This window comes from Flavobacterium sp. LAR06 (assembly GCF_041946075.1).
Lineage (GTDB): Bacteria > Bacteroidota > Bacteroidia > Flavobacteriales > Flavobacteriaceae > Flavobacterium.
Window position 1 is genome coordinate 57,672 of the sequence record NZ_JAUTYT010000005.1, and the last position, 57,671, is coordinate 115,342.

The 57,671-nt window shown below is 34.9% G+C and carries 44 protein-coding genes (2 of these 44 cut by a window edge); 24 read left to right on the forward strand and 20 right to left on the reverse strand.

Features of this window, described 5'->3' with window-relative positions; all coding sequences use genetic code 11:
- On the reverse strand, window positions 1–38 hold the beginning of the coding sequence (locus Q7C23_RS08750) for a YhcH/YjgK/YiaL family protein (protein WP_375032154.1). The gene continues 412 nt to the left of window position 1, outside the view; only the first 38 of its 450 coding nucleotides appear in the window; the start codon lies at window positions 36–38; its stop codon lies beyond the left edge, outside the window.
- A 226-nt stretch (window positions 39–264) separates the two neighbouring features.
- On the opposite strand from Q7C23_RS08750, the gene Q7C23_RS08755 reads away from it, so the two are divergent.
- Entirely contained in the window at window positions 265–1,272 is a 1,008-nt protein-coding gene (locus Q7C23_RS08755) for a LacI family DNA-binding transcriptional regulator (protein WP_375032351.1), read from the forward strand.
- 213 nt (window positions 1,273–1,485) lie between these two features.
- On the opposite strand, the gene Q7C23_RS08760 is transcribed toward Q7C23_RS08755, so the two are convergent.
- Window positions 1,486–2,652, reverse strand: coding sequence for a DUF4861 family protein (locus Q7C23_RS08760; protein WP_375032155.1), 1,167 nt, complete (start codon window positions 2,650–2,652; stop codon window positions 1,486–1,488).
- Window positions 2,653–2,877: 225 nt separating this feature from the next.
- On the opposite strand from Q7C23_RS08760, the gene Q7C23_RS08765 reads away from it, so the two are divergent.
- From Q7C23_RS08765 to Q7C23_RS08795, 7 genes are all read left to right on the forward strand, one after another.
- Window positions 2,878–3,342 (forward strand): NUDIX domain-containing protein, encoded by a 465-nt coding sequence (locus Q7C23_RS08765; RefSeq protein ID WP_375032156.1) that lies wholly within the window; start codon window positions 2,878–2,880, stop codon window positions 3,340–3,342.
- 90 nt (window positions 3,343–3,432) lie between these two features.
- Entirely contained in the window at window positions 3,433–4,068 is a 636-nt protein-coding gene (locus tag Q7C23_RS08770; RefSeq protein WP_375032157.1) for an HAD family hydrolase, read from the forward strand.
- Between the two features lie 314 nt (window positions 4,069–4,382).
- Window positions 4,383–7,313, forward strand: coding sequence for a triple tyrosine motif-containing protein (locus Q7C23_RS08775; RefSeq protein ID WP_375032158.1), 2,931 nt, complete (start codon window positions 4,383–4,385; stop codon window positions 7,311–7,313).
- A 451-nt stretch (window positions 7,314–7,764) separates the two neighbouring features.
- Window positions 7,765–11,718 (forward strand): family 16 glycosylhydrolase, encoded by a 3,954-nt coding sequence (locus tag Q7C23_RS08780; protein ID WP_375032159.1) that lies wholly within the window; start codon window positions 7,765–7,767, stop codon window positions 11,716–11,718.
- 118 nt (window positions 11,719–11,836) lie between these two features.
- Complete coding sequence (locus Q7C23_RS08785; RefSeq protein WP_375032160.1) at window positions 11,837–14,509, forward strand: beta-1,3-glucanase family protein; 2,673 nt, start codon at window positions 11,837–11,839, stop codon at window positions 14,507–14,509.
- Window positions 14,510–14,654: 145 nt separating this feature from the next.
- Entirely contained in the window at window positions 14,655–16,283 is a 1,629-nt protein-coding gene (locus Q7C23_RS08790; protein ID WP_375032161.1) for a glycosyl hydrolase family 18 protein, read from the forward strand.
- A gap of 176 nt (window positions 16,284–16,459) precedes the next feature.
- Window positions 16,460–19,342, forward strand: a complete 2,883-nt coding sequence (locus Q7C23_RS08795) for an RICIN domain-containing protein (protein WP_375032162.1) — start codon at window positions 16,460–16,462, stop codon at window positions 19,340–19,342.
- 82 nt (window positions 19,343–19,424) lie between these two features.
- Here the strand turns inward: Q7C23_RS08795 and Q7C23_RS08800 are convergent, their stop codons facing one another.
- The 3 genes from Q7C23_RS08800 to Q7C23_RS08810 form a co-directional block, all read right to left on the reverse strand.
- Window positions 19,425–20,483, reverse strand: a complete 1,059-nt coding sequence (locus Q7C23_RS08800) for an SDR family oxidoreductase (RefSeq protein WP_375032163.1) — start codon at window positions 20,481–20,483, stop codon at window positions 19,425–19,427.
- An 88-nt stretch (window positions 20,484–20,571) separates the two neighbouring features.
- Window positions 20,572–21,162 carry a Crp/Fnr family transcriptional regulator gene (locus tag Q7C23_RS08805; RefSeq protein WP_375032164.1) on the reverse strand — a complete coding sequence of 197 codons (591 nt, stop codon included), beginning with the start codon at window positions 21,160–21,162 and terminating at the stop codon, window positions 20,572–20,574.
- A gap of 89 nt (window positions 21,163–21,251) precedes the next feature.
- Window positions 21,252–21,626 (reverse strand): YdeI family protein, encoded by a 375-nt coding sequence (locus tag Q7C23_RS08810; RefSeq protein WP_375032165.1) that lies wholly within the window; start codon window positions 21,624–21,626, stop codon window positions 21,252–21,254.
- 328 nt (window positions 21,627–21,954) lie between these two features.
- Here Q7C23_RS08810 and Q7C23_RS08815 point away from each other — a divergent pair, with 328 nt between their 5' ends.
- Window positions 21,955–23,898 (forward strand): metallophosphoesterase, encoded by a 1,944-nt coding sequence (locus Q7C23_RS08815; protein ID WP_375032166.1) that lies wholly within the window; start codon window positions 21,955–21,957, stop codon window positions 23,896–23,898.
- Between the two features lie 210 nt (window positions 23,899–24,108).
- On the opposite strand, the gene Q7C23_RS08820 is transcribed toward Q7C23_RS08815, so the two are convergent.
- Window positions 24,109–25,170, reverse strand: coding sequence for a phosphatidylinositol-specific phospholipase C1-like protein (locus Q7C23_RS08820; protein ID WP_375032167.1), 1,062 nt, complete (start codon window positions 25,168–25,170; stop codon window positions 24,109–24,111).
- 264 nt (window positions 25,171–25,434) lie between these two features.
- Between Q7C23_RS08820 and Q7C23_RS08825 the strand changes: the two genes are divergently transcribed.
- The 4 genes from Q7C23_RS08825 to Q7C23_RS08840 all read left to right on the forward strand — a co-directional run bounded on the left by Q7C23_RS08825 (window position 25,435) and on the right by Q7C23_RS08840 (window position 32,100).
- Window positions 25,435–25,959: an RNA polymerase sigma-70 factor gene (locus Q7C23_RS08825; RefSeq protein ID WP_375032168.1), complete on the forward strand. Its 525-nt coding sequence runs from the start codon at window positions 25,435–25,437 to the stop codon at window positions 25,957–25,959.
- Between the two features lie 83 nt (window positions 25,960–26,042).
- Entirely contained in the window at window positions 26,043–26,966 is a 924-nt protein-coding gene (locus Q7C23_RS08830; RefSeq protein ID WP_375032169.1) for a FecR family protein, read from the forward strand.
- 74 nt (window positions 26,967–27,040) lie between these two features.
- Window positions 27,041–30,325, forward strand: a complete 3,285-nt coding sequence (locus Q7C23_RS08835) for a SusC/RagA family TonB-linked outer membrane protein (RefSeq protein WP_375032170.1) — start codon at window positions 27,041–27,043, stop codon at window positions 30,323–30,325.
- A gap of 5 nt (window positions 30,326–30,330) precedes the next feature.
- The gene (locus Q7C23_RS08840) at window positions 30,331–32,100 is read left to right on the forward strand and encodes a RagB/SusD family nutrient uptake outer membrane protein (RefSeq protein ID WP_375032171.1); all 1,770 of its coding nucleotides are present in this window, start codon (window positions 30,331–30,333) and stop codon (window positions 32,098–32,100) included.
- Between the two features lie 92 nt (window positions 32,101–32,192).
- Here Q7C23_RS08840 and Q7C23_RS08845 read toward each other — a convergent pair whose 3' ends face one another.
- Complete coding sequence (locus tag Q7C23_RS08845) at window positions 32,193–33,512, reverse strand: hypothetical protein (RefSeq protein WP_375032172.1); 1,320 nt, start codon at window positions 33,510–33,512, stop codon at window positions 32,193–32,195.
- Window positions 33,513–33,919: 407 nt separating this feature from the next.
- Between Q7C23_RS08845 and Q7C23_RS08850 the strand changes: the two genes are divergently transcribed.
- The 4 genes from Q7C23_RS08850 to Q7C23_RS08865 all read left to right on the forward strand — a co-directional run bounded on the left by Q7C23_RS08850 (window position 33,920) and on the right by Q7C23_RS08865 (window position 38,125).
- Window positions 33,920–36,256, forward strand: coding sequence for an arylsulfatase (locus tag Q7C23_RS08850; protein WP_375032173.1), 2,337 nt, complete (start codon window positions 33,920–33,922; stop codon window positions 36,254–36,256).
- 45 nt (window positions 36,257–36,301) lie between these two features.
- The gene (locus Q7C23_RS08855; RefSeq protein WP_375032174.1) at window positions 36,302–36,955 is read left to right on the forward strand and encodes a hypothetical protein; all 654 of its coding nucleotides are present in this window, start codon (window positions 36,302–36,304) and stop codon (window positions 36,953–36,955) included.
- Window positions 36,956–36,997: 42 nt separating this feature from the next.
- On the forward strand, window positions 36,998–37,489 hold the full coding sequence (locus Q7C23_RS08860; protein ID WP_375032175.1) for a hypothetical protein: 492 nt from the start codon (window positions 36,998–37,000) through the stop codon (window positions 37,487–37,489).
- Window positions 37,490–37,750: 261 nt separating this feature from the next.
- A complete protein-coding gene (locus tag Q7C23_RS08865) occupies window positions 37,751–38,125 on the forward strand; it encodes an STAS/SEC14 domain-containing protein (RefSeq protein ID WP_375032176.1) in 375 nt (124 codons plus the stop codon).
- A gap of 269 nt (window positions 38,126–38,394) precedes the next feature.
- Here the strand turns inward: Q7C23_RS08865 and Q7C23_RS08870 are convergent, their stop codons facing one another.
- From Q7C23_RS08870 to Q7C23_RS08880, 3 genes are read right to left on the reverse strand one after another with little or no spacing between them, the layout of a single operon-like run.
- Window positions 38,395–38,664 (reverse strand): PrgI family protein, encoded by a 270-nt coding sequence (locus Q7C23_RS08870; RefSeq protein ID WP_375032177.1) that lies wholly within the window; start codon window positions 38,662–38,664, stop codon window positions 38,395–38,397.
- 36 nt (window positions 38,665–38,700) lie between these two features.
- Window positions 38,701–39,114 (reverse strand): hypothetical protein, encoded by a 414-nt coding sequence (locus Q7C23_RS08875; protein WP_375032178.1) that lies wholly within the window; start codon window positions 39,112–39,114, stop codon window positions 38,701–38,703.
- 14 nt (window positions 39,115–39,128) lie between these two features.
- Entirely contained in the window at window positions 39,129–39,503 is a 375-nt protein-coding gene (locus Q7C23_RS08880) for a hypothetical protein (RefSeq protein ID WP_375032179.1), read from the reverse strand.
- A 282-nt stretch (window positions 39,504–39,785) separates the two neighbouring features.
- Here Q7C23_RS08880 and Q7C23_RS08885 point away from each other — a divergent pair, with 282 nt between their 5' ends.
- Both Q7C23_RS08885 and Q7C23_RS08890 read left to right on the forward strand, forming a co-directional pair.
- A complete protein-coding gene (locus Q7C23_RS08885) occupies window positions 39,786–40,265 on the forward strand; it encodes a CinA family protein (protein WP_375032180.1) in 480 nt (159 codons plus the stop codon).
- Between the two features lie 174 nt (window positions 40,266–40,439).
- The gene (locus tag Q7C23_RS08890) at window positions 40,440–41,462 is read left to right on the forward strand and encodes an LLM class flavin-dependent oxidoreductase (RefSeq protein WP_375032181.1); all 1,023 of its coding nucleotides are present in this window, start codon (window positions 40,440–40,442) and stop codon (window positions 41,460–41,462) included.
- A gap of 136 nt (window positions 41,463–41,598) precedes the next feature.
- Here the strand turns inward: Q7C23_RS08890 and Q7C23_RS08895 are convergent, their stop codons facing one another.
- Window positions 41,599–42,165: a hypothetical protein gene (locus Q7C23_RS08895; RefSeq protein ID WP_375032182.1), complete on the reverse strand. Its 567-nt coding sequence runs from the start codon at window positions 42,163–42,165 to the stop codon at window positions 41,599–41,601.
- Window positions 42,166–42,351: 186 nt separating this feature from the next.
- Between Q7C23_RS08895 and Q7C23_RS08900 the strand changes: the two genes are divergently transcribed.
- Window positions 42,352–43,266 carry a winged helix-turn-helix domain-containing protein gene (locus Q7C23_RS08900; protein ID WP_375032183.1) on the forward strand — a complete coding sequence of 305 codons (915 nt, stop codon included), beginning with the start codon at window positions 42,352–42,354 and terminating at the stop codon, window positions 43,264–43,266.
- A 13-nt stretch (window positions 43,267–43,279) separates the two neighbouring features.
- Here the strand turns inward: Q7C23_RS08900 and Q7C23_RS08905 are convergent, their stop codons facing one another.
- From Q7C23_RS08905 to Q7C23_RS08925, 5 genes are all read right to left on the reverse strand, one after another.
- Window positions 43,280–43,819 carry a GNAT family N-acetyltransferase gene (locus Q7C23_RS08905; RefSeq protein WP_375032184.1) on the reverse strand — a complete coding sequence of 180 codons (540 nt, stop codon included), beginning with the start codon at window positions 43,817–43,819 and terminating at the stop codon, window positions 43,280–43,282.
- Between the two features lie 964 nt (window positions 43,820–44,783).
- Window positions 44,784–45,053 (reverse strand): hypothetical protein, encoded by a 270-nt coding sequence (locus tag Q7C23_RS08910; RefSeq protein ID WP_375032185.1) that lies wholly within the window; start codon window positions 45,051–45,053, stop codon window positions 44,784–44,786.
- A gap of 374 nt (window positions 45,054–45,427) precedes the next feature.
- A complete protein-coding gene (locus Q7C23_RS08915) occupies window positions 45,428–47,605 on the reverse strand; it encodes an erythromycin esterase family protein (RefSeq protein WP_375032186.1) in 2,178 nt (725 codons plus the stop codon).
- Between the two features lie 348 nt (window positions 47,606–47,953).
- Window positions 47,954–48,166, reverse strand: a complete 213-nt coding sequence (locus Q7C23_RS08920; protein ID WP_375032187.1) for a hypothetical protein — start codon at window positions 48,164–48,166, stop codon at window positions 47,954–47,956.
- A 166-nt stretch (window positions 48,167–48,332) separates the two neighbouring features.
- Complete coding sequence (locus Q7C23_RS08925) at window positions 48,333–48,764, reverse strand: hypothetical protein (protein ID WP_375032188.1); 432 nt, start codon at window positions 48,762–48,764, stop codon at window positions 48,333–48,335.
- Between the two features lie 277 nt (window positions 48,765–49,041).
- Here Q7C23_RS08925 and Q7C23_RS08930 point away from each other — a divergent pair, with 277 nt between their 5' ends.
- The gene (locus Q7C23_RS08930) at window positions 49,042–49,821 is read left to right on the forward strand and encodes a Ku protein (protein ID WP_375032189.1); all 780 of its coding nucleotides are present in this window, start codon (window positions 49,042–49,044) and stop codon (window positions 49,819–49,821) included.
- Here the strand turns inward: Q7C23_RS08930 and ligD are convergent.
- Entirely contained in the window at window positions 49,818–52,361 is a 2,544-nt protein-coding gene (ligD, locus tag Q7C23_RS08935; RefSeq protein WP_375032190.1) for a DNA ligase D, read from the reverse strand. The two genes, Q7C23_RS08930 and ligD, sit on opposite strands and share 4 nt — an antisense overlap.
- A 698-nt stretch (window positions 52,362–53,059) precedes the next feature.
- Between ligD and Q7C23_RS08940 the strand changes: the two genes are divergently transcribed.
- A complete protein-coding gene (locus Q7C23_RS08940; RefSeq protein WP_375032191.1) occupies window positions 53,060–54,292 on the forward strand; it encodes a PQQ-dependent sugar dehydrogenase in 1,233 nt (410 codons plus the stop codon).
- Window positions 54,293–54,386: 94 nt separating this feature from the next.
- Here Q7C23_RS08940 and Q7C23_RS08945 read toward each other — a convergent pair whose 3' ends face one another.
- The 3 genes from Q7C23_RS08945 to Q7C23_RS08955 form a co-directional block, all read right to left on the reverse strand.
- Window positions 54,387–54,911, reverse strand: coding sequence for a hypothetical protein (locus Q7C23_RS08945; RefSeq protein WP_375032192.1), 525 nt, complete (start codon window positions 54,909–54,911; stop codon window positions 54,387–54,389).
- A 46-nt stretch (window positions 54,912–54,957) separates the two neighbouring features.
- On the reverse strand, window positions 54,958–55,437 hold the full coding sequence (locus Q7C23_RS08950) for a hypothetical protein (protein WP_375032193.1): 480 nt from the start codon (window positions 55,435–55,437) through the stop codon (window positions 54,958–54,960).
- A gap of 301 nt (window positions 55,438–55,738) precedes the next feature.
- Window positions 55,739–56,107, reverse strand: coding sequence for a response regulator (locus Q7C23_RS08955; RefSeq protein WP_375032194.1), 369 nt, complete (start codon window positions 56,105–56,107; stop codon window positions 55,739–55,741).
- Between the two features lie 438 nt (window positions 56,108–56,545).
- On the opposite strand from Q7C23_RS08955, the gene Q7C23_RS08960 reads away from it, so the two are divergent.
- Together Q7C23_RS08960 and Q7C23_RS08965 are read left to right on the forward strand one after the other, a co-directional pair.
- Entirely contained in the window at window positions 56,546–56,968 is a 423-nt protein-coding gene (locus tag Q7C23_RS08960) for a response regulator (RefSeq protein ID WP_375032195.1), read from the forward strand.
- Window positions 56,969–57,121: 153 nt separating this feature from the next.
- Window positions 57,122–57,671: the 5' end (the start) of an ATP-binding protein gene (locus Q7C23_RS08965; RefSeq protein WP_375032196.1), read on the forward strand. It continues 893 nt past the right edge of the window; the window shows 550 of its 1,443 coding nt (coding positions 1–550); its start codon is at window positions 57,122–57,124; its stop codon lies beyond the right edge, outside the window.

The following is a 57,671-nucleotide window of genomic DNA, read 5'->3' on the forward strand; positions in this document are numbered from 1 at the left end:
CAATATTTTGCGGTATTACTTAAAACATCTATAATCATAATTTTAAATTTTCGATTGATTTTTTGTGTAGCTATTTATTTTAAAATACAAACAAATTATTGTTTTGTGTGTAAATTGTGTAATTTTGCGTGTACGCACACGGGCTTTTACAAATGTATATAAAAAGTTAAGTAAAACAACTTATCTTTACCTAAAAAAAATAATTTCACGCAGTTTAAAAATAGTTTTAACTTAAAAAGTAAGAATATCATAACAATAAAAAAAATAGCGGAATTAGCCAATGTTTCACCCGGAACTGTTGACAGGATAATCCACAAACGTGGTCAGGTGGCGCAGGAAAATGTAGATAAGGTGAACGCTATTATCGAAAAATACGGCTATAAACGAAATATTCTGGCGAGCAATCTGGCCCTAAATAAGAAATTCCGATTTGCGGTTTTTTTACCTAAATATGAAAGCATCGAATATTGGAAAAGCCAAATTACAGGAATAGAAAAAGCGGCAGTTGAGTTCGGAAAATTTGGTGTTGTGCTGGAATTTTTTTTCTACGATTTTAATATCACTTCTTTTAAGGAAGCTGTCAATAAAGTACTGAATTTTGAATGTGAGGGCCTTTTATTTGCCCCTATTTTTTACGAAGAATCAGTTCGTTTTTTAAATGAATATGAAAAGAAGGATATTCCGGTTGTCATGATCGATTCGAATATTTCAAGTGATGAAGAACATGCCTATGTGGGACAAGATGCTTTTCAAAGCGGTTATCTGGCAGGAAGACTTATTAGTTTTGCTGTCAATAACGAAAGACAGGTTCTCATTTTTAAGATTGCCCGGGAAATCGAAAGCACCTCGGTTTATTTGCAGCGCATTGATGGTTTTTATTCTTTTTTTAAAGATCATAACGAACTCACTAATTTCAAATTCTCAGAAGTGACCATCAAAGATTCCGGGATCGATCAGTTATCTCTGGAAATGTTTGCAGGTATAAACAGCGTTTTTGTACCCAATTCCAGAGCATATATTGTAGCGCGATTTTTAGAGCAAAACAATATTAAAGGTGTCCGAATTATTGGTTACGATTTATTGAAAGATAATATAGAATACCTAAATAAAGGAATAATTGACTTTTTGATTAACCAAAGACCGGAAGAACAGGGATATATGGCGGTAAATCATTTGTATAAAAAATTGGTTTTACAGGAAAAAGTAGAAAGCTCACATTATATTCCGTTGGAGATTATTTTGAAGGAGAATTACTTTCCGGCCAGGAAATAGCAAGTAGGGAATAGGGTTTCACGCAGATTTTACAGATTTATGCAGATTTTTTTTCTTCATTTTTCAGAGTAACACCTCCATAATACGAGTAAACCCTACAGGTTTTTAAAACCTGTAGGGTTTGATACTGTTAATGAAAAGATATTAGGAAGTAAAAATAAAAATCTATTTTTAATCTGCTCAAATCTGCCAAAATCTGCGTGAAATAAAGAATTATTTCACCTTAACCTCAAGGGGATTATTAATCTTTTTAGCAAAGGAACTCAAATACTTTTCCCATTCTGCTTTAGTCTGAAACGGACTTCCTTTTTTCCATCCAAAACCAGCATAATAAACTACTTTGTTATCTTCTACCTTTAAGTTTGCATACAAATTACTCAAGTCTTTATCATTGGTTACATAGTTGGTAAAACCAATTATAGTATCTTCCGGGGCAACTAATCCTGTTCCAATTTCTGAATCATCAATGGGTTCCCAATGACTCATCCAGCTTTGCTTAAAGTTTGTAGTTATAGTTCCTTTTTTATCATGAAGGGTTAATCCGGCAGCAATTGTTTTGGCACCTTTGATCGAAATTTCAAAACGCGATAAATAACTTCCATAGTCCAGACTAATCAGTTTTGATTCGGTTATTTTATTTCCCTTTGCATCCCAATCGGCATAGGTTAAGATAAAACTGGTTCTGATTGGTCCGGTTGTAATGGTTTTCCAGCTGATAAAGTTCTTCGAAAAATAATATTTGCCATCAACGTTTACAGCAATTCCGCCAATTCCACGACTATCACCAACCTGAAAATTATCTAAACCTTCACCAGTATCTTTATGATAAGATCCGGCTCCCGAAACTGTTTTTTCGTACCATTTATTAATAATGGGATATTCTACTCTTTTTAGCCAGGCATCAATTCCGCTGGTCAAAGTTCCGCCGGGAATTTTATCTTCCACCATTTTTTGGGCTGCAGGACCATACGTTCTAAAAGCCACTTTATTATTTTCCCAGGCATAATCGTCTGTTCTTTCAGGAACAAATCTCGAATAACAACTTGTTGTTTTTGATGCTGAGGGATTTGTACCTGCAAACACTTCGTATTCCTGACGTGAAGAAGCCTGAATTTTTGGTTGAAATAGAAGCACATCTGCATTGCCATCGCCGTCAATGTCTACCGTTTGTGTTTCTAAAAATGCTGGCGAAGTAACTTCTTTTACCACATAGTTTTCAAGTTTATCTAAGGAAGATAATCCAAGCGCTTTTTTTGTGATTTCGACTGTTTCAAATTCTCTGTCAATATTTAGCGTATTGGTTACCCGTACGATTTTATTCTGAGAGTGAACGGCAAAACTACTTGCCAGAAGTGTGGTTAATAAAAGATGTTTTTTCAAAATTTAAAGGATTTATTTTCTGATTATAGGTCAGATAAATGAAGGACTAAAGTACAAATCAAATCTTAAATAGAAATACATAAAGGGTATAAAAACGTACAGCAACCTGAAAATAGAACAAAGGAGAGCAAATTTAAATCTTCAATACGATTTCGTTTAATGCCATATTAATTTTGAAATATAGTTAGTAATAATATCTTATCTTTAGATATAATTATCAAAAATATGAAACAAAGCGCCGGCATATTACTCTACAAGTTTATTGACTCCACTATTTATTTTTTATTGGTACATCCCGGTGGGCCTTTCTGGAAAAATAAAGATTTGGAAAGCTGGTCTATCCCTAAAGGTGAATTTACAGACGATGAAAATCCCCTTGAAGCGGCGAAACGCGAGTTTCAGGAAGAAACCGGTTTTGAAGTAGATGGTGATTTTATCGCTCTTGAATCGGTTAAACTTAAATCTGGAAAAACAGTTTTTGGGTGGGCAGTAGAATTTGATATTGATGTAGCTTCGATAAAAAGTAATGAATTCGAAATTGAATGGCCTCCTAAATCTGGAAGCCTGAAAAGTTTCCCTGAAATTGATAAAGCCGAATGGTTTCAAACTGCAGAAGCCCTCAAAAAAATCAATCCTGTCCAGGCCGATTTTATAGTTCAGATCATTTCAAAAATTTCAACTTCACTTTAAATCGCGATCACTTTATAAAAGTTTTTTTTGTAATTTACATAATCGCTCAATCAGTATAAGAGTAGAGATAATTAAATGAAAATCAATAGTATGGTAAAGTGTATAATTTTCGATTGTGATGGCGTTCTGGTAGACACTGAAAAAATAGGTAATGAAATTCTGCTTTCAATGGCAGCCGAATATGGTTTCGAAATGAAAATTGAAGATGCCTATAGTAACTTTAATGGACGAAATTTAAAAGAATGTTTCCTGCATGTTGAGAATTCCATCGGCAAAGAACTTCCGGATACCTTTGAAACAGAATATAGAGAAAGAAGTTTTGAAGCTTTCAAAACACAAGTCAAACCAATGGAAGGTGTTGTTGCATTTATAGATAAACTAAAAATTCCATATTGTGTGGCTTCAAGTGGCCCAGTTGATAAAATCCGTTTGAATCTTGAAGTAGCAGGTTTACTGGATAAATTTGAAGGTAAAATTTTCAGTTCCTATCAAATAAAAAGCTGGAAACCAGAACCCAAAATATTTTTGTTTGCTGCTAAAGAAATGGGTTTTGATGTAAAAGATTGTATCGTTGTTGAAGACAGCAAAGCCGGTGTAATGGCTGGAATTAGTGGTGGTTTTAAAGTATACGGTTTTGCGAACGGACACAATAATGAAGAGATGGAAAAAGGAGGAGCAATTCTCTTTCATACGTACGAAGAGTTGAGCAATGTACTAGAGATATAGTTTTGTTTCAAGTTTCAGGTTACGATAATTTGTCATTTTTCCTCCGTCAGAGAATGGCAGCAGTGCTAAAAATCATCTCATTTCCTCATTATCTAATTGCTTCATTATCAAATGCAATTTGTTACATTAAAATAAATTTTTATATATTTGATTATAGAGATTCATTTTTTTTAGTGCCTCAAATTGTCAAATTATAATTTTTGATGCCTTGATAAAATAATTTCTTTTTGCCTGAAAATTGACTTTTCCCCAAGAGCTGATTTTTGAATTGTGGTTCTAAAACACCACAAAGCTAACCTACAGAAAGAAACAAAATGACAAAATTTATAATTAGAATTTTAGTTCTATCAATATCTCTTTTGCCTCCAATTGTTAATGCTCAAATTAAGAAAATTGGAGTTCCTTTTATCACGAATTACAATCCGAAAACTTATAAAGCTGCTTCAGAAAACTGTGATCTTATACAGGATTCTAAGGGTATGATGTTTTTTGCCAATCATTTTGGTATTATGCAGTTTGATGGGGTCAGATGGAGTATAGTTACTCAGCCAGCCAACAGAAGCATGGTTCGCTCTCTTGCCATTGATAAAAAAGACAAAATCTATGTGGGTGCCCAAGGTGATTTTGGTTACGCCGTACAGTTGCCCAACGGACAATATATATACACCTCACTGGTTAAATTACTTCCAGCATCAGACAGAAATTTTGGTGACGTTTTGCATACGGTTATTCGCAACAATGAAGTCATTTTTTTCTCTAATGAAAGAATATTTATTTATAAGAATAACAAAATCAAAGCAATACGATCAGAAGCTAAATTTGATGAATTTTTTGAAACCAAGACTGCAATTTATGTTTCAGATAATGCTAAAGGTTTACTGAAATTAGAAAATGATGTTTTGGTCGCAATTCATAATAGTACACAATTTATCGGAATGAAGATTAGGAAGATTTTTGACACAAAAGAAACTTTGGTAATTTTGACACAAAAGAATGGCCTTTTTGAGTACAAAAACAGCGAATTAAAACCTTTTGTTACTAAAGCCGATGCATTATTAAAGCAAAATCAAATCTCAACAGCGATTCTTCTCTCTGATGGCTATTTTGGAATCGGAACACGTCAATCGGGGTTGATAGTCCTGGATAGTGAAGGAAATTTGATCCAGCATGTTAATAAACAAATGGGGTTGCAGAATGAATATGTTACCAATCTCAAAGTAGATGTCGCAGGTAATTTATGGATAACATTAAAAGAAGGAATTTCACTGATACAGATTTCGTCTCCTTTATCCAAAATATTGGATGCTTCAAATTCTGAAACTAAAATATACTGCAGTAAAATCTATCAGAACAAACTCTATATTGCTACAGATAATGGCGTTTTTTGGCTGGATTGGGAAGAGTATAAAAAGGACCAGCATAAAAATGTGCATTTTCAACGTATTTCCGGAATGTCTGAAAATGTATGGAGTATAGATGTTTTTGGAAATTCACTTTTAGCTTTTGAAAAAAACGGAATCTTTGAGATAAAGGGCAATTCGGCTCAATTAGTAGCTAGAACCGATGGAGCCTGGAAAGGAATTATTGTTCCGAATCATCCTGATTTATTATTAGTTGGAGGTTATACTGGATTGTATTTGTTGAAAAAAACAAATAACGCCTGGGTTTTTCAGCATAAAATAAAAGGATTTGAAGAAAGCAGCAGGGTAATTGAAACTGATGAAGCTGAAAATATCTGGATTGCACACGGTTATAAAGGAATTTATAAATTAAAATTTAATAAAACTTTTGATGCCGTTTCAAATGTTCAGTTTTATAATCAGGAAGCTGGTTTTCCATCAAGTTTGTTTCTGAATACTTTCAAAATAAACAATCAAATACTTTTTGGAACTACAAAAGGAGTTTATAAACAAGATGCTACTTCCAAAAAAATGATTCCAGATCCTGTTTTCAGGAAATACCTCGGATTACAAAATCACATTCGTTTGCTTAAAGTTGATAATCAAAATAATATCTGGTACGTTTCGGGGGAAAATACCGGAAAAATGAGTCAAAAAGCAGGAGGGGATTTTGATATAGAGGAGTTGCCATTCAAGAAATTAAGATATCTATATGTTCCGGGTTTCGAGAACATTCAAACAACTATGAGGGGTGATGTTTTTTTTGGAACTCAGGAAGGTTTGATTCATTACAACACTATAAAAAATAAAAATTACCAGTTTAAATATAAAGCGGTTATTTCTGAAGTTAAGTGTATTTTTCCCAAAGACAGTCTCTTATTTTCAAGTCGATATGATGTACTTCCCACTACTATAAAATCAGAAGACAAAGTGTTTTGCCCGGATCTGGCGTATTCCAATAACGCTTTACATTTTTCATTTGCAGCACTTTGTTATGACGAAGCCGATGCAACAAAATACGAATATTGGCTGGAAGGTTTTGAACCTAAATGGTCAGAATGGAGCATTCAGACTGAAAAAGAATATACCAATTTGCCAGAAAACGAATATGTTTTTCATGTAAGAGCAAAAAATATCTACGACGTTGTAAGTGAAGAAGCCGTTTTTAAATTTGAAGTTTTGCCGCCCTGGTACAGGACTATCTGGGCTTATATTCTGTATTTAGTACTTTTTGGTGTTCTAATTTATGCCATTATCAAGTACCAAAAAAATCTGGCCGAACAGGAGCGGGAACAACTAATTGTGAATCAGGAAAAAGAACTTCTACGAAATCGTGCTCAATTAAATGAGCACAAATTAGCATTAGAACAGGAAAATATGGCCATTATGAAGGAAAACCTCGAAGCTACTATTAATCTGAAAAATGCTAAAGTGGCTTCGAATACGGTGAATCTTATTCACTTAAATAAAATTTTGCTTTCGATCAAAGAACTCATTGCTCAGATTGATAAGAAAAATGATTCGAATACCAATTTCAGTTTGTTGACCAAAATAAACCGGCTAATTGATCACGAATTACAAGGGGATCAGCATTGGAATGAGTTTGAAGAGATCTTTAATCAGCTTCATGATAATTTCATGCAAAGATTAAAAACAAGTTTTCCTGAATTGACTCCCCGCGATATGCGATTGTGTGCTTATTTGCGAATGAATTTCAATACCAAAGAGATTGCGCCGCTTTTAGGAATCTCCGTAAGAGGCGTTGAAGACACCCGTTACCGCATTCGTAAGAAATTGCAACTTCCATCAGATGCGAACATTACTGAGTTTATTCTTAATTTTTAAGTGTGCTATATTTTTTCAGGCAGATTTTAAAAAGATTTAAACAAATATGTGCAGAGATTTATACCCGTTTTATCTGCTCAATTTAGTAAATCTGTGTGAGGTTATTTTATAAATCCATTATCCTTATAAACACTAGCTAATATTTTCTCCTGCAGATCTCGCAGATTTTTAACTTTAAATATTCTTACAAATAAACCCGTACCGGATACTTTAAAATTACGACTTAAGTTAATTTTTTACTATCAGTAAATTCTTAGGTAGTTTTGCGTTTTTTGAAAGCTCTTTAGTACATTTTTTTATAAACACCGTAGTCAAACCGTAGCCCAAAATTGACATCATGGGTTGTTTATTTATTAATATTGTCATCTTATTAATACAATATTGATCTGTTTTTTAAAAAACAGAAGATTTATTGTAATAATAATCTTTACTAACAAAAAACTAAAAAAAAATGAAACAAAAAGACTCTTTTTTCGGCCGACCACCGGGAAGCAATTATTATTTTTTAAAAAGGTGTATCATTCTGTTACTATTTTTTCTTACACCTTTTCTAAAACTTCAGGCGCAATGCAACACCTTAATTTGGTCTGATGAATTCAATGGAACGACCGTGGATTTGACAAAATGGCAAAGTATTTCCGGAAATGGTTGTCCTTCGCTTTGCGGATTTGGAAATGGTGAAGCACAACGTTATGATCCAAATCAGGCAACAATTGTAAAAGAAGGAACGAATAGTTACCTAAATATTCAGGCAAAATATGAACCAAATGCTGCATTCCCGCAACAACCCTATTCATCTGCAAAACTAACTACGGAAGGAAAATATGCCATTAAATATGGCAGAATTGAAGCCCGTATTAAATTGTCTTCAGGAATGGGAGCGTGGCCTGCCTTCTGGATGTTACCCGCAGGTACATCAAATTGGCCTTTTACGGGTGAAATTGATATTATGGAAGCAAAGCACAGAAACCCAAAATCGATAGACGGAACGATTCATTATGACGGAGGTGGTTATCATTTTACAGGAAGAAGTTACAGTTCGCCAACTGATTTGTCGACTGAATTTCATGTTTATGCCGTAGAATGGGGTCCAAATATCATTAAATGGTTTATTGACGGTAATTTATTTCACACTGCAACACCAAATACTACTGTAAATGGCGGATGGCCTTTTAACGATCAGCAGTTTTATATTATTTTAAATCTGGCTGTTGGTAGTTTAGGAACACCTTATACAAGTGTAAATGGTGCAGGAGTAGAGCCAATTCCGGCAGATTTTCCAGCAAAGTTACAAGTTGATTACGTTCGCGTTTACAGTGGAAGTTTTACATATGGAGTTTTGGGTGATGCAAAAGTGTATCATAATGAAACTGGTAAAACTTATTCTATAAATGCAATTGCAGGAGCTACTTACAACTGGACAGTTCCTTCGGGAGCGACAATTACTTCAGGACAAGGTACCAACACGATTACTGTAAACTGGGGAACAACAGGAGGAGATGTTGCCGTAGCTACAACAGTTTCGGGTTGTGCTGCCAATACGTATAAACTGGCCGTAACAACAGAAGCTCCTTTACCAGTGGAGAGAATCTATGAAGATTTTCAATCGAACCGAAATATCGTATACGGAAACAAAACCGGAATTTTGACAGAAACTGTTGCGAATCCATCTGCTACCGGACTTAATACTTCTGCTTCAGTTGGTAAATACGTTCGTAATTCCTCTGAATTATATGATGTTCTGAATATCAAAAACGTAACAATCAGCAATGCAAATGATTACGTGTACGGCAGGAAAAAGCTTTCTTTTGATATTTATACTTCGGCACCGGTTGGAACAAAGATTTCGATGCAACTGGAAAATAGTCTGGTAACAACGGCAACCAATTTTCCGTCAGGAAGACACAGCGGTTACAAAGCCACGACAACGGTGCAAAACAAATGGGAAACGATCGAATTTGAATTCGAAAAAGTAATTGATCCCAATACAAGTGCCTTGACAATCAATAATGTGGCCTTTCTTTTTGAATCGAATTCGAATTCAGGTGCAACCTATTATTTCGATAATTTGCTCACAAAAGCAGCACCAGAAAAACCAATTATCGCTGCCGATGTTTTGCAAAACTATGATGGCATCAATAAAATCATAAAAGGAACTACAACCGGAACGTATTCTATAGTAGCAAATCCGGGAGCAAATTCAGTTAACTCTTCTGCAAATGTGGCGAAGTATGTTCGAAATGTAACCGAACAATACGATGTGTTGTTTTTCAACACACAAAGTACAATTGAAGATGCTGGTTTACTAAAAAATCAGACCAATAAAATCATGATTGATGTGTATACTTCAGCACCTATCGGAACTGTAGTAAGTCTGAATTTAGAAAATAGTGCAATTTCGCTTCCGGCAAATTTTCCAACAGGGAGAAATAGTAACTACGTCGCGATTACCACCAAACAAAATCAATGGGAAACGCTGACTTTCTATTATAATTCAAGTCCGGATCCAGGAACTTCAAATCTGGCGATCAACCAAATGGTGATATTGGCCAACTCAGGTTCTTACACCAGTGATACCTATTATTTTGATAATATCAGAATTGGCTCAACGAAACTTCCGGATACTTTTACGCCAGGAGTCGTTTATGAAGATTATCAAACCGTTCACAATATAACGTTTAGAGATGCTATTGGAACTTATACGCCAAACACGGCAAACCCGAATGCAAGCGGAATTAATACTTCTTCAAACGTTGGTAAATATGTTAGAAAAGCAACGGAATTGTATGATAATTTTTCATTCAATACCACTCTAACCAACATTGGGGATTTTAAAGCAGGGACTAAAAAGTTTGCGATGGATGTGTACACTTCTGCACCTGTTGGATCAATAATTTCCTGGCAGGCAGAAAGTAACGCTTCGATTCCGTCAAATTATCCTGCCGGAAGACATAGTATTTATCAAGGTGTTGTAAAACAAAGTAATGCCTGGCACACGGTTACTTTTACCTATGCGAGTTCGCCAGATGCATCGACATTAGACAGCGAAGTAAATCGTTTTGTTTTCTTGTTAGAGCCAGGAACGAGTTCAGGAAATACCTATTATTTTGATAATCTTAGAGCTTTAAATTTAGTTTCTACAGAAAATCCTCCAGCAACTTTACCAGCACCGTGGATTAGTACCGATTTAGGTGCTGTTACACCGGCAGGAGAAGCAACTCTCACCAGTGGAACTTTTACCATTAAAGGTTCAGGAAATGATATTTGGGAAAGCAGCGATCAATTTCAATTTGTAAACCAACCGATTACAGGTGACGCTGAAATTATTGCTAAAGTAAATTCACTAACAAATACCAATACATACGCCAAAGCCGGAGTAATGTTCCGCGAAACATTGACGCCAACTTCTAAACATGCGATGACTGATGTAAGTGCAGCGGCAGGTGTTGAATTTCTATCAAGAGATGCTGTTTCAGGGATCACAGCTGCTACGGTAGCGACAGGAACGGCTCCAAAATGGATTCGTATCGTAAGATCAGGAAACATATTCACCTCTTATACTTCAGATAATGGAACGACATGGACGCAACTTGGTAACCCAAGAACGATTGCCATGACAAGTACTATTTATGTTGGTATGGCTGTAACATCCCATGCAAATGGAACTTTGACAACAGGAGTTTTTAGCGATGTTATCGTTCGAAATATCACTGCTCCAACTAATACCAATTTAGCTCTGGCAAAAACAACTATCGCTTCTACAGAAGAAAATGCTACTTATTCTTCGGCGAAAGCCACAGACGGAGATGCAGGAACACGCTGGGCGAGCAGTTTTGCCAATACAAGCGAATGGATTTATGTTGATTTGGGAAGCAATTACAACATCAATCGCGTGGTTCTAAAATGGGAGGCAGCTTTTGCAACCCAATATAAAGTACAGCTTTCTTCTGATAATGTTTTCACAGAAAATGAAACAATAAACACACAAACTGCCAGCGATGGAGGAACAGATGATCTTGCAGTTAGCGGAACAGGAAGATACCTTCGAATTTTATGTAACACAAAAGCTTTGACTCCATACGGATATTCTTTGTTTGAAATAGAAGCTTACGGATCTGCTTCAGCTGCAAAAAAAGCTGCGGTTATTATTGAAGAAACTGCAAAAGAAAATACTGACTTTGTGATGTATCCTAATCCGGCGACTAATTATGTTCAGCTTTCAGTACCTGATCAATTAGACAATAAAATAGTAACAATTTATGACAATTCAGGGACCTTATTAATCGAGAGAAAAGTAGAGTCTAATGATGCTCAAATTGATATTACCAGACTTAAAAGAGGAATTTATATTCTGAATTTTAAATCAGATCAAAAAAACTGGTCTAAAAAACTGATCAAGCAATAATTAAAACAGGCTGGGTGTAATGATCCTAAATAGTTACACCCGGCTTTTTACGCATAAATATTTTCTCATTATTACTAATTAATTAAAAACCAATTTATTAACTAAAAATGAATAAAGAATGAGAAATTTTAAATTATTAAAAACCTTTATTGCCGTAATGCTGTTTGCATTACTATCCAATTTTATGTATGGGCAGGGACCTATACCGTTTAGCATCAGTAATACCTCTACATTTAACGACAACGAATTGTATGTCGCCATTGTGGGAATTGATTACACTACCGGAAATCACGTTTGGGTGAACGCCAAAACGAGTCAGGTTTTGCCCATGAATCCGTCTTATAATACGGTTACAGGACCAACGATTGGAGGGAATACCGGTCCGGGACAAAATTCAAAATATGCCAATTGTTTTACCAAGTTGAGCGAGATTCCCAATAAGACTTTCACTTTGCCACAAATTGCAGGTTGTAGAGTTTTTATTGCCAAAGGACAACAGTTGTATTTTTACTTTTTTGGAGCAAGTGGTGCGCCTTCAGGTTATACTTCTCCGAATCCATTAAATGCAACCGATCCCAATCAGGGAATTTTGTATGAAATTATTGAATTGACTAATAATCAATATGGTTTCTTCGGAAATCCTTCAAGAGTGGATTCGTATAAATACCCAATGGGATTGGAGTTGTTTGGAGCAAACGGTTATCAGAAAAGAGTAGGGGAATTAAAAAAACACGCTGATATTGTCGCGTCTTTCAAAGCCAATGTACCATCAGAATTTCAGGGTTGTGTAAATGATGCGACGGGAGAAATTACAGCGCCATCAAAAACACCCGCTTTTGCAGATGGAACCGGAGGAACTTCTGTAGGAGCTCAGGCTAATTATCTAAAATCTTATATTGATGCCATTTGGAATAAATATAAAAATGAAGATTTAATATTCTTTGCCGGTGATGCCGGAGTTTTTAAAGGAAGAGTAATTGGTGAACAACTTGAAATGGTGGGTCAATCGGGAGGTTTTACAGGCCGTACAGGCCGTGTTCAAAACCGACCTTCAACTCAGGAAGCGCTTGAAGGAAAAGGGGTTCTGGCCAGAAGATTGGTCGACGGAGATTTAGATCTTGTTATTCAGGCACAATTAACAGCAGCCATTAACAGACATGTTGTAAATACGACCACTGCCAATCCGGGACAACAAAACTGGTATGATGCATCAAAATTCTATCAGGTAAATCCAACGAATCATTATTCTAAATTTTGGCATTTGCCAGGAATAAGTGTTGATAATCTGGCATACGGATTTGCTTATGATGATGTGGCAGATCAATCGCCATCGCTTCATTCTCCACAGCCTACAAAAGTTATTGCAAGTTTTGGAGGATATGCAGGAACGGTTCCTTCGGTACCGGCTACTACTGATGTCATTACAGTTTATAAAGATTGTAATTATACCGGATTTTCTGGTGGATTAACTATTGGAGATTATAATCTGGCGCGTTTGAATATTTTGGGCGTTTTAAATGATGATATTTCGTCGCTTAAAGTGGCAAAAGGTTTCCAGGCGATTTTATATCAGGATGATAATTTTACCGGAACTTCAACTGTAATTAATTCTGATAATTCTTGTCTGAATACAACCTGGAATGACAAAGTAACTTCTATCAGAATTCTTGCAAACGGAACAACTACTTTAGGAAATCAAACTTTCTTTTTACAAAACAGAAACAGTAATCTGAATATGGATGTTTGGAACGCAAGTACGGCAAATGCTGCTAATGTGGCGCAGGGAACTGTAAACGGAGCCAACAACCAGAAATTTACATTTACGCATTTGGGTGAGGGTATGTATAAAATTATTGCCAACCACAGCGGACAATCTTTAGACGTAAATAACTTTAATAAAGATAATGGTGCCAATGTAGAACAATATCCATACAATGCTACTCCAAATCAGCAATTTATATTGGTTGCTACAGGCGATGGATTCTATAAAATTGTAGCCAGACACAGTGGTAAATTGATAGAAGTCGCAGGCGCAAGTACTGCAAATGGTGCCAATGTTCAGCAATGGCAGGATAACGGTCAGACTTGTGCACAATGGAAATTAGTTCCCGCTACAACTTCGCAAACATCTGTTTTAATTCAGGCCGAAGATTATTCTGCCATGAGTGGCACTCAGGTTGAAGCAACAACAGATACGGGTGGTGGATCGAATGTAGGTTATACTGAAACTGGAGATTGGCTGGCTTATAATAGTATAAATTTTCCAACAACAGGTTCATATTTAATCGAATACAGAGTGGCGAGTGGCGTAACTGGAGGTAGATTATCTTCAGATTTAAACGGTGGTACTATTGTATTAGGGAATGTTGATATCCCAAATACGGGAGGATGGCAAAACTGGCAAACAGTTTCTCAAACGGTAAACGTGAATGCAGGAACCTACAATTTTGGGATCTACATTCAGAATACCGGAATGAACATCAACTGGATAAAAATTACAAAAGTGGGTGCTGGTTTAGCTGCTAAAACGGCTTTAGCTCCAGTTGAAGAAAATGTTTGGGTTGAAACAGTTTTAAATGTTTATCCAAGTCCGGTTGAAAGTACACTTTTTGTGACAACAGATATTTCCACAGAAAATATAAAAATAGTAGACTCACAAACCGGGGCAACTGTTTCAGCTCAAAAAACCGGTAATAATGGCGTTGATGTTTCTCGTTTAAGAAAAGGAATCTATTTGATTGTTTTTGAAAAAGAAGGCAAACAGACGATCAGACGCTTTATTAAAAAATAATTTTAGATGACAGATTTTAGATTGATTTTGAAATAAGTTGTAAAGTAAACTAATTGGAGTTGGGCTGTGCCAAATTCCAATCTAAAATCTAAAATCTGTCATCTAAAATCTAAATTCTCCCTTTAATCTATTAAAACAAATTACTATGAAAAACAATTACAAAACAATGCAGCTAAAATGGATGATCATTTTGGCGTTGGGCGTTTTTAATTTAGCAATGGCCCAGAAAAAAGTTATCGCTTACATTCCGAATTGGATAGATTTGAATGCTTTTTCAAGCAGTATTCAGTACAGTAAATTGACGCATATTAATATTGCGTTTGAAAACCCGGATGCCAATGGATATCTGACTTTCAATTCAGGAAGTAATACTATTATTAATGCAGCACACGGCCAAAACATTAAGGTTTTTGTTTCGCTTGGAGGAGGTTCCGTTTCAGAAGGCGGCGCTATTCGCGACAATTATTTTAATCTCATTACACCGGCAAACAGAACTGCTTTTATTCAAAAAATCTACGATTATGTGGTAGCACACAATTTTGACGGAGTCGATGTCGATTTAGAAGGTCCTGCAATTAATGGCGATTACGGAGGTTTTGTAATTGCTTTGGCGAATAAATTGCATGCTAATGGCAAATTGATTTCAGCAGCGCTTTCAGAAGGATATGGTGGTGCAAATGTACCTGCATCTACTTTTGCGGCTTATGACTGGATTAATATCATGGCTTATGATGCAACAGGTCCTTGGGCTCCGGGGAGCCCAGGACAACATTCTCCATACAGTATGGCCGTAAATCAGTTTAATTACTGGACAGGAAGAGGATTACCGGCAAGCAAAGCCATTATTGGACTCCCGTTTTACGGATATGGTTTTGGCGCTTCAGCCAATCAGGGAATTTCTTATGCCAATATTGTAGCACAATATCCTGGAGCTGAAAATGTAGACCAAGTTGGAAATACTATTTATTATAACGGAATTCCAACCATCAAAGCAAAAACAACTTTCGCGATTCAAAATGCAGGTGGTGTTATGATTTGGGAATTATCTCAGGATGCAGTAGGTTCTAAATCATTATTAACAGCCGTAAATCAGGTTATTGTAGGAAGTCAGCCACCAACGGGAGGAACTTTAATTCAGGCAGAAAATTACTCTACAATGAGTGGCATTCAAACTGAAGGTACTACAGATACTGGCGGAGGTTTAAATGTGGGTTACGCAGATACAGGTGATTGGATGGCGTATTACAACATCAATTTTCCAACTTCGGGGAATTATGTAATTGAATACAGAGTAGCCAGTGCTGTAGCCGGAGCCAGATTATCATCTGATTTAAATGCAGGAACTATTCAGCTTGGTGCTGTAAATGTACCAAATACAGGAGGATGGCAAAACTGGCAGACTGTAACTCAAACCGTAAATGTAAACGCCGGAACCTATAATTTCGGAATCTATATTCAGAGTTCAGGAGTGAATTTAAACTGGTTCCGAATCACAAAATCGGCTTCTGGTTTGGCAGCTAAAACGGCCTCAGTTTCTGAAGAAAAAATCGAAGGGCTGACTATTTATCCAAATCCAACAGAAAGCACTATTTTCTTTACGGCTGAAGTTTCAGGAGCGAATGTGAGTGTTATAAATTCTCAGGGTGGCGATACGGTTTCGGTTCAAAAAATCAATAACAACAGTCTTGATGTTTCGGGTTTAAAATCAGGTATCTATCTAATTTTAGTTGAAAAAGACGGAATCAAAACAGTGAGACGTTTTATTAAAAAATAACCTCTTTTATTAACCAGACCTCATAACTATCGGGATAAAAGAGTAAAAAGATTTTTATCTCACGCAGATTCTGCAGATTTGAGCAGATTTAAATTTGGTAATTGATCTGTGTATCTGCTTAAATCTTTTTAAAATCTGTATGAAAAATAAAAAGTAACCCCAAATCTACCTTACATATGAAAACCAATAACAAATTTCGGTTTAGCTTAGTGCTGTTTCTGGCTTTTAGCAGTTTTGCAATTGCCCAGACTTCTTTAGGCACTAGTAAAACCTTCATGAATAAATTAAAGGATGAGTTAATAAATACCACTGCAAAAAGTACTGAGAAAACAATTTTGCTGGAGGTCGAAAATTCAAAAAACTTTAAAGGGAAAATAAATTATAAAGAATCAAATGAATCAAGTGAATTCCTGATTGGAGAAATCAAGGATGTTCCCGAATCTTCTTTTTTCGTCAAAGTGATGGATAAAAAGTTGGAAGGTCATATTATTTTAAAGAAAACCAAAGAAGCCTACAAATATTATTCAGACGCTCAGGGAAATGCTTATGTTTCTAAAGTGGATATCAATAAGATTGTTTGTATCAATTTTAAAGATAAACCTGAAAGCATTAAAAAAGCAACCAATAAAACAACCCTTGCTGCCGCAATTGCACCGGCTTTATTGAATTTACAAAGTTTACCGGGTGCAGCAGGCTGTGTGATGTTAGATTTTGACGGTTATAACATGCCAGCAGGAAATCTTTGGAATAACGGAAATGCAATCAACGCAGCACCTTCTGGAATGAGTGATGCCGATGTTCAGCAACATTGGGAAGTAGTTGCAGAAGATTATAGACCTTTTAATTTAAACGTTACGACAAGTGAAGCTGTTTTTAATTCTTATCCAAGAAACAGAAGAATACGTGTGGTGGTAACTCCAACCAATACGGCAGCTCCGGGAGCAGGAGGTGTTGCTTATATCGGTTCTTTCAATTGGGATAATGATGTGCCTTGTTGGGTATTTATTACTTCGGGTAAATCGGGTGGAGATGCCTCAGCGCATGAAGTCGGACATACTTTTGATCTTGGTCATGATGGCCGTACCAATCCGACAGAAGATTATTTTGTGGGGATAAACAATACTTCGTGGGCGCCTATTATGGGAGCAGGTTATTACCGGCCTGTTGTGCAATGGAGCAAAGGAGAATACGACTATGCCAATAACAAACAAGATGACGTTGCTACTATAGCAAGTGCTAAATTTGGCGTTGGATACAGAGGTGATGATTACGGAAATACCACAGCTGCTGCAGCCAATTTAGATTATAATGCCAGTGGAGCTATTAATCAGAAAAACGGAATTATTTCAAGTGAAGCTGATTATGATTTCTTTACGTTTACTACAGCAGGCGGAAATGTTTCAATCAATACCAATACGGTTTCAAGAGACGGAAATCTGCATCTTTTGCTTCGATTGTATAATTCTGCTGGAGCCGAAATGGGAACGTATTGGAATTCTGATCCGTTTGCTTTGAATGCTTCTATGAATGTAAATTTACCGGCCGGAAAGTACTTTATCGGTGTTGACGGCAACGGCGCCGGAAGTGCGGGTTACGGAGGATATTCTGCTTATGGTTCTATCGGAAGTTATTCAATTACAGGAACGATTCCACCGGGAGGAAACATAGCAGCTTCAACTGATGTGATTACAGCTTACAAAGATTGTAATTACGCTGGTTTTTCTGGCGGATTAACTATCGGAGATTATAATCTTTCTAGTTTAAATGCTTTAGGAATTTTGAATGATGATATTTCGTCACTTAGAGTTACGCAGGGTTTTCAGGCGATTTTATATCAAGATGACAATTTTACGGGAGCCTCGACGGTAATTAATTCTGATAATTCGTGTTTGAATACAACATGGAATGACAAAGTAAGTTCGATTCGAATTCTTGCCAATGGTATTACAACTTTAGGAAATCAGACTTTCTATTTGCAAAACAGAAACAGTGGTCTCAATATGGATGTATGGAACGCCAGTTTAGTTAACGGAGCCAATGTGGCACAGGGAAGTGTTAATACAGGAAACAATCAAAAATATACTTTCACCCATTTAGGTGATGGTATGTATAAAATTATTGCCAATCATAGTGGGCAATCATTAGATGTAAATGGTTTTAATAAAGCTAATGGCGCCAATGTAGAGCAATACCCATATAACGGAACCACAAATCAACAGTTTATTCTGGTTGCAACAGGTGATGGATTTTACAAGATTATTGCGAGACATAGCGGTAAATTGGTTGAAGTGGCAGGCGCGAGCACGGCAAACGGAGCCAATGTACAGCAATGGCAGGATAATGGACAGACTTGTGGGCAATGGAAATTAATTTCGACAACTGCGGCACAAACTTCTACTTTAATTCAGGCCGAAGATTATGCTTCGATGAGTGGTATTCAGGTTGAAGCCACAACAGATACAGGCGGAGGATCCAACATTGGCTATACTGAAACCGGTGATTGGATTGCGTACAATAGCATCAATTTTCCAACCACAGGTTCTTATTTAATTGAATACAGAGTGGCAAGTGCCGTAACGGGTGGAAGGATATCATCAGATTTAAATGGCGGAACGATTGTTTTGGGTAATGTTGATGTACCCAATACAGGCGGCTGGCAAAACTGGCAGACGGTTTCGCAAACCGTAAATGTAAATGCCGGAACTTACAATTTTGGAATTTATATTCAAAATACGGGTATGAACATCAACTGGATTAAAATTACCAGAATTGGTGCTGCTGCTATAACTCGCGAAACTTCATCTGTTATTGAAGAAAAGCCAATTGATGTTGCCTTTAATATATATCCAAATCCGGTTTCAGAAGTGTTATTCTTTACAAAAGATGTTTCGGGAGGAAATTTGAGTGTAGTTGATTCTCAAACAGGAAACATCGTTTTATCCCAAAAAATAAACGACAACAGTTTGAATGTTTCGCATTTGAGACAAGGAATTTATTTAGTTGTTTTTGAAAAGGATGGAAAGAAAACAATTAAGCGTTTTATTAAAAAAGAATACTAACCCATTCGCCATAATGGTTTAGATACATTAATTTTAAGGTTTTAATGTAATTGGAAGGCTGTCATTTCTGACAGCCTTTTTATTAAGGGATAATCTTCTCATCACGCAATTGATCAAATAGTTTAAAGAACATTTCTTCGGTATCTATAAACTCATAAAAACCAAAACGCCTGGCTTTGCTGCCATCAGCAAAGAAATCATAATCCCATGAGAAAACAAAATCTCCAAATCCCCAGCTGGATAATGTTTCATAACTGTGTTTCTTTAAATCATATTTTTCCTGAATATTTTCCCATAAAACTTTTTTATCGGACATAACCATTTGCAGCTGCATTTGAAGAGGAGGAGCAAGAGGAATATTAAAATAAGCCGCAATTTTCGGCCATAGTTCGTTCCATCTAAATAAATCCCCGTTTGAAATATTAAAAGCCTGATTGGCACATTGCACATTTGTAGCAGCCCAAACAGTAGCTTTGGCTAATAATCCGGCATCCGTCATTTCCATCAGTTTATCGTAGGCACCTGGTTTTCCCGGAAAACGAAGCGGAAGATTTAATTCTTTCGAAATTGAAGCATAAACCGCAATAACAAGTGCTAAATTCATTGGATTTCCAACCGCCGTGCCGCCAACAACAGACGGACGTATAGCGCTCCAATTCCATTTTTTTCCTTGCTGTTTTTTCTCTAAAAAGGCCTGTTGGTCAATATTAAATTCCGGAGGCATATGACCGGCATCACTTTCTTTTGCGGGAGTTTTAAAGGATCCCAGATGAGCGCCATAAACTTTATAGCCCTGCATTAAACTTATGTGTTGTAAATTTTCAGACAAAGGCTCAATTGTGTTAACCACATTCTCAAGCATCGTCAGATTAGGCTGAACAAGCTCGGCCCAGGAGGGACGATCCTGATAAGCAGCATAAAAAATATGAGTAATGTTATTCAGGTGCGATAATTGTTTTTGAGCATCTTCAGCATCCAATAAGTCAACTGAGATATATTGAATATTGGGCGCATTCTCGCCGCCTTTTCGGGATAAGCCAATAACATTCCAATTTTCTAATGCTAAAAGATAATCGATAAGATTTGTTCCAATCACTCCATTTGCACCAACTACAAGTGCCGTATTATTATTCGTTGCCATTTTCTTTGTATTTAAAATTATAATACAAAGTTGGGACAGTTTTTATCCATTAAAAATGAAGCAGATTAAGAAAAAAGCTTGAAGTAGTTCAACTTTTCTTCTTCAATTTATTGTTGCGTATTTTCGAAAGAAATTCCGTGGTCATGCCCAAATAGGAAGCGAGTGTATATTGAGGCACACGCTGAACAATTGATGGATATTTTTCTATAAAGTTATCATAGCGTTCCTCAGCACTAGAAGTAAGATTTGTAATAATTCTGCGCTGAAAAAATGCAGCGGTTCTCTCAGCGGTAATACGAAAGAAAGTTTCGAATTTTGGATTGGCGTTTTTTAGTTTGGTCTCGGTCTCAAAATCTAATTGTAGGAGAACAGCATCTTCCAGGGCTACAACAAACATAGTAGCCGGTTGCTGATAAATATAACTGTTGTAATCTGAAATCCACCAGTCTTCGATAGCAAACGAAATAGTGTGTTCTTGTCCCTGACCGTTTACAACATACGCTCGTAAAGCACCTTTTACAATATAAGTTCGATGCCTGGCAACAAAATCAGGCTGGATGATAAATTGTCGTTTTTTGATTTTTTTAATTTTAAACTCAGAAACAAACTGATGGATTTCTTCTTCAGAGAGTTCTATCCTATTCTGTATGTGATTTATCAACGGCTGATATTCCTGCATTTGAGTTTAATTTTAATTCTTTCTTTAGTATGATCTTTGTCAAATTTAAGAACTTGTTCTGTATTTGAATACTTATAAAACGACGTTTTTTATGCTGATTCCCATTTACCGTTTTCTTTTGCAAGATCAATCATAAGCTGGCCATGTTCGGTCATTAAATCTTGTTCAATCATTTTTGCTGCGCGGTCTTTATTGGGTTGGCTCCATTTGCTCTTCTTCGGATTTCGGGGCGTAAAAGTCAGATAGAAACTTTCAAAATCTCGTTTTTTACACAAGCTGTCAATCCAGCCAAAACACAAAGCTTCTTCAGTTGCATCATTCAAGTTAATGCTTTCGACTTTACTTTTTTTATGGTATAAAATCAACCAGACTGATTTCTCTGTTTGAGAGTTTTGCTGAAGCCAATCCCGCCATTCTTTTCTGGTTTGGGCGTAAATGGCTAGTTTTCCGTCTTTTGTTTCCATGATACAACCTAATTGAAATTGAATATAAATTTAATGAAAAAAAATAACCATAAAGGGCACAAAGATTTTTTACCTTAGTTTATGGTCAGAAAACACAAAGTTCACAAAGCTTTGTCAATTCCAGCTTTGTGAATTTTGTGTTTTTTATAAAACCTTTGCCATAAAATCTTTGTGCCTTTGTGGTTGATAACCTTGCGGTTAAATAAACTCTTCATCAAAAATTATCATTCGATAACAATAGGATAAAGGTGTTTCAGGTTTTTAGCCATAAAATTGCACATTCTTTTATGATTGCGCCATTTCATAAATCTTTTTAAAATTTAACCTAATGAATTTAAAAATTACATTCACTCATAAAGCCTGTTTTATATTTGTAGTCTATATTTTTTTCAACACTACTATTTCAGCCCAAAACCCAAAGAATCTCAACGGTACTCAAATCGCTTTTTTATCAGATGTGCATTTACAGGATTTATTCGGGGCCTTTTCAGATAATGACTATAAAGGTATTCTGAATCCAAAAACCGGACAATATACTTTGATACGAACAATGGCTTCGCAATTGCATTCGACCCGAATTTTCAATGAAAATTATTTTGCTTTCATCGCTGCTTTGGAGGATATCGCAAAGCGAAAAATTAAATACGTCGCACTTCCTGGAGATTATACAGATGATGGCCAGCCCATTCACGTTCGGGGTTTAGAAAAAATCTTAGCACAATACAGCAAAAAGTACGACATCGAATTTTTTATCACGACAGGAAATCACGATCCTGTTGGACCTTTTTCACAAGATTCCGGTAAAGAAGATTTTCTTGGAAAAGACGGAAAAAATCAGCCCATTTATAGCAAAGACGGCCTTTATAAGCCCAATTTAAGTACCCAACAGCCTGTAATTGTAACAGCCGATATTGCGAAAATGGGTTATTTAGGAATCACAGACGGATTAAAAGATTTTGGCTTTTATCCGAATAAAAAATACAAATTCTGGGCCACTCCATTTTCAACTTACAACAGCCAGAATTATAGTTTTGAAAAAGCTTCTGAGGCCGCTTTACTATCCAACAGAGTGTATAATGTGACACCAGGTTACGAAGTTCCGGATGTGAGTTATGTTGTTGAGCCAATTGACGGACTTTGGTTAATGGCCATTGATGGAAACGTTTATATTCCAAAGAAAAATGATGGAGATCCGAAAGATTCAAAAAGTTATTCTGAGGCGAGTACGGGTTATAATAATGTACTTTCAAATAAAAAGCATCTTATAAAATGGGTTCAGGATATTTCGGCGGAAGCCAAAAAACAAGGCAAAATTTTAATCGCTTTCAGTCATTTCCCAATGATTGATTTTAATGATGACGCCTCCGCGGAAATAAAAGAACTGCTCGGACCCAATAAATGGCAATTAAACAGAGTTCCGGTTGAAGAAGTGGCAAAAACTTTTGCTGATGCAGGACTCAAAATTCATTTTGGAGGACATATGCACATCAATGACACTGGAATCCGTACGACGGAAAAAGGCAATACTTTGGTCAACATTCAAACGCCTTCTTTGGCTGCCTATATCCCGGCTTATAAACTATTGACCATTAAAAGAGATAATGTAGTTGATATTCAAACCATCACAATTGACGATGTTCCGAGATACGATGAACTTTTTGACTTGTACAAAATGGAATATCAGTTTTTGCAAAGTCAGCAAACAAAAGACATTTGGAATATCGATATCCTGAAAACCAAAAACTACCATGATTTTACCGATTTTCATTTGAAAGAATTGGTTCGTTTGCGTTTTTTATCAGACGATTGGCCTTCTAATTTTAAAGATTTTTTTTTGAAACTTTCTGCTCCCGATTTATTGGTTTTAGCCAGTGTTCAATCTGACAAAGATTTTGATGAAGTTTTGCAAAACAAGGAAAGATTCCAAAAAGAGTGGGAGGAAGCAAAAGTAAAATCGGCTCAATATTTAAAAGAAAACAAACTCAAAAAAGAAGATTTTAACTGGACGGGTTACGATTTACTGGTTGATTTTTATCGCTTCAGAAGTGCCGATGAATTGGCTCTGGCCGATGTTGGAACTGAAAGAGCAAAACAATATAAAATCTTGTCTCAGTTGTTTTTTGAAAATCATGCAGGCGACACTTCAAAAGAAAAACCTTTGCAAAACCAAATGCGATTGTTTCTGATCATCTTCAATAAATTTATGCATGAAGTCCCGGCAGATCATTTTAGTGTTGATTTGAAAACAGGGGAGATTAAGAGTTTAAAATAGTTTTTTTGTTTCAGGTTTCAATTTGAAATATGATTTAACAGCAAAGTTGGCAAAGATTTACGCAAGGTTCGCAAAGCTATTATTGACAAAACTTTGCGAACTTTGTTTTTTCTAAGGGTAACCTAAGGCAAAAAACTGTGCGAACTTTGCGATTAAATTTTTCCTCATTTCAATACCTTCAAACCTGAAGCTAAAAAAACTTGAAACTAATTATTTAACCCCGTTAATCGGATCAACTCTCACATAAGTTCCATCATCATATTTTATCTGATAAGGAGAATTGAAAAATGTACTTGGCAAATAATAATCGGTTGTAATAATTTGAGCGCCTGATTTTTTAGCCGCTTCGAAGTGCGAATAATCATTTTTGCGGGCTTCTTTGGTATCAGAATCAGCTCTGGTTCTGATGATGTAGCCTTTCTTCACTAAATCAGCGATTTGTGGATCTTCAGAATTGTTTCTGAATAAAGTGGCTGCTTCCGGTTTTCCGGGTTCAGCGTTGATGAACACTGCGCGCCCTTTTAAGGAAGGATGATTCAACGCATACAAATCTCTTTTGGCTGCGTTATTATCCAAAATAAACAAGAATTTACCTTTTGCTTTTTTCAATGTTGGCCAATTGTTGTTTAGAACGGCTTCTTCCAGAGTTTTGTATTTACCACGAACCATGTCTGGCGTGATTAGTTTATTTCCTAAACCTTTGCGAAGTTCTTTGTCTAAAGCATCAAATAATTCAGGTGTAAATTTTTCCGCTTTTGTGCCTAAATGACTATCGTCATCTTTTGGTTCCAAAGTAATAAAAACAGGAACGTGATCAGGATTGGCATCAGACCATTTTTTTAATTCTGCCAGGCAATTTTGAAGTGTGTAACAGGAAGTTCTAAAATCAATATCGATCATATGAAAAACTTTAAAACCCGGCTTTTTCATTTCTCCATTCGGATCATAAGCTTCTTGAGATTTTGCTAGGTCTAAACCTTTTGGGTGTGTAAATTTTCCGCCTTTAGTGTCAGCCTGAACATCAATTTCAAGATTTCTTAAACCTTTATTTAATTGATCTGTAAGTGGAATATGAGTGTATTGCAAACCTTTTAAAGAACGACTTGTGTCTTTGGCCTGTATAAAATTGTATAAATCAGTTTCAATCGCATGACGGTAACTGTTGTGAGAACCGATAACCTGAATTTGATTAACTTTTAAAGTGTCATTTTGTGCCTGAACGCTGCTTGATATTGCGCCGGCAAGAAATAAGGCGCACAGAATTTGTTTCATGATGTAAGGGTGTAAAAAGTGTTACTAGATTAGGGGACGCATCAAAAGAAAACACTTTTTAGAGAGCACTAAATTAAAAACAGCAGTTGAGTTTTATGTTAGATTAAGAAAAAGAAATTGCAAACGGAATGTCATTTTTAGCTTAAAATAGTAGTATTTATACAGCAAAAGAATTCATTATTTAATTTAAAATTAACCTTCAGGCAAAAAACTTTGGTATAACATTTTATTATTTTACAACTCCAAATACTACCAAAGTCGACTATGAAGAATCCTGAAATTTTTGAACAAACGTATACCGATTACTGGAAAAAGCTCAATGCGTTTTCGTATACGATGACTCAGGATAAAGACTTGGCGCAGAACATTGTTCAGGATGTTTTTATTGATTTATGGGAAAGAAAAGACGATTTAAACATTAATGCTATCGAACCTTATTTATTTCGCGCCGTAAAAAATCAGGTTTTCAAACATTATCAAAATAATCGCTTTGACAAGACCATTCTGGAAGATCAATTTGAAGATTATGTTATTGATAATTTCGCTTCAATAGACCCTGAATTAATGGATTCACTTTATACTTTATTAGATAAACTTCCGGAAAAACGAAAAGAAGTTTTATTGATGTACAAATTTCAGGATATGTCAATTGATCAGATTGCCGATGAACTTGGAATTTCAAAACAAACGGTTAAAAATCAAATTTCTTCTGCCTTAAAACAACTTCGTGAAGGCTTAAAAGACCTTGCCTGGCTAGCTCCATACATCATTTTGCATCAAAAGTTTTAAGATAACTTTCCGTTGATGTTTTCATAATATTTCCCGATAGTACGATTTCGTGATTCTGGTACTTACTTGTAATAATAGCAAGTATGATAAAAAGAATCAAACATAGTTTAGAACATTTAATCGATAAGAGTTCGAGAAATAAAACTTCAATAGCAGAAGAAAATCTATTAAACGATTTTGCTTTTGACCAATATCAAAATTCAAAATGGAATGAAACTGCAATGGGAAATGCAGATGAAGTTTCGCAACATATATACAAAGGAATTCAACTTCGAATAGGAAAGAAGAAAAGCTTCAATCCTTATTTAAAATACATGGCCGCTGCCAGTATTCTTTTTCTTGTTGGTTTGGGATTTTTTTTCAAACCAGGTTTTTCAGTTGAAAAGCAACTAACATTTAAAACTTTAGATACCCCCAAATCTATCCAATTAAATGACGGCTCGAAAATTTATCTGGCAGCAAATTCTATATTTCAATATCCTGAAAAATTTCAGGGGGACGAAAGAAAAGTTTCGCTATTAAAAGGAAATGCGTTTTTTGAAGTGGCCAAAGACAAAACGCATCCTTTTATCATTACTTCAGGCGAAATTAAAACAAGAGTAGTGGGAACTTCATTCCACATTCAGTTATCAAAATCAAAATGTGAAGTAATTGTCGTAACCGGAAAAGTAAATGTTACCTCAAAAGGACAAAGCGTTGATTTGGTTCCGAATGAAGAAGCCTTGTTTGAGTCTCAAAAATTAACCAAACAACTGGCAGACAAATCCTATTTAGTGAATTGGTACAACACCGATGTCACACTAGATCAAACTACTCTTAAACAAGTTATCACGATTTTACAATATAAATACGGAGTTTCATTTCAATATGATAATGCACACGTATTAGCAACGCCGTTAACGGTATTCATAAAGAAGGACGCATCATTAGAGAATGTTTTAGAACAAATAAATTACATCACAAACCTAAAATTTAAAGTTTATGGCGAAATAGTAAAAGTGGATTGAAAACAAAAAAAGCAGTTGCTGAGAACAACTGCGATTAATAATTAAGTATCGATAAAAAACCAATAACTTAAATCATGTATTTTAAACTTTCCTATTTAAATCTAAAGAGAATTGTCTTTTTAGTAATGGCGTTACTGGCCATTCAAAATGGTTACAGTACAACTAATTTCCCTGAAAAATCAAATGTAAAAAATAAAATAGAAAAAGCGACACTTGTTTCTATTTTTTCAAAATTAAGCCAGCAAACCGATTATAAATTTAGCTATGGGCAGGCTATTATTGCTGATAATACAGTATATACAGTAAATTTTAACAACGAATCTGTTGCATTGATTTTGAATGACCTTTCTAAAAAAGCCAATTTCAATTATAATATTAATGGAAAATTAGTTTTAATTCAGAAAACAGAAGCTCCAAAAACTACAACACGTAAAGCGGTTGACAGAATCAAAGTAAAAGGAAAAATTGTTGATGAAAATAAAGTACCAATTCCTGGTGCAACAATCAAAGAAACAAGTTCATCTAACGCAACGACAACAAACTTTGACGGTGAATTTGAAATCACGGTTGGAGAAGGAAAAACAATCGAAATCTCTTATTTAGGTTATAAAACAAAAACGATGGCTGTTCAAAGTGGTTTTATGACGATTCAATTGGAACCCAATACAGCTGAATTGGCAGAGGTTTTAGTTGTAGGTTACGGTAAGCAATCTAAAAAAGATGTTACGGGAGCTGTTACACAATTAGAAGCGGCTAATTTTAAACAAGGTCCCACTATTTCTCCGGATCAATTATTACAAGGAAAAGTGGCTGGTGTTCGCGTTGTAAGTACAAGTGGTGAGCCGGGAGCAGGCGTAAATGTTACGATTCGTGGAGTGGGTTCTATCAGAAGCGGAAGTACACCTTTGTTTGTGGTTGATGGAGTGCCATTGTCTAATGATGATGTAAGTCCTGGTGCAAGTAATGTTGGTTTTGGAAGCTCACAGGCTAAAAATCCGTTAAACTTTTTGAATAATAGTGATATCGAATCGATTACGGTTTTAAAAGATGCTTCGGCTTCAGCCATTTATGGAGCGAGAGGATCTAATGGAGTTGTTTTGGTAACCACTAAAAAAGGAGCTAAAGGAGAAGGAACTTTAACTTTTGATTCTTATACCGGAATTGCGACTGTTGCTAATAAATTAGATGTTTTAAATGCTGATCAATACAGAAAAGCGATTAAAGATCCGGCTTTTGACCACGGAGGAAATACAGACTGGCAGGATGTAATTTACAGAACGGCAATTACAACAAATAATTCATTGGCTTTCTCTAAGCAAACAGAAACAGGAAATTATTACGCTTCTGCTGCACAAATGAATCAGGAAGGTATCATCAGAAATAGTAATTTCAAACGTATATCGGGAAGAATTAACGCGGCTGAATCCTTTTTGGATAACAAACGTTTAAAAGTAAAATTGAATCTTACTGCTAGTGAAACCAAAGATGACGGAGTACCAACAAGTGATGACGGAGGTTCTAACGGACAATTGATAGTGCATACTTTAATGGCAAATCCAACAAGATCTGTTTTTGATGCTGACGGAAAGTACACCAACTTCAACATGAATGCGCATTATAATCCTGCTTATTTATTAAGTATCTATGATGACGAAACACGTACATTAAGAGTTTTGGCCAATTTAGAAGCGTCATTACGAATTGTGGACGGATTGGAATATAAATTGAATATTGGTTTTGATCGCTCTGCAGCGGAAAGAAGCACGACAATTTTTCCAAACTTAACAGACTTGAATCCAAAAGGAAAATATGTTCAGAATAATTTAGATTCAAAAAACTCTTTGATCGAGCATTATTTGACTTACAATTTACAGTTAGACAAACACAAATTTGAGGCTTTAGGTGGATTCTCTTATCAAAAATTTGAAAGATCGGGGACAGGTTTCAGTATCGACGGAATCACGGCTCAAGGAGTTGGTGTGCCGCCATCTATTAATCCTGGTTTTGCAGGGACACAATCCGGAGTTTCAGGTTATGCACAGGAAAATGAGTTGCAGTCTTATTTTGGAAGGGTAAATTATACTTTCAATGAAAAATATCTTCTAACAGCTTCGATGAGAGCAGACGGTTCAACTCGTTTTGGAGATAATAACAAATACGGCTACTTTCCTTCAGCTGCTTTGGGTTGGAATATCTCTAGAGAAAAATTCTTAGAAAATGCTTCAGCTGTCAGCAACTTGAAGTTAAGATTAAGCTGGGGACAAACTGGAAATCAGGAAGTAGAGAATAAAATTACGCAGGCAAGTTATTCTCTTGCAGGTGCAGATGGATATTATTTATATGATGATCTGAATTTGGTAAACGGAGTTTCTGTAAACAGAACGCCAAATCCTGATTTAAAATGGGAAGTGGTTACGCAATACAATGCTGGTTTAGATTTTAGTTTTTGGAATGATAAACTATACGGAACTTTAGATTATTTCAACAAAACCACAACCGATGCTATTTTGAATGTTCCTTCTCAGGCCTTGAGTCCAACAACTACAATCTGGACCAATATTGATGGAAAAATTATTAATAAAGGTTTTGAATTTATGTTAGGTTCAAAAATAATTGATAATAAAGATTTCTCCTGGAATATCGATATGAACGGAGCAACTTTAAAAAATGTAATTGAAGATTTGCCAGTTTCAGAAATTTTGAGTGGAACTATTTCAGGACCGGGACAATCTGGAGTGAATGCTAATATCTACAAAAGTGGTTACGCAGCAGGATCTTTCTATTTGTTAGAGCATACAGGTTTTGACGCAAACGGAGCAAATGTTTTTAAAGATCAAAATGGAGATGGTAAAATTGATAACAGCGACAGGGTAATTATTGAAGGAGCTTTACCTACTTTTTACTACGGATTTAATAGTGATATGAGATACAAAAACTTTACGTTCTCTTTCTCAATCATTGGTCAAACCGGAGGATATTTATTGAATAACACAGGATTAAATGCCTTAAACATAAACAACTTAGCATCTGACAGAAACGTTGCTACGGGTTATTATGAGTCGGGTGCAAATGCTACAAATTCACCAATTTTATCTACACTTTTCTTAGAAAAATCAGACTTTATCAGATTAAATACAGCTCGTGTTGGATACAATTTCGATTTAAAAGGAATGAACTGGATCAACGGATTGACACTTTATGTTACAGGACAAAACTTAATTACGATTACAAACTATTCTGGTTATGATCCTTTAATCAACAGTCCGAAATCAAACGGTGGAAACCAATCTATCGGTATTGATTATGCTAGTTATCCAACTTCCAGAACATTCAGTTTTGGAGCAACTTTAAAATTATAATTACTATGAAGACAAATAAAATTTTTAATATAAAACTAATAGCATTATTCTCTTTCATCTGGTTGTTTGCCAGCTGTACTGATCTTGATGAGGTTGTTCTTGATGAGGTTTTAGGAGATAATGCATCTAATCCTGCAGGTGCACTTGCTGCAGCTTATGATCGATTGGGAGACGGAACTTTTACAGATCACGGAGCCGTTTTTTCTTTACAGGAATACACAACAGATGAAGCTATTTTGCCAACGCGCGGAAGTGACTGGGGTGATGGTGGAAAATGGAGAGACATGCATGAATTTACATGGAAATCTGATAATGCTGTGGTAGGAAATAATTGGAATTTATTAACTAACGGAATTACGCGTTCTCTAACGGCAGTTCAGTCGATTGAAGAAAGCTCGATTCCACAGAAAACCTTGTTTTTGGCTGAAGCTAAAGCTCTTTTGGCGTATTATATGTACACCACTTTAGATTTGTACGGACAAACGCCTTACAGAGATCCGATGAACCCAAAAGCGCCTTTGCAAATTTTAAAAGCCGATACTCAAATTGATAAATTGATCACAGATGTTGAAGCTTTGATTCCTGATTTGGCTCCAATGGGTGAGCAGCAAACGCACCACGGACGTTTTACAAAAGAAGCAGCTTATGCTTTTTTAAGTACAATGTATTTGAACCGTGCCGTTTTTAAAGATCGTTACAATGCTAGTTCAGGCTTTAATTTTAACGAAGCTGCTGTAAGCGGGGGAGGAACAGATATGGACCGTGTTATTTATTACACTTCATTACTTATCAATTCCGGGAAATACAGTTTAGAGAGCGATTATTTTAAAAACTTTGCAAGAGATAATGAAAATGGTAAAGAACTTATTTTTGCTATTTCTCAAAAGATCGATTACATCCGTAACGGTTCTAACAGTTTTGCTTATGTGTGTATGGAGCGTAACCAGAGAACATCAGCAGCAAACAGAGGAACAAATGCAGCTTGTACAACTCCGGAATTTTATGCAACCTGGGATGGTAATCATGAAGATCCAAGATTTCAGCAACATTATCAATATGCAGATGGTACATGGTTTATGAATGATGGTACCGATGTGAGCGTTCCTGCAACAGATATTGTACCTAAAAGTGCTAATTTACCATGGTTCCATTTCAATAGAGGAATTCAGGCCGGACTTCAATACGGGCCAATATTATTGCCTTCAGGATCTTTAGAGATGATTGGCAATCGTATTAAGGTTTCTCCTTTGTACATGGAAAAAAGTACGACTACAAGAATGGATTTTACACCATCACTAACGTTTAAAAATCCAGCTCAGGCTGTTTTTTCCCAAAATGAAATCAATCAGGGAGCGCGTGTTTTTAAATATGAATTTGATCCGGAAGGAGGAAACGGAAACAGTAATGTGGATATTTCATTGTTTCGTTTAGGTGGAATCTACACGATGAGAGCAGAGGCTTATTTCAGAAAAGGAAGTACAGGATTAGCTATGGAAGATTTGAATAAACTGCGTACCAGCAGAAAAAGAGAATCTTTATATGCAAGTGCTCCGGGAAAAGCCTTAACCTCTTTAGATGCCGAGCAATTGTACAAGGAAATTGGTTTCGAATTATACTGGGAATTATACAGAAGACCACAAATGATCCGTTTTGGAAAGTTTGATTTGCCGGGAACCGCAAAAGCGGCTTCGCAGCCTTTTAGAAGAGTATTCCCAATTCCACAGTCAACTATTGATGTGACTAAGGAGTTCAAACAAAATCAAGGATACAATTAAGTTTGTGTTAGTTTATTTTTATTTATTTTTTTTTTACAAAAAGCCTGTTTCGAAAGAGACAGGCTTTTGTTTTTTGACACAAATCAGAAATATTAAACAGTTGGATTAAAATGAATTTCTTCATATAAATCCCAAACACTGCCACTGCTGACAGCTTCTTTCATTTGGGCCATAATAATGTTTTCTCCGTCACATCTTAAATTAATCATGCCGTATTTGATTCTGTTGGTACTGTCGGTAGAACGGGCCAATTCAGTCGAAAAAACCAGCGGTCTTTTTGATTTGGTATATTTTCCGGCACATCCAATAGCATCGGCTCTCGGGTGCGAATAGGTTTCATTATCTCCTGATGAAATTACTGTTGCATACGGATTTACCTTTTCCATGAAATCAGTTGTAAATTCAGATGCTCCATGATGACATGATTTGGCAACATCAACCTCAAAAGGATTTACAGGGTTATAATGTTCCAATAAATGTTCTTCAGCAGGAATATTCAAATCTCCTCCATATAAAAAAGAACGGTTTCCGTAAGTAATTTTCAATACAATGCTGTGTCCGTTTATCGTATGCGCTTCATCATCAAAATATTTATAGGCTAATTTATTGTTGATTTGAGAAGTCACCGGTCCCAAAACTTCAATCTTAAAATTTTTATTGTTGATTAATTTCGGCGTAATAACACTCATATGATCCAAACGCTCAAAATTGGTTAATCGTCCCTGAGAAGTAGCATTGTTGACTGCGGCCAGAAATTTTTCCTGTAAATCAAGCATACCGCCTTTTAGTTTTAAAGCATTGAATTCAGCCAAAGTAGTAAAGGAAGTTTCGAGAAAATATTCATTTGCGTGTTTGGATTTCTTTCCTAATTCGGTATTATATTCCAGTTTTGGGAAATTCACTTTTGCATCATTGAATTTCGCAATTCCGTTATGATAAATGGTTCCGATAGTATAATGATCATCGTTAATAATATCTATTAAGCCCTGATAATGATCTTTGTCAAAATGACTGATGAAGAGATAATCCAGATGGACTTTCTTGTTTTTATCAAAATAATACTTGTATTGCCATTTACTCAAATAGTTACTTAAATTATCATTTGGCCCTCCATCAATGATCATTTTTATTCCGTTTTCATCATTCCCTACTTCAATCAAAGCACCATCACCCTGACCAACATCCACATAAAAACATTTAAGTGATGGAGATAAACCGATGCAGTTTTTGTCAATCCAGCCTTCTTTGCTAAAGGCATAAATTTTTTGCCAGTTGCCATTTTCTTCCGGTAAAACTTTGACAAATGATCCCATCAGAATGGTATTATTTTTTGATTTTGGTTTTCCGTCGGTTCCTATGCTTTTATACATGTGTGCATAAAGCGTTGTAACTACTTTGTAAACTTCTGCCATGTGATTTTTGATTAAAGTTGATACTGTAATTTAATTTTTATAGGAATGTAAGTGCTAAAATGTATTCAAATATATGAAAATCAGTTAAATAGGGTGTTTTGTGTAGGGGATATTTTAATATCTTTACGTTAAATTTTATTTAAATAATGGTTTCAAATTATAAAATGAAACCATTATACAGCAATACCTCAGATATTTATTTTTAAATCTATTTAGCTTTGAAGTGATTTCTGTCGAAAGAATTGAATGAAATAATTATTGAATAAACATAAAGAAACTTGATTTTATTTTTTGTCTAATCATCAAGAATACTTATGAGAATTTAGTTTCAGAATATCGCAATTCAGAATAATTTAAAAATCCCTATTTCTCCAGATTTAATTTGCAAAAAACAAACAAAAAAGAACATGAAAATTAAACTACTTTCAATTTTGGTTACCCTCTGGGGAACTTTTATTTTTTCGCAAAAATCTTTTAGTCAGGATTTTGATAGGAGTTCACTTCCTATTAAAGAACCGGCAAGGCAAACTTATAAAGAACTTGATGCCCGTGATGCCAAAGCACCAGCTCGCTGGGATGTAAAAGCACCAAAAGGAGCACCAAATGTAGTAATAATTTTAATTGACGATATGGGTTTTGGAGCTTCGAGCCGCTTTGGAGGCCCAGTAAATATGCCTGTATTGGATAAACTGAGTAACGAAGGAATTAGTTATAACCGTTTCCATACCACGTCACTTTGTTCTCCTACACGTGTAGCGTTATTAACAGGTTATAATCATCACAGCAATAATGCCGGTTCTATCATGGAAACAGCAACAGCTTTTCCGGGAAATAATGGCATAAGACCTCAAAGCATAACACCTATGGCAGAAGTTTTAAGGCAAAATGGCTACAGTACGGCTGCTTTTGGAAAATATCATGAAACTCCACCATGGGAAATTTCGGTATCTGGTTCATTAGACCGCTGGCCAACTCATTCTGGATTTGATAAATTTTACGGTTTTATAGGAGGAGAAACCAATCAATGGGCACCTTTATTGTACGATGGAACAACTCAGGTAGAACTTTCAAAAGACCCTAATTATCATTTTACAAATGATATGACCAATCAGGCGATTAGCTGGGTTCGTTTTCAACAGGCTTTGACCCCAGATAAACCTTTTATGATCTATTTTGCAACTGGAGCAACCCATGCGCCACATCACGCACCAAAGGAATACATTAATAAATACAAAGGAAAATTTGACCAAGGCTGGGACAAGGTCAGAGAAGAAACTTTGGAACGCCAAAAGAAATTAGGGCTTGTGCCTCAAAATGCAACGTTGGCTCCAAGACCGAAAGATATAAAAGAATGGGAAGGACTGTCTGCCGACGAAAAGAAACTATTTACTCATCAAATGGAAACTTATGCAGGATTTGGGGAACATACAGATCATGAAATTGGAAGACTTTATAATGCAATCGAAGATTTGGGAGTATTAGACAATACGGTATTTATTTATATTGTAGGGGATAACGGAGCAAGTGCAGAAGGAACAATGAATGGTTTATTTAATGAATATACCTATTTCAATGGAATTCCCGAAACAGTACAAGAAATGCTGAAGCATTATGATGAATGGGGCGGACCAAATACCTATCCACATTATGCAGCTGGATGGGCAGTAGCAATGGATTCTCCTTTTTCTTACACCAAACAAGTAGCCTCAGATTTTGGAGGAACAAGAAACGGAATTGTAATTCGTTGGCCAAACGGTATAAAGGCAAAGGGAGAAATACGTTCTCAGTTTACCCATGTTATAGATATTGCACCGACTGTTTTTGAAGCTTGTAAAATCCCTGCGCCAAAAACAGTAAACGGAATTAAGCAGGATCCTATCGAAGGTACCAGTATGCTGTACAGTTTCGATGATGCTAAAGCAAAAGAACGTCATACAACTCAGTACTTTGAAATGTTTGGAAACAGAGCCATCTATCATGATGGTTGGTACGCCAGAACGATTCACAGACCAGCCTGGAAACAAAAACCGGATACTACCTTAAAAGAAGATACCTGGGATTTATATAATTCCAATGAAGATTTTTCTTTGACCAATAATTTGGCCTCAAAAAACCCAGAAAAACTTAAAGAACTTCAATCTTTATTTATGAAAGAAGCCGAAAAGTATCATGTATTGCCTCTGGATGATCGTTTGCTGGAAAGACTAGATGCAGAATTAGTAGGACGTCCTGATGTAATGGGAAAAAGAACCAAAGTCACTTACGGCGAAGGAATGAAAGGAATGGGAACGGATGTTTTTATAAGCACAAGAAACACTTCTTATACCATTACAAGCGAAGTTGAAGTTCAGGAAATAGCAAACGGAGTTTTGGTTTGTCAGGGCGGAAAATTTGGAGGTTTTTCATTTTATATAAAAGAAGGCAAACCTGCCTTTGTCTACAATTATCTTGGACTGGAAACTTATAATGTTCAATCAGATAAAGTATTGAAGCCAGGAAAACACACTATAGTTTATGATTTTAAATATGATGGTGGAGGTTTAGGAAAAGGAGGAACAGGAACTATTACAGTTGATGGAAATAAAGTTGCAGAAGGAAAACTGACCAAAACACAACCTGGGATTTTCTCTGTTGATGATCTTGCTGACGTAGGTACGGATGATGGAACTCCTGTTGTGGATTATGGAACATCATCACATTTTACTGGAAAATTGGATAAAGTAACAATAGAAACAAAAAAATAAATCAAAAATTAAGTCAATTATAAATCAAACTAAAAATCAAACATTATGAAAAAGTATCACTTATTATTCGCAGTTTTTTTCTTTTCGCTGACAATATCAGCTCAAAGTGAAGGGTCATTTTTACTTAATTTATATGGAGGTTATACCTTTTCGGACAAAGTAGATTTTGATTCCTCATACGCACGGGTCGAGGATGGTTTTGAGTATGGTGCAGGATTGGAATATTTCTTTATCGACAACCAATCAATTGAGTTAAAATATAACCGACTTGATACCAATATGCCTTTGTACACAAAAATTCCTTTAAGTGGTAATGGTTCTTTTCCTGCTGGAAGTCAGGTTAATGCCGGAGACGATAAAGGTGCTATCAATTATATATTAGCAGATTATACCTATTATTTTGGGTCAAGTGCTTCGAAGGCCTTGCCTTTTTTAGGTGCTGGTGCCGGTATTGCTATTCTTGAAACACCTCAAAGTGGAAGCGGAACTTATTTTGCTTGGGAAATTAAAGCCGGTGTAAAAGTAAAAACCAATTCACCAGTATCAATCAATCTGCATGCTTATTTACAATCTATGTCAGCAGCTGTTGGATATGATTACTATTGGGACTACTACTGGGGACCTGTGGGAGTTACTGATTATGCATCAACATTTCAGTTTGGACTTGGAGCTGCCATAAGCTACGACTTCAGTAAATAAAAAACAGTCCTTTAATCGAATTTCAATCTTACAAATAAAATCATGAAAAAAATATTTTTAGTAATTGTCTTAGCTTTTACTGCAGGCGGATATGCACAATCTGGTTCGAGTCTGGCAGATGATGTTGCTGTAATTCAGAGTATTTATGGTAAATCTAAAGCAGATTTAGTTAAACAGTATATGAACTTGTCAGAACCACAGGCAGCGGCATTTCAAACCATCTATGATGAATATGAAACGCAGCGTAAAGCGTTAGGACAAAAGAAAATGCAGCTAATTAAAGATTATGCTGATAATTATGATAATCTTGATGATGTAAAGGCTGCAGAATTAACAGAAGCTAATTTAAAAACGAATGCCGAATCAGATAAGCTATTATCTAAAACATTTGGTAAAGTTAAAAAAGCCGTTGGTGGCCGTAATGCTGCAAAATTTGTTCAATTAGAACAATACTTGCAAGTGACAATAAGAGGAGAAATTCAGGATTCAATTCCTTTTATCGACGAAATAGATAAATCAAAAATTTCTAAATAAAAAACAAATGCAACTCCTACGAGTTGCATTTGTTTTTTATTGGTGCTGAGGTTCTAAGATCAAAAAAAACTTATAACCTCTTAGCATCTTAGTCCCTTAGAACCTTCGTGAAAGATAGTTATTTTATAAAATACTATTGCAATGATATAATAGTTAAACCCTATAGTATTGGTATTTTTGATAGAGCTTCACATCAACTGTGAAAAACAGAATCAATGCATAAACTGCATTCCAATTAATAACAATTCAAAATAGAATATCATGATACATCAAATAGACACAACTGATAATATAGTCGCTTTTAGAGCATTGGCAGAAGTAACTAAAGAAGATTTTCTGAGTGTAGTCGTTCCTGCTGTTGAGCATCTAATAAAGCAGACTAATGAAATCAATTTTTTATTGGTTCTGGATACAGATTTAGAAAATTTCACTGCCGGCGCCTGGCTAGAAGATGCATTACTTGGATTAAAGCATCTTGGAAAATGGAACAGAGCGGCTATAATTTCAGATTCAGAAGATATTATTTCGTTTACCAACGGATTTAGTTATGTCGTTCCAGGAGAATTCCACGGATTCAAAAAAATAGATTTCAATAAAGCCTTAAACTGGGTAGAAGGGAATATTAATTTGGCCTGAGCTTAGTTTTTTTGTTTCAGGTTTCAAGTTTAAAGTTAGCCACGAATTCACGAATTATTTTTTACTATGATGTAGAAAAATTCGTGAATTCGTGGCTAACTTTTTAGTCTGCTATTCCGTTGTAACAACCTGAAATTTGAAAAAAAAAATAGCCACGCCTTCATAAATTTTCTACAGAACTGTAGCTATTTATGAATTTTCGTGGCTAATTTTAAAAGTTTGTATCCGTTCCAACACAACTTTAAACAATAAAAACCTGAAACTAAATCTTAGTGATTATACTCAATACCACTACTTTCAGTTTCTGCTTTTTTATCTTTAGATATTTTTGATAGCTTTTTATAGCATGCTGAGGCTAACAATGGTAAGGCAAGACCTCCAACAACAGCTGCGGTCTTACTGTGACCAGCTTTTTTTAATACAGCACCAACAACAAGCGTGCTTATACCAGCGCAAACTAAATTCCTAACAGAAAGTTTAGAGGCCGGATTTGGTGTAATACCGTGTAACAATGGGTCTATGAAATTTAAATTTTCCATGATTAAATAATTTATTTGTTTGAACTTTTTTGTCTTTTATTTTGAGATTTTTTCATTGTCTGTTTCAATCTCGATTTTTTCAATCTCGATTTTTTCAATTTCTACTTTTTCCTTTTTGATAGCTTGTCTTAGCAAAGCCAAAAGGCTCATATAGACATTCGCAACAAAAACTAGCGAGAATCCTGCCAAAATATACCCGCGCCAGTCATTTAACAAAAGTTTATAATCCGTAAAGAATAAACAGGCAATTGTGACATAGTGGCTAAAACAATATTCACACGTAAAAAGATAAAATGCTTTTCGTGACAGTAATGTCCGATCGTTTTTAGAATGTTTGACACACCATTCTCTGGGTTCCCTAAAAATTTCTTCATGCGTCACCGTCCAACTGATGCAGGCAATTGGAACCGCTAAAACAAAAAGCCAAATAATTTGGGTTGAAAGATCCATAAAATGACGTTTTTTTATTCTCTGGGATGTGTTTCAGGAAAATGTTCGGCTTCAAAGTCATCCATTTCATCAAGATCATCATCTATGTGTTCTTCTTCGTCATCCTCAGGTTTACTATGATCATCGACATCATCCGGAACGTATTCTGTATCCTTTTCTTCATCATTGGTAATTAAACCATCTTCATTAATGATCCTTTCTTCGTTAGGAATATTTTCATTTCGGCTGTAATCATTGGTCTCGTGATTAACATCTCCTATAAATTCTCCGTTATAATGCTGTTCATACGGATCTTCCTCTTTTTTATAATTATCGTTATCAATAAGCGTTTCCTGATCTATAAAATCTGGATCTGTCTGACCATAATTTTCATTACTATACTTTTCCATGATGTTTAAATTTTAATTGTTTTTTGTCGAACGGAAGAAAACTTCCAAGGTTTTTACTTTTTAATGGCTTGTATTTTTACAAATTTAGCTTTAGAATGGTTGGAAAGCGTTACAGAAAATCAAATTGAATTTCTATAATTATCAGTTTGTACGGAAATTCCATGTGATTGAGCCCACAAAGTTTAAATCATATAATTTAGGTTCAGAATGATGTAAGTACAAAATTACCAGGCCCTATTATATTTGTCCTTAATGATTTGCATCATTTAAAAATAAAATACTATGGCTTCTCAAAAAGTAACTGCTTGTTGCAAAGCTCTCATAGAAAAAAAATGGACTATCGCTTTTGTGGAAAGTGCCTCTGCAGGAAAACTTAATTATGAGTTTTCTACCGTTTTTGATTCTGGAAAAATTTTAATTGGAGGAATGGTGTGTTATCACACTTCTATGAAAGAAGATTTGCTTCATATTCCGCAGGGAACTATTGAAAAGCACACAGCAGAATCAGCCATAGTAACTAAATTAATGGCACAAAACTTTCACTTACATGTCAAATCAGATGTCTGTGTTGCCCTGACTGGACTGACAACTCCGGGCGGAAGTGAAAGCGAGACAAAACCTGTTGGTACTATATTTATACATATCATATTTCCTGATAAAGAAATTGCTACACGACTTCTGTTTAAGGGTGCTCCTGAAGAAATAATTGATGGGGCAACTGATACGGTAGCAGATTTGATTTTGGAGGAAACTGGAAAGTAATGATTATATACGAAGTAACGAGCAGGATAAAGTTTAAATAGTTTATAGAGTAATCTGGATTCCGAAATATCTATCACCAAAATATAAAATCTCTTGGGTTTACATAGAAAAGGCTGTAGATCCATTCGATAATGATGTGTATATTTGGAATAATAATTATTAATAATGTTACCGATGAAGAAAATAGGATTTTTATCGTTTGGACACTGGGCCAATCATCCTTCCTATCAAACTCGTACTCCAGGGGACACACTGCTTCAGTCTATTGATTTGGCTGTTGCGGCAGAAGAAATTGGTATAGATGGCGCTTATTTCCGGGTTCATCATTTTGCAACGCAGTTAGCATCGCCTTTTCCGTTACTTTCAGCCATAGGTGCTAAAACGAGTAAAATAGAGATTGGGACAGGTGTAATTGATATGCGGTATGAGAATCCGTTGTATATGGTAGAAGATGCCAGTGCTGCCGATTTGATTTCAGGGGGACGTTTACAATTAGGAATAAGCAGAGGATCACCGGAACAGGTCATTGATGGCTGGCGCGCTTTTGGTTATGAACCGATGGAGGGTGAAACTGATGCCGATATGGGACGTAAAAAGGCCTTAGAGTTTTTGGATAAGCTTAATGGTGAGGGATTTGCTGAACCAAATCCGTATCCCATGTTTCCGAATCCGCCAGGATTATTGCGCCTTGAACCGCATTCGGAAGGATTAAGGGAACGAATTTGGTGGGGAGCCGCTTCAAATGCTACGGCAGTTTGGGCAGCTGAAAATGGAATGCATCTGCAAAGTTCTACGCTAAAGTATGACGAAAATGGTAAACCTTTCCATATACAACAAGCGGAGCAGATCAGGTTGTATAAAGAAGCCTGGAAAAAAGCAGGACATAAACACGAAGCAAGAGTTTCAGTTAGTCGTTCTATTTTTGCACTAGTCAACGATCAGGACAAGTATTACTTTGGAGATCAGGGTAAAGGATCTGATAGTTTTGGAAATATAGAAAGAGATAAACGGGCAATTTTCGGAAAGAGTTATGCCGCTGAGCCAGATAAACTCATTGCAGAGCTGGCACAAGATGAAGCTATTCAGGAAGCTGATACCTTACTTTTGACCATTCCCAACACTTTAGGTGTAGATTATAATGTTCACATATTGTCGTCTATTCTAAAATATATTGCCCCTGAGCTTGGTTGGCGCTAGAGTTTTTAAAACAAATATAATAAAGCCTTCTTATGTGTTTAGAAAAGAAGGCTTTTGCTATTTTTAGGTGTGAAGAAACTTAGCACAGCCGAACAAAACAAACTTTAAATTAAGCTGTGTTTCATAATTTATTTAATTAACAACCGTCTTTGTTGACTTCACGTTTATAAAGTATTTTGCCATCTTTTTCTACATAGTCGCCCGCTATTATGGGATAGGAATATTTTGGCGCTTGTGATATGTGATGGCTTCTTATAATTATTTTGTCGTTTACTTTCAGCTGATGTAATTGCTCAAATTCATATTTAAAACTCAAGATATTAGTGCCAACTCTTTCTGGTCCAAAAACAAGAATATAATCGTCACCATTAATATTGACCATCATACCGAAACCTAATCTTGAGTCTGGCGGAAGAGAAAGAGAGGTCACAACTGCTTCCATATTGGTGTACTCTATAACGGACTTGCTTATTTTAGTAACGCTGGAATGCACTTTTTGACCGGCCGGAGATACTTGCCATTTTTTGTATAGGACACCATCAGGTGTTGCTTCCCATTTTTTTAATGCAGCTTTCCTTTCAGCAGCAGAGAGAGGCTTTGGCATTGACTTTTTAGGCGTTTCATTTTTAGTTATACGATTAGCAAATACCGCACCGCTTACCACAACCAGTGATAAGATTAGCACATAAAGGATTTTTTTCATCTTTTTGTTGTTTTAAATTAGTAATAAAGTTTTATCTCATTTTTAAGTTTATGAAGTAAAATTACTTTACTATTTTGCGGATTGTGGGCTTATAATTGTAAATAAAAATGTAAACTTTGTAAATAAAAACTTGACACTATGTTTAATAACAGAAAAATGTAAACTTTGCAAATAAAACTTGAAACTATGTTCAATAGCAGAAATCTCCTTTCAGGAAAACGCAAATACATGTTCGGATTACTGTTTCTCTCCATGATCTGTGTAATCTGTGCTGCTTTTAGCACTGAGGATAGTGATGACTTTAACTTTGCCAGAAGAGAGGTTTTACTCCGTAGAATTGGACATGAAATACTCTTGCAGTCGGGCGATAGTATATCAAGAGTGCTGCCTGTGGAAAAAATTGCGGAAAATGAATATCTGATTCGTTTTGAGAGTGATTTTACTTTTCAACCGGACAGCTTAATGAATACGACCAGTCGCTTTTTAGACGAAGCCCCGTTTGCGGGTAATTATATTGTTAACGTTTTGAACTGTAGTGATTCAAGTGTAGCCTATGGATATGCTATATCCAAAAACAAGAAAGATAATATTGTAGCCTGCTCAGGAAGAAAGCAGCCCAAAGCTTGTTATACCATTAGTATTAAGTTTAAACCAACAGGCATACATATAGTTAAGAATGGATATCTTCTGGGAGGTCTGTCCTTTTTAGGATTTTTAGGATTTATTCTTTTGAAACCTTTTAAGTCGAAAAAATCTTTATCTAAAAATGGACATAACGATATAATCACTATTGGCTCCGGGCTGTTTGATACGATAAACAAGAAACTTATTGTAAATGAAAAGACAATAGACCTAACCGGAACGGAAACCCGTTTACTGCTCATTTTTGCATTGTCTCCCAACGAGATTATAGAGAAAAACCGAATTCAAAAAGAGATATGGGAAGATGAAGGTGTTATTGTAGGACGCAGTCTGGATATGTTCATATCAAAACTTAGAAAAAAACTGGAATTTGATCCAAACATAAAAATTGTTGTTGTACGCGGGAAAGGGTATAAGCTTGAGATTGGCGCTATAAAAAATACAATGAACTGCTGTTAGCTGTTCAGGCTTTTTAATCATTTTTTAGTTTCGAGTAAATATCTACATTTAGATATTCACCATTTTTAATTTCACACTCTCGCATTGTTCCTTCGAGTTTAAAGTTCATTTTTTCAAGAGCTTTTTTACAGTTTATATTTCCACTATCAACAAATCCTTCAATTCTATTTAAGTCGAGTTTGTTAAATCCGTAATCACAAATTAAAGGAAACGCTTCTTGCATAAAACCTTGTCCCCAAAATTCGGATAATAGCCAAAATCCAATTTCGGATTTTTTATGTTCTTTGTTCAAGTTATTAAATCCTCCTGCTCCATAAAAAATATTATTGTCAAGAGAACTAATAGTCCACCAAATTCCCGTCTCATTTTGTTCCAAATTTCTATACCAAATCATTTGCTCTTTAGTAGCTTCTAAAGAGTCGAAACTAACTCCATAATATTTAATTACTTTAGGATTTGAAAGCCCTTTATAAATATTTTGAATGTCGGTTGGTGTTATTTGTTTAAATATAAGTCTTTTCGTTTTTAAGGATGGGAAAGAAAGTGATTCCATTTTTAAGTTTATTGTTTTTGTTCGGTTTGTTTTAGATGCCAGCTAACGTTTTGGTACTACAGCGGGTTTGTGACTAAACTAAGCCCATTATTCGGATTTGAAAAATCATTCAAGCACAAAACTAACTTTCCTTTAAGGCTAAAACCCCAATCTCGCCAAAAGGCTGTTACGCAGGGTGTTTTGTTAAAATTACAATTAAACCGCAAACTTTTCACGTTTCTGTTGTCAAAATCCAACGTTCACGCTTCTGCTTTTTGCTTCACAATTTTCCATTTTCGATTTCAATTGTTTTGATTTTTTTAATAAACTCTGGAATTAATAAAATCAAAACGATTAGTAAACAAAACAACAGCGACAGCCATACTCTAAATGGATTAAAAATAGGTGACGAAAATAATAGTAGCGACAAACTAAAAAATATCCAAGTAAATGTTTTTCTATTCAATATTAAAGTTAACACGTTTTGAATTAATACAATGATGAAAAAAGCAAGTATAATAAAAGGAAATATAGTTCCTAAAACTAGTTTTTGATTTGGCGTTATCGTTAGATAAACTAATGCAAGGAGGAAGGAATAAAATACGGTTTGTACTATACTATTTAAAAATCCAAATACTAATATTCGTTTCATATTTACACGATAAAGTTATTTTCTACCTAATCTAAATGCATTGTTTTGTCAAAATAAAGATTTTACGTTTTTACTTTTCATATTTCAACTTTCTACTGGCAAGTTCCAACTCTCACGATGCTACTTTGTCTACTTCTTGCTGAAAAATGTTTATTTTCTAATTGTTTTTTATCTGCGTAATTTTGGTGCAACTCCCGCATAACGTTCCGATACTAGAGCGGGTTTGGGACTAAATTAAGCCCTGTTTTCGGATTTGCTAAATCATCTCAAATACAAACCATTTTTTCTTTAAGCCAATTGCCTAAATCTGTTGTAGCTGTTAGTAGACTTTGCTTAATCTTCTGTAGCAAAATATATCAACAAGCATATTACAAATATTCCAAACTCTATTATTGATAATCTTTTTGGATTTAAAAATGATGCGAGCACTCTGTCGATTGCTAACAATACGGCTAAACCGATTACAATTCCAAATACTAAAACACCACCAAGACTAGCTCCGCCTGTTAAAGTCAAACAATAAAATCCGAATGGAATTCCCGCTACTATTCCAATAATGGAAAGAACAGAAACGAAAGTTGGCTTAAATTTTTCTATATTCATAACATATTGCGTTTTCTTCTGTCGAGATAAAACCATTTAATATTCAGCGCAACCATAAGCACTAAAATGATTCCAATCCATATATAATCACCTATTGGAAGATTTTTGAGTTCTGGTTTTTGAATTTTCCCAAAAAGTCCAATAGAATAGGGAACGAGTAGATAAATCGTTATAAATAAGAATATAAATTTCAAAATAAGCCTCATTTCAATTGTGATTTTTTGTGGCAATGGCTATTAACGTTCTGGTAATACATCGGTTTGGGACTAAATTAAAGCCTATTTTCAGATTTGCCAAATCTTCCCCAATACAAAACTAACTTTCCATTAAGTAAATTACCCAAATCCGTTGTAGCAGCTGTTAAGCGTTAGGTTTTATTTTGCTAACGAATATGTTTCCCAAAATTCGTTATTGTAATTTTTCGATTGAAATGTATTTTGTTCGTCTTTGAATTGGATTGAAGTTGGATTCAAATTATTGAAATCGCTCCAAAGTGAATTTAATTCTATTTCAAAAGGTTTTGAATTATTTTCATTATCTAATATTTTTCCAGATTGAATTATTTCAGTTTTTGTGAGATAATATAAATCATTTACTTTGTTGTAATAACTTGTTATGGATTCTTTTAATAGTTCCTTATTGATGTATTTTTTATCCCAACCATACAACTCAAAGTCTTGATTTATTTCTTTTTGATTTTCTTTTGTCTCCCAATTTTCAATAATCTTAACTATAGCAAAATCTTCTTTGTTGATGTATATTGTGCCCGAATAATTGGTAAGTAGCGATCTTCCAGTATAATTGTAATGGTCTCTATCTGTATTGAAATCAATTACATAAACTTCTTTTTCATTGTAAATTTCATTTTCAATTTGTGAGAATCCGAACTTTTTAAATTTTCGACTTTCTAAAAAGCGAGAGTACATTATGGGATTATTATAGGTTAAATTTCTGAAATTTCTAATATTGGTCGGTTCATAACCATTTTTTGTATTCCACCTGATTTCTTCTAATAATTTTGTGTTTCTATTACTGTTTTGGTTGTATCCAAAATCATATTGTTTGAAAATTAAATCTAAATTTAATTGCATATTGTCTTGAACAGTAACGACTATATTCGAAAACATTTTTGAGTTAAAAGCGAAAGTTGGATAATTCGTTTTAATATTATCAATAACTTTTTTTATAATTTTTAGGCTTTCTTTTTTATGGTTTACAATTTTAACCTCTTCAAGAATGATAGGTTTTTTATCTCCTGTTTTTGTTGTTGTTTTAAAATTATTAATGTCAAATCTATTTGTTTCATTTGTTTCGCTTTCATCTGTTTTGGAATTTAAAATATTTCCATTTTCTATAAAAGTGGATTGACTTGTATTGTTAAAAAACAGGTAACCATCGTGAACTAAATCTGGTTGCAAGTCAATGAAAGTGATGGGACTGAAGAATCTCGATGATTGCTTTTGTTTCATTTCATCCTGATTAGAAGAAATAAACAAGTAAGGTTTTTTTTTGTTTTTTAGATAATATTCAAATGAATTTTCAGTAACAATTGCTTTTTCCCATTTGCCTTGTAAATAAATAGAATCATAGGCCGTTACTGCCGCCAGACTATACACTTTTTCTTTAAGTGCTTTTTTTATGTAAGAACCCATGGGAATAAAATCTTTAATAATTGATTCATTTATTGAAGACATATCGTTCGCAAAATGTTGATTTGCGCCCCAACAAATTATTTTTTCATTAGGATGGTTTTTAATATAAGCTAGAAGGTTACTAGCCATTTGTTTATCACGAATATTGTCTTCGGCTGTTGTGTTGAATGTACTTGAAATGGATACTTTTTTATAACTACTTTCCCCCAATGACATCAAGTTTTTAATGATTTGAATCCAATAAAACTGTTCTTCATTTTTTTGCTTTTTAGAAACAGCTTCCAGTATTTTAGAAAGTGAGTTTTTAAATTCACTATAATTAATATCTTTTTCATCAAAAACACCATAATACATTGATTCCATTTGTAATTCTAAATCTTCTTGATCTAAAGTGATTTGAATCTGGTTTCTATTACAATATTTATATAAATCTTTGATTAAGTTTTGTTCGCCATATTTCCCCGTAATTTGATTGTCAAAACCAAACAGTTTTAAGTTGTTTTTATTTGCGTCATAAAAATCAATAAAACTTTGAAATTCTTTTGTTTTACTCCAAATTTGGAATAATGATTTTTCAAATGCTTCTTTTGTGTTTTTCCCATTATTTATATCCTCTTGTGCTTTCCAAACATCGTAAACACCAGATTCAAATGCAATGGTATTAAATCCCATTTCCCGATGAAGATATTTTACTATTTTGGTTTTCATCTCAAATACATTTCCATCATAATGAGATTTTTCTCCAATCATAATAATTTGAATATCTTTTAATTCCTCTTTCAAAAAAGAAAAATCTTCTACATTTGGATTTTCGGGTAGTGTTACTATTTTCGGATTAAAATCTTGTGCGTTAGCACAAAAACAAATTAAGAAAAATATAAAATTTGCTATTCTTTTCATTTTTAGATTTTAGTTTCTGTTTTTTACGTTCAGCCGTAAACTGACAGCTAACGTTCTGCCACTACAGCGGGTTTGGGACTAAATTAAGCCACATTCTTCGGATTTGCGAAATCATTACAAATACAAGACCAACTTTCCATTAAGTCAATTGCCCAAAATCCGGTGAGTGGCTGTTAGCGGTAGTTGTTTTTAATCTTCACCTAAATATTCAGTTTTACCGTTTTTAATATCAACTTCAGCAAAACTATGTTTTCCAAAAACAATTAACAATTTATCTGCTTTAAGTTTTATAACTCTTATTTCAGGTTTTCCAACGCTCGGTTTTCCACAAACTGAAATTATATTTGTTTACCATTTTAATTTTCCATTTTCGTAAGCCGACAAAGTTTGGATGTCTTTTTCAATGTAATAGACAACATTCTTACTTTTTATTCCTCGCATTTTTGATTCAAAAGAAAGATTCAATTCTGTTTTTTTTGAAACTAGATTTTTATCAAAGCTTTGAGCAAAACTTGTCTGAGTAAAAATAATTAAAACTAAGAATTTAAAAATGTTCTTCATAAGCAAAATCGTGTTTACAATTACCACTAACGTTCTGGCACTACAGCAGGTTTGGTACTAAATTAAGCCCTATTCTCAGATTTGCCACTCGAGATAGCGAACAGGCGAAACAAATCATTCCAAATACAAAACCAACTTTCCAGTAATTCTATTGCCTAAATCCGTTTTAGCTGCTGGCAGATCGGTTATGTTCAGATTTCCCTTTTGTAGTTTCCAATTTTGTTAGTTCTTTTTCGTCGAATTCAAAACTTTCGTTATTTCCATTTGTCCTTTTGACATTTACAATTATGTTCTTTGGAATTCTCTGATTTTTTATGAGATGCTTTTTATATAAATAAGCAATGTTTTTAGAATTTATTATAAGGTTTGTTGAGTTGTCTTTTAAAGAGTCACTATTAGTAATGTCAATTATGTAATCTTTTTCTTCATTACGCGGTCCTACTTTCATAGGTCTTGCATCTATTTTTTCAGGATAATATAAATTTCCAATTTCTTGGATGTAAGTGTCATCTAAATCTTGACCATCATCAGTCTTCTCTTTTTCCACTTTACAAGAGAATGCAAAAATTAGTAGTGAAAATAATAATATTTTTTTCATAGTATTTTTTTGCCGGTTATTTGTGACTGTCTGCCAACTTGTACATATGTATGAAAAAATCATTACAAAGCTACCCAAATCAAGATAGATATGTCAGATTCTAATCACACCTTATCTATTTCAAATATATCATTTTCTTTTTCCAAATTATAAAACTATTCAACAATCAACATACAAAACTATTTCAAATCGTTATTTTATAAAAGATTTCCAATATCATATAATAGAAATTCACAACTCTGCTTTAAATTTAAGTCAATTTAAAAACAAAGAAATCATGAGATCAATATGGACAGGTTCAATCAGTTTTGGTTTAATTAATATTCCGATTAAGTTGTTTTCGGCAGTGCAGGAGAGTAGTCTTGATTTGGATATGCTCGATGCAAAAGATCTTTCAAATATCATATTTAAAAGATTTAATGAAAACACGGGTAAAGAAGTAGCGTACGGAAACATCATCAAAGGCTATAAAATCGAAGACAAATATGTAATTCTTGAAGATGAAGATTTTCAGGCTGCCGATGCAGTAAAAACCAAAACGATCGATATTCAGAGTTTTGTAGCAGAAAAGGAGATTGATAGCATTTATTACGAACAGCCATATTTTTTGGAACCAGACAAAGGAGCCATGAAAGCCTATGCCTTACTTCGTGACGCGCTGGCAGCTTCCGGAAAAGTGGGAGTAACGAGTTTTGTTTTGCGAAATAAAGAAAGCCTTGCGATTTTAAAACCCTATAAAGATGTAATTGTTTTAAACCGAATCCGTTTTGAACAGGAAGTTAGGGATCCATCCGAATTAAAACTTCCGCCAGTTGCTAAAACCAGCACAAAAGAAATGGATATGGCCGAAAAATTAATTGATCAGCTAACCGAGAAATTTGATATCAGCAGTTTTAAAGATGAATACACCGCTAAACTTTTGGACATCATTAAAAAGAAAGCCAAAGGAAAAGAGCCTAAAAAACCAACGGAACTTAAAGTGGTTCACAAACAAACCGACGATCTTATGGAAATGCTGAAAGCCAGTTTAGAAACTAAAAAGAAAAAATCATCTTAACCCCTGTCTCGATCTTCAATTTTTTTGATAATTTTTTTAACGTTGGCTCCTTTTTCTAAAACAGGTTTCCATAAATCGCCTTTTTTCTCAAAACGGCTCAAAACGTTTTTTATAGTAAATTGTGATGGATGCAAATCATCATTTACTTCGCTCCATTCTAAGGGCGTAGAAACTGTCGCGCCCGGTTTAGGGCGAACAGAATAAGGAGCAGCCAGCGTTTGTCCATGTCGGTTTTGTAAAAAGTCGATATAAATTTTACGGTCTCTTTTTTTGATGCTTCGTTCCAAAGTTGTGGTTTCCGGTAAGCGCGATTGCACTTCTTTGGCTATTAATTCAGCTAATATTTTAGTAGAATCGTAGTCATACTGCGCTCCCAGCGGAATATATACATGAAGTCCGGTAGCACCCGAAGTTTTGCATAAACATTGGGTTTCGAGTTCATCCATGACTTCTTTGACGGTTAAAGCCGTTTTTACTACTTCTGTAAAATCTTGCCCGTCAGGATCTATATCAATTACCAGCCAATCGGGATTCTCAATATGCTGAATGGTGGAATTCCAGGGATTGATTTCGATACAACCCAAATTTGCCATATAAAGCAAAGTTTCTTTATTGTTGCAAATCAAATAGTTCACATCAGCATCATTCGATTCTGAGAATATTTTTTTTGTTTTCAGCCATGACGGACTTTTCTCAACATCTACTTCTTTTTGATAAAAACTGGTGCCGGCTATTCCGTTTGGAAAACGATTCATCGATTGCGGACGATTTTTTAAATAGGGAAGGATAAGATCAGCCACTTCGTTATAATACTGAACGATTTCTCCCTTGGTAATTTTGTCATCCGGAAAATAAATTTTGTTCTGATTGGTCAAATGAAGAACTGTTTTTCCCACTTTCAAATCATAATCATTTTCCGTTTTGTTTTTTTGAGTAGAATCATTCATTTTTTCTTCTTTTTTTAATTCCGTTGTATTTTTAATAGCTGTTGGCAGAAAAACTTCTTTGGGTTTTTTGTCTATTCTCAAACCAAGATAAACCGGATGTCTAAGGCGTTTATCATCTGTCCATTCAGAAAATTTTATTTGACAGACTAATTTGGGTTTTACCCACTGAATGGTATCCCGAAGACCTGTTTTTTCGTTTAAAGGAGAATCAGCAATAAAATACGGCTGTAATTTAGTATACAGTTCTTCTAATATCTGTTCTGTAAAACCGGTACCGCATTTTCCAATATACTGAAGTCTTTTTCCGTAATACTGTGCCATTAGAATAGCGCCAAAATGCTTTCTTGAATTTTTAGGTTCAGTAATCCCAATGATAATTACTTCTTCCTGATTGGCGGTTTTAATTTTTAGCCAGTCATGCGAGCGTTTGTCTGATAAATAAACACTGTCAGCTTTTTTAGCCACAATCCCTTCTTCTTTGTTTTTGGTAGCAAGTTCAAACTGTTTTATCCCGTCTCCAATAGAATGATCGGCATAGAAAATATTACTGAATTTGTATTTATTGAATAAAATTTTCAAAAGTTCTTTTCGATCCAGAGTGGATAGTTTAGTAATCAGGTTTCCGTCTAGATTCACTAAATCGAAGACATAATACTTTAAATTCCCGAAACCTGTTTTAAGGTAATTCTGAAGCAATTGAAAACTGGCTTTGCCTTGTTCATCTTCCACTACAACCTCACCATCTAATACAACCGCGTGATCAATTTTTTTTAATTCTTCGGCAATAGGTTTAAAATTGGTATTGAACGAAATTTCGTTTCTGCTGTATAATTCAACATCTTCGTTTGGGTTTATGACCGCAATAGTTCTGTAACCATCATATTTATTCTCGAAAATCCAGTCTTCATCATCAAATGCCTTATCGGTGATTGTGGCCAACATCGGTTTAATGAATTCGGCAGGTTTGTCCGTCTTTTTAATGGTTTGTTGGGTTTGATTTTCTTTTTCAGAATCTGTTTCCTTTGTTTTTTCACCCAAATCAGCTAAAGTCCTTCTCGAAATAACCGATTTATCTTTTTCTAATATGTCCGTATCATTAACATATTTGTCATTTTTTTTGATCAGTAACCAGGCATTTTCCTGTTTTCCATTTAATTTAACTAAAGAGAATTCACCTTTGAGTTTTTTACCTGTAAGGACAAAACTCAGACGCCCCTTTTTTAAATTTGCCAACAAGGTTCGTTCGGGTGATGCTGTTTTCTCAGAAGGAGTATAGGTTCCGTTATCCCAAACAATAACATTTCCAGCACCATAATTCCCAGCCGGAATAGTTCCTTCAAAATCTTTATAACTGTACGGATGATCTTCAACCATCATTGCAAGTCGCTTTACATCAGGATCCATTGAAGGCCCTTTTGGAACTGCCCAACTTTTAAGAACACCATCCATTTCCAGTCTAAAATCATAATGCAAATGTGATGCGGCATGTTTTTGCACAACAAAAATCAATTTATTGGCAGATTTTTCAACTTTACCTTTGGGTTCCTGTGTTTGCTTAAAATCTCTTTTTTTATTGTATTTGGAAAGTGACATAAGTTAGAATTGATGCGTTAGAAAATGAGTGAATACCCCAAACTATATAGATATACAGCTTAAAATAATTTAAGTAAGTGTGATACTGGCTAATACAACAAATATAAAATCGAAAAGGAGGAAATTTTTTATAACATTCTGTCTGACGATTTCATAATTATCAGATTTTATTGCGTTTTGCTCAATTATTGTGGCAATCTGTTTTAAACATAGCCAATGGTTTTAACTATTGGAGTGTAATTTAATGCGTTACTAAATTATTGAGATGTGTTTATGGTGCGTTTAGAGTACGTCTCCCAGGTGTCCCAGGGTTGAAATCTCGGGCTATACTTGAATTTTATTGCGACAATCTATTTTAGACATAGCCCGAGGTTTCAACCTTGGGGCACAATTATAATGCATCGTCATAATATATTAATTCGTTTACCTCACGTCTGCCAAGTCTATTTCAGAATAAAAACTAAAAGTTAAGACTATTATTGAAAGTGTTTGTTATCTAAATAATAAGTTTTTAAAAAAGAAGCAACGTTTAATATTGCTATTCAAATAAATTCGAAAAATATATTTTAACCTGATTTACAATAAATTGTATAAAATTTACGATTAATTATATAAAGTTATTCGTTTCAGATTTTGGATATTTGATGCAAATAACTGGCATTCAATTAATTGATTATTAATCCTTAACCTACATATCTATGCTACACCGTAACTATATTACTATTTTCTTGAGTGCCTTGCTTATTGCTTGTGGCTGCTCAAATGATAAAGATCCTGTTGTAAATCCAGATCCCGGAACACCTACAAACCCTGTTGAAAACAATCCGGCTAACACCACGTATAGTCCGGCCTTTGCAGGACAAACGCGAATTGGTGGTTTACAAACCAATACCGGCTACGAAGGAAAAGTCATAACTTCATCCTTGACTAGTCCGTGGGGAGTAAAAAGTCTTCCTGATGGAAGATTATTGGTTACTCAAAAAGCGGGAACAATGCGTATTGTTACTGTCGCAGGAGAGGTAAGCAGTCCAATAACGGGAATTCCAACGGTGAATCCTGACGGTCAGGGAGGATTGTTAGGCTTGTGTCTTGATCCTGAATTTTCTTCCAACCGAATGATTTACTGGGTTTTTTCAGAAGCATCATCAGGCGGAAATCAGACTTCAGTAGCCAAAGGGAAATTATCGGCAGATGAAAAAACGATAGAAGGCGCGATCGTAATTTATCGTGCTAATCCAGCAAATCCTAGTAATCTGCATTATGGTGGACGTATCCTTTTTGATCAAACCGGAAATTTGGTTGTTAGCACAGGAGAACGTTCTGTATTACAAACAAGACCATTAGCGCAATCTGTAACAGCTGCATTGGGAAAAGTAGTAAGAATAACAAAAAACGGACAGGCTGCGTCAGGTAATCCAACCTTTACAGGAGCCGGTGCTTTGCCGGAATTGTATTCGATTGGGCACCGAAACCCACAAGGACTGGCCCTTAATCCGGTGACCAACGAAATATGGTTGGCTGAACATGGACCAAGAGGAGGTGATGAAATTAATCGCCTGAAAGCAGGAGCAAATTATGGATGGCCTGTTATTACATACGGAATTGAATATAGCGGAGAAAAAGTAGGAGCGGGGATTCAGAAACAAGACGGTATGGAACAACCGGTTTATTATTGGGACCCGGTGGTCTCACCAAGCGGAATGACTTTCTACACAGGTAATCGTGTTCCGGAGTGGCAAAATAACCTTTTCATTGGAGCTTTAAGCGGTATGCACATTGTTCGCCTTGCCATTGAAAACAATAAAGTGATTGGCGAAGAAAGACTTTTAGAAGGAGAAGGCCAACGTTTTAGAGATATTACACAAGGTAATGACGGAGCCTTATATGCAATCACAGATCAGGGTCGACTTTATAAAATTGACAAGAAATAAAATATAAATAAAATAGAATTTAAAATGGCGCTATAGAGGTGCCATTTTTTGTTTCGCCAATTAGTATAAGAGATTTTCCTTTTTTGAATTTTGTTTACTTTGGTGCAAAATAAGTATCGGTTAGCAAAATAACGGTTAAGGAAATGGCGTAAACTGCAGTTGCAATAAGGGCAAAAATAATATGGGCGATAAACAATTGTATGTAGTAACCTTTATAATCAATTGGAGGCTGATAGTGGGAAATTTTAAAAAGTATCATCCAGCTGACGATACCTGTAATTCCACTGGCAACACCTAATAAAAGCCCATGTAAAAAAGTTAATTGTATTATATTATGTGCCCAAAAATAATGATAAATAGTTACAAAGACGACTCCAATACCATAATGGATCAGCCAGCTCAATGTGTTTTTGGAAGTCATGGAGAGGTTGATTTTTAAGTTACGCATCAAATAAGTCAGCAATAAAGGTTCTTTGTATAATTCTCTGTATTGAGCTGATACTGCATAACTAAATAAGGTCATACTTGTTGTCGCGGCAATTGATACTATTATGATTTGAATAATTAGGTAAAAATCCATAATTGGTGTTTTTGGAGTATAAAAAGCAATGTATTTCATCTAATGTTCTTTATTCCTGAAAATAGATGAAACACAGCAATTGCTATTAAGTATTCGCATTTGAATAATCTGTTTCAATGCCTTTTTTTTCTTGTTCTCGATTTCGAATATTTTGCTCTTCTCTATCAAGATCAGGATTATTGAGATGATCGCCTTCAAAATCATTAAGGTCATTGTCTGCCATATCATCATTGTATGAGTCATTGTTTTTGTAGAGATCATCTACGCCAAGATTTCTATCATCGTTAGCATCAGGATCGCCTTTATCCAGGTTATTTTGATTTTTGTCCAGATTATTTTGATCATCATAGATTTCTTCTTCTTCCTCATCTTGTTGTAGGGCATCTAAGAATTCCTGATCCAAATCCTCCTCATCATTTGTAATAGCATCATCTTCGTTTACTATAGTTTCTTTCTCCGGATGGTCATCGTCTAACGGAATGTTTTCGTACTGATCAACATAACTTGTGCTTTCATCCAGTGGTTCTTTGACTGACGATTCGGTAGTTTGATTTAAAGTGTTCATCTCTATTGGTTTTTAATTATTACTAGTTCTAATTTTATAAACCAAATTTAGATTTGAAAAACGACTTTTGTTTACAAGATTCTAATTTGTAATTGTATAATTATCAGTGTTTTGATTTGAATAGATGCGATGAGACAAAACATCTCGTACAAAGAAAATAAGGAAGGAGTCTCAAGTTGAGATTGTGCTATGTAACTTAGTAAACAGCAGGGAAGTCAATTAAAAGTAAAAAGCCGATAAAGTATGGCTTTTAAAAAAGTTTTTGTCGTAATCAACAGGAAATTTTTTCTTCAAAAAAACATTATAAAATGTCTTTTAGAATATTTTTAAGTTCATTAAAATTACTTGGTTTTGTAATATAATCTTTAGCATCCAGTAATTTCGCCAGACTCCCTGATACCGGGGCCGTAGAAAATATAATAACAGGAATATTTTTGATTGTCTCTCTCTTTTTTATTTCTGCCAAAAGCTCGATCCCGCTCATCAAAGGCATATTAATATCAAGGAATATCAAATCAGGTTTGATTTCGTTATCTGCCAATTTTTGAAGTGCTTCAATAGGATTATGAAGTGCCATATATGCCGCTGTTGAGACCGCCTCCAGTGCCTGCTGAAAGAATTCACAATCATCTGAATCGTCATCAATTTGCAAAATATTTTTATACTTCATAGGTGGGCTATTTGTGTTTGAATTTTTCATCAAATATGTCTCCTAGTAAATTTAAATCTTTTTATGGATAATAAAGTAATTTTTGGACTGTTTTTTTATTGAATCATAAGATTATGATTACTTTTTTAAATTGGAGAGACCAACAAAACTTGCTTCAAAAACAAGGCTCCTATTTTAGTCTTATCTTTCATTATAATGTTGAGATTAAACTTTTCGAGAATGGGTAGTAATAATTATATAATTTTTCACCTATAATTCCAATGTGTTTAAGCAAAAGCAAAAGCGCTCGTACAAAATCTAATTTAAGATTGAAACCATATAACATTAATCTGAAATTATGTAAAACCATAAAAATTAATACTTCCATATTTGTAGGTCATATTGAATAAAATTTAAAGCGAAACATGGAGTCTATTTTTAATTTAAAAGAAAGAATTATTGAAAGAACTTTACACACCAGAAGTGCCTAATAAGCATAGGACTTATAGCAATATACTACAAATTGATGATGATTCAGATGATTGTGAGTTATTCATGGAAGCGCTGGAATCAGTCTCTATGGCCACCTATAGCGCAATTCATGATCCGGTAGAAGCATTGCGAAAATTAATGCAAGGGGAAATTTCTCCCGATGTTATTTTTCTGGATTTAAACATGCCCCTTATGTCCGGTCTTGAATTCTTAACTGAAATAAAAAAGGAAGAAGGATTAAAAGAAATTCCGATTATTATCTTTTCGACCTCGCAACTGGATGATATCATTCGTGAAGCTATAGCGCATGGGGCCGATGATTTTATATCCAAACCAAACAATTTTAACGACTTAAAGAGAATTTTAAGTCAATATACTTTTTCAGTTTAAATGCTGGCAGGTTTATCATTGCTTGTAGCCGTGGAAGGTTCATCAATACCAACGGCACTTGCAAAATATTTAGGGAATAGTTTATTATTTTTCTTAATTTTATTGAGTAAACGATTGTTGTATAGTGTGATATGGCCTTTTAATTGTAATTAAATGAAATTATCTACTCAAATTTTTGTGGCTTTTACTTTGGTAATTTTGTTGTCCGTTGCGGACTCTTATACCAATTATTTGCTATCGAAAAAAGTGCAATTGAACTCGCAGTTTCTGGCCAGATCTGAGGAGATTATTCGCAATTCTAATAAAACCCACAAATCGATTATCGAAATGCAGAGTGCTTTTCGCGGTTTTCTGCTGACAGAAGATTATACATTTTTAGATTCTTATTTTATCGGATTAAAAAAAGTGCCTTTACTCATAAAAGAACAGGAAATTCGTATTGGAACTAAGAATGAGCAACGGGCAATATTAGATTCTATCAGTACGCTTCATAGCGATTGGGTTCGATACTCAAAAGAGTTGATAAAGAGTCGAAAAGAATATCCGTCTTCTTATATGAATCTTTTTAATACTTCGCTAAAACGACATGTCGGTAAAAATATAAATGACGCTATTACCGGGAAGTTCACGCGATTTGATAAAATCGAATATAAACGGAGAAAACACCATACGGAGATGTTACTGACTTCGCTAAAATACGCAC

Excerpts from the sequence above, each read along its gene's own strand:
- Q7C23_RS08815 (WP_375032166.1), top strand. The coding sequence starts at position 21,955 with ATGAATTTAAAAATTACATTCACTCATAAAGCCTGTTTTATATTTGTA.
- Q7C23_RS08855 (WP_375032174.1), top strand. The coding sequence starts at position 36,302 with ATGAAAAAGTATCACTTATTATTCGCAGTTTTTTTCTTTTCGCTGACA.
- Q7C23_RS08900 (WP_375032183.1), top strand. The coding sequence starts at position 42,352 with ATGTTCAATAGCAGAAATCTCCTTTCAGGAAAACGCAAATACATGTTC.
- Q7C23_RS08840 (WP_375032171.1), top strand. The coding sequence starts at position 30,331 with ATGAAGACAAATAAAATTTTTAATATAAAACTAATAGCATTATTCTCT.
- Q7C23_RS08820 (WP_375032167.1), bottom strand. The coding sequence starts at position 25,170 with ATGAAACAAATTCTGTGCGCCTTATTTCTTGCCGGCGCAATATCAAGC.
- Q7C23_RS08835 (WP_375032170.1), top strand. The coding sequence starts at position 27,041 with ATGTATTTTAAACTTTCCTATTTAAATCTAAAGAGAATTGTCTTTTTA.
- Q7C23_RS08810 (WP_375032165.1), bottom strand. The coding sequence starts at position 21,626 with ATGGAAACAAAAGACGGAAAACTAGCCATTTACGCCCAAACCAGAAAA.
- Q7C23_RS08795 (WP_375032162.1), top strand. The coding sequence starts at position 16,460 with ATGAAAACCAATAACAAATTTCGGTTTAGCTTAGTGCTGTTTCTGGCT.
- Q7C23_RS08845 (WP_375032172.1), bottom strand. The coding sequence starts at position 33,512 with ATGGCAGAAGTTTACAAAGTAGTTACAACGCTTTATGCACACATGTAT.
- Q7C23_RS08885 (WP_375032180.1), top strand. The coding sequence starts at position 39,786 with ATGGCTTCTCAAAAAGTAACTGCTTGTTGCAAAGCTCTCATAGAAAAA.
- Q7C23_RS08805 (WP_375032164.1), bottom strand. The coding sequence starts at position 21,162 with ATGCAGGAATATCAGCCGTTGATAAATCACATACAGAATAGGATAGAA.
- Q7C23_RS08790 (WP_375032161.1), top strand. The coding sequence starts at position 14,655 with ATGAAAAACAATTACAAAACAATGCAGCTAAAATGGATGATCATTTTG.
- Q7C23_RS08925 (WP_375032188.1), bottom strand. The coding sequence starts at position 48,764 with ATGAAAAAAATATTATTATTTTCACTACTAATTTTTGCATTCTCTTGT.
- Q7C23_RS08915 (WP_375032186.1), bottom strand. The coding sequence starts at position 47,605 with ATGAAAAGAATAGCAAATTTTATATTTTTCTTAATTTGTTTTTGTGCT.
- Q7C23_RS08880 (WP_375032179.1), bottom strand. The coding sequence starts at position 39,503 with ATGGAAAAGTATAGTAATGAAAATTATGGTCAGACAGATCCAGATTTT.
- Q7C23_RS08895 (WP_375032182.1), bottom strand. The coding sequence starts at position 42,165 with ATGAAAAAAATCCTTTATGTGCTAATCTTATCACTGGTTGTGGTAAGC.
- Q7C23_RS08860 (WP_375032175.1), top strand. The coding sequence starts at position 36,998 with ATGAAAAAAATATTTTTAGTAATTGTCTTAGCTTTTACTGCAGGCGGA.
- Q7C23_RS08830 (WP_375032169.1), top strand. The coding sequence starts at position 26,043 with ATGATAAAAAGAATCAAACATAGTTTAGAACATTTAATCGATAAGAGT.
- Q7C23_RS08865 (WP_375032176.1), top strand. The coding sequence starts at position 37,751 with ATGATACATCAAATAGACACAACTGATAATATAGTCGCTTTTAGAGCA.
- Q7C23_RS08875 (WP_375032178.1), bottom strand. The coding sequence starts at position 39,114 with ATGGATCTTTCAACCCAAATTATTTGGCTTTTTGTTTTAGCGGTTCCA.
- Q7C23_RS08905 (WP_375032184.1), bottom strand. The coding sequence starts at position 43,819 with ATGGAATCACTTTCTTTCCCATCCTTAAAAACGAAAAGACTTATATTT.
- Q7C23_RS08955 (WP_375032194.1), bottom strand. The coding sequence starts at position 56,107 with ATGAAGTATAAAAATATTTTGCAAATTGATGACGATTCAGATGATTGT.
- Q7C23_RS08920 (WP_375032187.1), bottom strand. The coding sequence starts at position 48,166 with ATGAAGAACATTTTTAAATTCTTAGTTTTAATTATTTTTACTCAGACA.
- Q7C23_RS08890 (WP_375032181.1), top strand. The coding sequence starts at position 40,440 with ATGAAGAAAATAGGATTTTTATCGTTTGGACACTGGGCCAATCATCCT.
- Q7C23_RS08825 (WP_375032168.1), top strand. The coding sequence starts at position 25,435 with ATGAAGAATCCTGAAATTTTTGAACAAACGTATACCGATTACTGGAAA.
- Q7C23_RS08850 (WP_375032173.1), top strand. The coding sequence starts at position 33,920 with ATGAAAATTAAACTACTTTCAATTTTGGTTACCCTCTGGGGAACTTTT.
- Q7C23_RS08945 (WP_375032192.1), bottom strand. The coding sequence starts at position 54,911 with ATGAAATACATTGCTTTTTATACTCCAAAAACACCAATTATGGATTTT.
- Q7C23_RS08950 (WP_375032193.1), bottom strand. The coding sequence starts at position 55,437 with ATGAACACTTTAAATCAAACTACCGAATCGTCAGTCAAAGAACCACTG.
- Q7C23_RS08930 (WP_375032189.1), top strand. The coding sequence starts at position 49,042 with ATGAGATCAATATGGACAGGTTCAATCAGTTTTGGTTTAATTAATATT.
- Q7C23_RS08870 (WP_375032177.1), bottom strand. The coding sequence starts at position 38,664 with ATGGAAAATTTAAATTTCATAGACCCATTGTTACACGGTATTACACCA.
- Q7C23_RS08770 (WP_375032157.1), top strand. The coding sequence starts at position 3,433 with ATGGTAAAGTGTATAATTTTCGATTGTGATGGCGTTCTGGTAGACACT.
- Q7C23_RS08765 (WP_375032156.1), top strand. The coding sequence starts at position 2,878 with ATGAAACAAAGCGCCGGCATATTACTCTACAAGTTTATTGACTCCACT.
- Q7C23_RS08780 (WP_375032159.1), top strand. The coding sequence starts at position 7,765 with ATGAAACAAAAAGACTCTTTTTTCGGCCGACCACCGGGAAGCAATTAT.
- ligD (WP_375032190.1), bottom strand. The coding sequence starts at position 52,361 with ATGTCACTTTCCAAATACAATAAAAAAAGAGATTTTAAGCAAACACAG.
- Q7C23_RS08775 (WP_375032158.1), top strand. The coding sequence starts at position 4,383 with ATGACAAAATTTATAATTAGAATTTTAGTTCTATCAATATCTCTTTTG.
- Q7C23_RS08940 (WP_375032191.1), top strand. The coding sequence starts at position 53,060 with ATGCTACACCGTAACTATATTACTATTTTCTTGAGTGCCTTGCTTATT.
- Q7C23_RS08910 (WP_375032185.1), bottom strand. The coding sequence starts at position 45,053 with ATGAATATAGAAAAATTTAAGCCAACTTTCGTTTCTGTTCTTTCCATT.
- Q7C23_RS08800 (WP_375032163.1), bottom strand. The coding sequence starts at position 20,483 with ATGGCAACGAATAATAATACGGCACTTGTAGTTGGTGCAAATGGAGTG.
- Q7C23_RS08785 (WP_375032160.1), top strand. The coding sequence starts at position 11,837 with ATGAGAAATTTTAAATTATTAAAAACCTTTATTGCCGTAATGCTGTTT.